Origin of the sequence: Sphingopyxis sp. LC363 (genome assembly GCF_000756385.1) — a bacterium.
Classification (GTDB): domain Bacteria; phylum Pseudomonadota; class Alphaproteobacteria; order Sphingomonadales; family Sphingomonadaceae; genus Sphingopyxis.
Genome location: NZ_JNFC01000014.1, coordinates 1 through 54,249 on the forward strand (window position 1 = coordinate 1; position 54,249 = coordinate 54,249).

Annotated in this window: 60 protein-coding genes and 1 pseudogene (1 of these 61 only partly in view); 32 read left to right on the forward strand and 29 right to left on the reverse strand. The window is 67.3% G+C overall.

All coding sequences use genetic code 11. From position 1 onward, the window contains the following. From FG95_RS06935 to FG95_RS06950, 4 genes and pseudogenes are all read right to left on the reverse strand, one after another. Positions 1-338: pseudogene (locus FG95_RS06935) on the reverse strand (RNase adapter RapZ); the annotation flags it as partial. Next, the gene (locus FG95_RS06940) at positions 335-781 is read right to left on the reverse strand and encodes an HPr kinase/phosphorylase (RefSeq protein ID WP_052182171.1); all 447 of its coding nucleotides are present in this window, start codon (positions 779-781) and stop codon (positions 335-337) included. The pseudogene FG95_RS06935 and the gene FG95_RS06940, both read right to left, overlap by 4 nt. Before the next feature lie 188 nt (positions 782-969). Further along, a complete protein-coding gene (locus FG95_RS06945) occupies positions 970-2,592 on the reverse strand; it encodes an ATP-binding protein (RefSeq protein WP_052182178.1) in 1,623 nt (540 codons plus the stop codon). Then, complete coding sequence (locus tag FG95_RS06950) at positions 2,582-3,292, reverse strand: response regulator transcription factor (protein WP_037554897.1); 711 nt, start codon at positions 3,290-3,292, stop codon at positions 2,582-2,584. Before FG95_RS06950 ends, FG95_RS06945 begins: the two co-directional genes overlap by 11 nt. Positions 3,293-3,570: 278 nt before the next feature. Here FG95_RS06950 and FG95_RS06955 point away from each other — a divergent pair, with 278 nt between their 5' ends. Further along, positions 3,571-5,172, forward strand: a complete 1,602-nt coding sequence (locus FG95_RS06955; protein WP_037554898.1) for a phosphoenolpyruvate carboxykinase — start codon at positions 3,571-3,573, stop codon at positions 5,170-5,172. A 49-nt stretch (positions 5,173-5,221) separates the two neighbouring features. Continuing rightward, positions 5,222-5,671, forward strand: coding sequence for a hypothetical protein (locus FG95_RS06960; RefSeq protein ID WP_052182172.1), 450 nt, complete (start codon positions 5,222-5,224; stop codon positions 5,669-5,671). Between the two features lie 147 nt (positions 5,672-5,818). Here FG95_RS06960 and FG95_RS06965 read toward each other — a convergent pair whose 3' ends face one another. The 3 genes from FG95_RS06965 to FG95_RS06975 form a co-directional block, all read right to left on the reverse strand. Next, positions 5,819-6,760 (reverse strand): DUF2268 domain-containing putative Zn-dependent protease, encoded by a 942-nt coding sequence (locus FG95_RS06965; RefSeq protein WP_081933055.1) that lies wholly within the window; start codon positions 6,758-6,760, stop codon positions 5,819-5,821. Then, positions 6,757-8,601 (reverse strand): DUF885 domain-containing protein, encoded by a 1,845-nt coding sequence (locus tag FG95_RS06970; protein WP_037554900.1) that lies wholly within the window; start codon positions 8,599-8,601, stop codon positions 6,757-6,759. The genes FG95_RS06965 and FG95_RS06970 overlap by 4 nt, the downstream gene beginning before the upstream one ends. 217 nt (positions 8,602-8,818) lie before the next feature. Beyond that, a complete protein-coding gene (locus FG95_RS06975; protein WP_037554901.1) occupies positions 8,819-9,217 on the reverse strand; it encodes a DUF3597 domain-containing protein in 399 nt (132 codons plus the stop codon). Positions 9,218-9,392: 175 nt separating this feature from the next. Here FG95_RS06975 and FG95_RS21215 point away from each other — a divergent pair, with 175 nt between their 5' ends. Next, positions 9,393-9,995: a DUF937 domain-containing protein gene (locus FG95_RS21215; RefSeq protein ID WP_037554902.1), complete on the forward strand. Its 603-nt coding sequence runs from the start codon at positions 9,393-9,395 to the stop codon at positions 9,993-9,995. A 142-nt stretch (positions 9,996-10,137) separates the two neighbouring features. On the opposite strand, the gene FG95_RS06985 is transcribed toward FG95_RS21215, so the two are convergent. The 3 genes from FG95_RS06985 to rplU all read right to left on the reverse strand — a co-directional run bounded on the left by FG95_RS06985 (position 10,138) and on the right by rplU (position 11,782). Next, positions 10,138-10,734, reverse strand: a complete 597-nt coding sequence (locus tag FG95_RS06985) for a GNAT family N-acetyltransferase (protein ID WP_037554903.1) — start codon at positions 10,732-10,734, stop codon at positions 10,138-10,140. Positions 10,735-10,974: 240 nt separating this feature from the next. Continuing rightward, entirely contained in the window at positions 10,975-11,244 is a 270-nt protein-coding gene (gene rpmA / locus FG95_RS06990) for a 50S ribosomal protein L27 (protein ID WP_037554904.1), read from the reverse strand. Positions 11,245-11,293: 49 nt separating this feature from the next. Continuing rightward, positions 11,294-11,782 carry a 50S ribosomal protein L21 gene (gene rplU / locus FG95_RS06995; RefSeq protein ID WP_037554905.1) on the reverse strand — a complete coding sequence of 163 codons (489 nt, stop codon included), beginning with the start codon at positions 11,780-11,782 and terminating at the stop codon, positions 11,294-11,296. 229 nt (positions 11,783-12,011) lie between these two features. Here rplU and FG95_RS07000 point away from each other — a divergent pair, with 229 nt between their 5' ends. Then, the gene (locus FG95_RS07000; protein WP_037554907.1) at positions 12,012-12,521 is read left to right on the forward strand and encodes a hypothetical protein; all 510 of its coding nucleotides are present in this window, start codon (positions 12,012-12,014) and stop codon (positions 12,519-12,521) included. A 154-nt stretch (positions 12,522-12,675) separates the two neighbouring features. On the opposite strand, the gene pspF is transcribed toward FG95_RS07000, so the two are convergent. Continuing rightward, a complete protein-coding gene (gene pspF, locus FG95_RS07005) occupies positions 12,676-13,701 on the reverse strand; it encodes a phage shock protein operon transcriptional activator (protein ID WP_037554909.1) in 1,026 nt (341 codons plus the stop codon). 174 nt (positions 13,702-13,875) lie between these two features. Here pspF and FG95_RS20735 point away from each other — a divergent pair, with 174 nt between their 5' ends. The 10 genes from FG95_RS20735 to FG95_RS07050 all read left to right on the forward strand — a co-directional run bounded on the left by FG95_RS20735 (position 13,876) and on the right by FG95_RS07050 (position 17,588). Next, entirely contained in the window at positions 13,876-14,046 is a 171-nt protein-coding gene (locus FG95_RS20735; protein WP_161786539.1) for a hypothetical protein, read from the forward strand. 99 nt (positions 14,047-14,145) lie between these two features. Next, on the forward strand, positions 14,146-14,808 hold the full coding sequence (gene pspA, locus FG95_RS07010) for a phage shock protein PspA (RefSeq protein WP_037554910.1): 663 nt from the start codon (positions 14,146-14,148) through the stop codon (positions 14,806-14,808). A 12-nt stretch (positions 14,809-14,820) separates the two neighbouring features. Then, positions 14,821-15,099 carry an envelope stress response membrane protein PspB gene (gene pspB, locus FG95_RS07015; protein ID WP_037554911.1) on the forward strand — a complete coding sequence of 93 codons (279 nt, stop codon included), beginning with the start codon at positions 14,821-14,823 and terminating at the stop codon, positions 15,097-15,099. A 1-nt stretch (position 15,100) separates the two neighbouring features. Continuing rightward, on the forward strand, positions 15,101-15,481 hold the full coding sequence (pspC, locus tag FG95_RS07020; RefSeq protein ID WP_037554912.1) for an envelope stress response membrane protein PspC: 381 nt from the start codon (positions 15,101-15,103) through the stop codon (positions 15,479-15,481). A 28-nt stretch (positions 15,482-15,509) separates the two neighbouring features. Then, on the forward strand, positions 15,510-15,809 hold the full coding sequence (locus FG95_RS07025; protein WP_037554913.1) for a hypothetical protein: 300 nt from the start codon (positions 15,510-15,512) through the stop codon (positions 15,807-15,809). A 12-nt stretch (positions 15,810-15,821) separates the two neighbouring features. Further along, positions 15,822-16,139, forward strand: coding sequence for a hypothetical protein (locus FG95_RS07030; protein WP_037554914.1), 318 nt, complete (start codon positions 15,822-15,824; stop codon positions 16,137-16,139). 11 nt (positions 16,140-16,150) lie between these two features. Further along, positions 16,151-16,414: a hypothetical protein gene (locus FG95_RS07035; protein ID WP_037554916.1), complete on the forward strand. Its 264-nt coding sequence runs from the start codon at positions 16,151-16,153 to the stop codon at positions 16,412-16,414. A 33-nt stretch (positions 16,415-16,447) separates the two neighbouring features. Beyond that, positions 16,448-16,708, forward strand: a complete 261-nt coding sequence (locus FG95_RS07040) for a hypothetical protein (RefSeq protein ID WP_037554918.1) — start codon at positions 16,448-16,450, stop codon at positions 16,706-16,708. A gap of 23 nt (positions 16,709-16,731) precedes the next feature. Further along, positions 16,732-16,977, forward strand: coding sequence for a hypothetical protein (locus tag FG95_RS07045; protein WP_037554919.1), 246 nt, complete (start codon positions 16,732-16,734; stop codon positions 16,975-16,977). A gap of 200 nt (positions 16,978-17,177) precedes the next feature. After that, positions 17,178-17,588: a SufE family protein gene (locus tag FG95_RS07050; protein WP_037554920.1), complete on the forward strand. Its 411-nt coding sequence runs from the start codon at positions 17,178-17,180 to the stop codon at positions 17,586-17,588. A gap of 316 nt (positions 17,589-17,904) precedes the next feature. Here the strand turns inward: FG95_RS07050 and FG95_RS07055 are convergent, their stop codons facing one another. The 6 genes from FG95_RS07055 to FG95_RS07080 form a co-directional block, all read right to left on the reverse strand. Continuing rightward, positions 17,905-20,439, reverse strand: coding sequence for a TonB-dependent receptor (locus tag FG95_RS07055; protein WP_037554921.1), 2,535 nt, complete (start codon positions 20,437-20,439; stop codon positions 17,905-17,907). A gap of 270 nt (positions 20,440-20,709) precedes the next feature. Continuing rightward, on the reverse strand, positions 20,710-21,981 hold the full coding sequence (gene clpX / locus FG95_RS07060) for an ATP-dependent Clp protease ATP-binding subunit ClpX (protein WP_037554922.1): 1,272 nt from the start codon (positions 21,979-21,981) through the stop codon (positions 20,710-20,712). Between the two features lie 261 nt (positions 21,982-22,242). Beyond that, positions 22,243-22,893 carry an ATP-dependent Clp endopeptidase proteolytic subunit ClpP gene (gene clpP, locus FG95_RS07065; protein WP_037554923.1) on the reverse strand — a complete coding sequence of 217 codons (651 nt, stop codon included), beginning with the start codon at positions 22,891-22,893 and terminating at the stop codon, positions 22,243-22,245. A gap of 372 nt (positions 22,894-23,265) precedes the next feature. Continuing rightward, positions 23,266-23,604, reverse strand: a complete 339-nt coding sequence (fdxA, locus tag FG95_RS07070) for a ferredoxin FdxA (RefSeq protein WP_037554924.1) — start codon at positions 23,602-23,604, stop codon at positions 23,266-23,268. A 173-nt stretch (positions 23,605-23,777) separates the two neighbouring features. Further along, a complete protein-coding gene (locus FG95_RS07075; RefSeq protein ID WP_037554925.1) occupies positions 23,778-24,077 on the reverse strand; it encodes an RNA-binding S4 domain-containing protein in 300 nt (99 codons plus the stop codon). 7 nt (positions 24,078-24,084) lie between these two features. Then, a complete protein-coding gene (locus FG95_RS07080) occupies positions 24,085-26,859 on the reverse strand; it encodes a helicase-related protein (RefSeq protein ID WP_037554977.1) in 2,775 nt (924 codons plus the stop codon). Between FG95_RS07080 and FG95_RS20855 the strand changes: the two genes are divergently transcribed. The 7 genes from FG95_RS20855 to FG95_RS07110 all read left to right on the forward strand — a co-directional run bounded on the left by FG95_RS20855 (position 26,831) and on the right by FG95_RS07110 (position 33,659). Next, the gene (locus FG95_RS20855; RefSeq protein WP_162473309.1) at positions 26,831-27,016 is read left to right on the forward strand and encodes a hypothetical protein; all 186 of its coding nucleotides are present in this window, start codon (positions 26,831-26,833) and stop codon (positions 27,014-27,016) included. The genes FG95_RS07080 and FG95_RS20855 overlap by 29 nt on opposite strands. Positions 27,017-27,133: 117 nt before the next feature. Then, entirely contained in the window at positions 27,134-28,675 is a 1,542-nt protein-coding gene (locus FG95_RS07085; protein WP_052182179.1) for a M23 family metallopeptidase, read from the forward strand. Positions 28,676-28,758: 83 nt separating this feature from the next. Beyond that, positions 28,759-29,757 carry a porphobilinogen synthase gene (gene hemB, locus FG95_RS07090; RefSeq protein ID WP_037554927.1) on the forward strand — a complete coding sequence of 333 codons (999 nt, stop codon included), beginning with the start codon at positions 28,759-28,761 and terminating at the stop codon, positions 29,755-29,757. Beyond that, positions 29,754-30,308, forward strand: a complete 555-nt coding sequence (locus tag FG95_RS07095) for a GNAT family N-acetyltransferase (protein ID WP_037554928.1) — start codon at positions 29,754-29,756, stop codon at positions 30,306-30,308. Before hemB ends, FG95_RS07095 begins: the two co-directional genes overlap by 4 nt. Beyond that, positions 30,305-30,859, forward strand: a complete 555-nt coding sequence (locus FG95_RS07100) for a GNAT family N-acetyltransferase (RefSeq protein WP_037554929.1) — start codon at positions 30,305-30,307, stop codon at positions 30,857-30,859. Before FG95_RS07095 ends, FG95_RS07100 begins: the two co-directional genes overlap by 4 nt. Continuing rightward, on the forward strand, positions 30,856-33,108 hold the full coding sequence (locus tag FG95_RS07105; RefSeq protein ID WP_037554930.1) for a fused MFS/spermidine synthase: 2,253 nt from the start codon (positions 30,856-30,858) through the stop codon (positions 33,106-33,108). Before FG95_RS07100 ends, FG95_RS07105 begins: the two co-directional genes overlap by 4 nt. Continuing rightward, complete coding sequence (locus FG95_RS07110; protein ID WP_037554931.1) at positions 33,105-33,659, forward strand: gamma carbonic anhydrase family protein; 555 nt, start codon at positions 33,105-33,107, stop codon at positions 33,657-33,659. Before FG95_RS07105 ends, FG95_RS07110 begins: the two co-directional genes overlap by 4 nt. 149 nt (positions 33,660-33,808) lie before the next feature. Here the strand turns inward: FG95_RS07110 and FG95_RS07115 are convergent, their stop codons facing one another. The 3 genes from FG95_RS07115 to thiS form a co-directional block, all read right to left on the reverse strand. Further along, the gene (locus FG95_RS07115) at positions 33,809-34,381 is read right to left on the reverse strand and encodes a urate hydroxylase PuuD (protein ID WP_037554932.1); all 573 of its coding nucleotides are present in this window, start codon (positions 34,379-34,381) and stop codon (positions 33,809-33,811) included. Positions 34,382-34,477: 96 nt separating this feature from the next. Continuing rightward, a complete protein-coding gene (locus FG95_RS07120; protein WP_037554933.1) occupies positions 34,478-35,251 on the reverse strand; it encodes a bifunctional sulfur carrier protein/thiazole synthase protein in 774 nt (257 codons plus the stop codon). Position 35,252: 1 nt separating this feature from the next. Further along, positions 35,253-35,453 carry a sulfur carrier protein ThiS gene (gene thiS / locus FG95_RS07125; protein WP_037554934.1) on the reverse strand — a complete coding sequence of 67 codons (201 nt, stop codon included), beginning with the start codon at positions 35,451-35,453 and terminating at the stop codon, positions 35,253-35,255. Positions 35,454-35,532: 79 nt separating this feature from the next. Between thiS and FG95_RS07130 the strand changes: the two genes are divergently transcribed. From FG95_RS07130 to FG95_RS07145, 4 genes are all read left to right on the forward strand, one after another. Beyond that, a complete protein-coding gene (locus FG95_RS07130) occupies positions 35,533-35,973 on the forward strand; it encodes a type II 3-dehydroquinate dehydratase (RefSeq protein WP_037554935.1) in 441 nt (146 codons plus the stop codon). 71 nt (positions 35,974-36,044) lie between these two features. Beyond that, positions 36,045-36,530 (forward strand): acetyl-CoA carboxylase biotin carboxyl carrier protein, encoded by a 486-nt coding sequence (gene accB / locus FG95_RS07135; protein ID WP_037554936.1) that lies wholly within the window; start codon positions 36,045-36,047, stop codon positions 36,528-36,530. Between the two features lie 8 nt (positions 36,531-36,538). Next, a complete protein-coding gene (gene accC / locus FG95_RS07140) occupies positions 36,539-37,900 on the forward strand; it encodes an acetyl-CoA carboxylase biotin carboxylase subunit (RefSeq protein WP_037554937.1) in 1,362 nt (453 codons plus the stop codon). Positions 37,901-38,045: 145 nt separating this feature from the next. Further along, a complete protein-coding gene (locus FG95_RS07145) occupies positions 38,046-39,404 on the forward strand; it encodes a L,D-transpeptidase family protein (protein ID WP_200880166.1) in 1,359 nt (452 codons plus the stop codon). A gap of 199 nt (positions 39,405-39,603) precedes the next feature. On the opposite strand, the gene FG95_RS07150 is transcribed toward FG95_RS07145, so the two are convergent. Beyond that, positions 39,604-40,350, reverse strand: coding sequence for a murein L,D-transpeptidase catalytic domain-containing protein (locus tag FG95_RS07150; RefSeq protein ID WP_052182175.1), 747 nt, complete (start codon positions 40,348-40,350; stop codon positions 39,604-39,606). Between the two features lie 170 nt (positions 40,351-40,520). On the opposite strand from FG95_RS07150, the gene arsC reads away from it, so the two are divergent. Beyond that, positions 40,521-40,865, forward strand: a complete 345-nt coding sequence (gene arsC, locus FG95_RS07155; protein WP_037554938.1) for an arsenate reductase (glutaredoxin) — start codon at positions 40,521-40,523, stop codon at positions 40,863-40,865. On the opposite strand, the gene recF is transcribed toward arsC, so the two are convergent. Together recF and FG95_RS20480 are read right to left on the reverse strand one after the other, a co-directional pair. After that, positions 40,862-41,971 (reverse strand): DNA replication/repair protein RecF, encoded by a 1,110-nt coding sequence (gene recF, locus FG95_RS07160; RefSeq protein ID WP_037554939.1) that lies wholly within the window; start codon positions 41,969-41,971, stop codon positions 40,862-40,864. The two genes, arsC and recF, sit on opposite strands and share 4 nt — an antisense overlap. A 12-nt stretch (positions 41,972-41,983) precedes the next feature. Further along, positions 41,984-42,214: a hypothetical protein gene (locus tag FG95_RS20480; protein ID WP_152567597.1), complete on the reverse strand. Its 231-nt coding sequence runs from the start codon at positions 42,212-42,214 to the stop codon at positions 41,984-41,986. Here FG95_RS20480 and FG95_RS21220 point away from each other — a divergent pair. Next, positions 42,213-42,341, forward strand: a complete 129-nt coding sequence (locus FG95_RS21220; RefSeq protein WP_268746858.1) for a hypothetical protein — start codon at positions 42,213-42,215, stop codon at positions 42,339-42,341. The two genes, FG95_RS20480 and FG95_RS21220, sit on opposite strands and share 2 nt — an antisense overlap. A gap of 55 nt (positions 42,342-42,396) precedes the next feature. Beyond that, positions 42,397-42,576 carry a PspC domain-containing protein gene (locus FG95_RS07165; RefSeq protein ID WP_037554940.1) on the forward strand — a complete coding sequence of 60 codons (180 nt, stop codon included), beginning with the start codon at positions 42,397-42,399 and terminating at the stop codon, positions 42,574-42,576. A 98-nt stretch (positions 42,577-42,674) separates the two neighbouring features. Here FG95_RS07165 and nudC read toward each other — a convergent pair whose 3' ends face one another. Genes nudC through FG95_RS07180 form a run of 3 tightly spaced genes read right to left on the reverse strand, consistent with a single transcriptional unit; the run spans position 42,675 to position 45,870 of the window. Beyond that, positions 42,675-43,541: an NAD(+) diphosphatase gene (gene nudC, locus FG95_RS07170; protein WP_037554941.1), complete on the reverse strand. Its 867-nt coding sequence runs from the start codon at positions 43,539-43,541 to the stop codon at positions 42,675-42,677. After that, positions 43,541-44,827 carry a serine hydrolase domain-containing protein gene (locus FG95_RS07175; RefSeq protein ID WP_037554942.1) on the reverse strand — a complete coding sequence of 429 codons (1,287 nt, stop codon included), beginning with the start codon at positions 44,825-44,827 and terminating at the stop codon, positions 43,541-43,543. The genes nudC and FG95_RS07175 overlap by 1 nt, the downstream gene beginning before the upstream one ends. After that, the gene (locus FG95_RS07180) at positions 44,824-45,870 is read right to left on the reverse strand and encodes an A/G-specific adenine glycosylase (protein ID WP_037554943.1); all 1,047 of its coding nucleotides are present in this window, start codon (positions 45,868-45,870) and stop codon (positions 44,824-44,826) included. The genes FG95_RS07175 and FG95_RS07180 overlap by 4 nt, the downstream gene beginning before the upstream one ends. 259 nt (positions 45,871-46,129) lie before the next feature. Here FG95_RS07180 and FG95_RS07185 point away from each other — a divergent pair, with 259 nt between their 5' ends. From FG95_RS07185 to smc, 4 genes are all read left to right on the forward strand, one after another. After that, on the forward strand, positions 46,130-46,726 hold the full coding sequence (locus tag FG95_RS07185) for a DUF721 domain-containing protein (protein WP_235211487.1): 597 nt from the start codon (positions 46,130-46,132) through the stop codon (positions 46,724-46,726). 10 nt (positions 46,727-46,736) lie between these two features. Continuing rightward, a complete protein-coding gene (locus FG95_RS07190; protein ID WP_037554944.1) occupies positions 46,737-47,453 on the forward strand; it encodes a thioredoxin domain-containing protein in 717 nt (238 codons plus the stop codon). A gap of 38 nt (positions 47,454-47,491) precedes the next feature. After that, positions 47,492-48,229, forward strand: a complete 738-nt coding sequence (locus FG95_RS07195; protein WP_037554945.1) for a DsbA family protein — start codon at positions 47,492-47,494, stop codon at positions 48,227-48,229. Between the two features lie 302 nt (positions 48,230-48,531). Next, the gene (smc, locus tag FG95_RS07200) at positions 48,532-51,975 is read left to right on the forward strand and encodes a chromosome segregation protein SMC (RefSeq protein WP_037554946.1); all 3,444 of its coding nucleotides are present in this window, start codon (positions 48,532-48,534) and stop codon (positions 51,973-51,975) included. A gap of 207 nt (positions 51,976-52,182) precedes the next feature. On the opposite strand, the gene ubiA is transcribed toward smc, so the two are convergent. The 3 genes from ubiA to FG95_RS07215 form a co-directional block, all read right to left on the reverse strand. Next, positions 52,183-53,091 (reverse strand): 4-hydroxybenzoate octaprenyltransferase, encoded by a 909-nt coding sequence (ubiA, locus tag FG95_RS07205; protein ID WP_037554947.1) that lies wholly within the window; start codon positions 53,089-53,091, stop codon positions 52,183-52,185. Between the two features lie 70 nt (positions 53,092-53,161). Further along, positions 53,162-53,821, reverse strand: a complete 660-nt coding sequence (locus FG95_RS07210; RefSeq protein ID WP_037554948.1) for a TadE/TadG family type IV pilus assembly protein — start codon at positions 53,819-53,821, stop codon at positions 53,162-53,164. Continuing rightward, positions 53,818-54,249, reverse strand: the 3' portion of a protein-coding gene (locus FG95_RS07215) for a TadE/TadG family type IV pilus assembly protein (protein WP_037554949.1). 138 nt of this gene lie beyond the right edge of the window; 432 of the gene's 570 nt are visible here — the last part of the coding sequence; its start codon lies off the right edge, out of view; its stop codon occupies positions 53,818-53,820. The genes FG95_RS07210 and FG95_RS07215 overlap by 4 nt, the downstream gene beginning before the upstream one ends.

Sequence of the window (54,249 nt, forward strand, 5' to 3'; positions counted from 1 at the left end):
GCGCCGCCGCGTTTCGGAAAAGCGGGGCTCGGGCTCGGCGCCGGCGCGTCGAGGAACAAAGTCTGGATGTCGCGGCGGCCGCTTTCGCGCAATTCCTTGATCCGCCGGACGAGCAAGGCGGGGCGGAAGCCGCGGCTGCGGCTGTCGATACCGATCGCGGGGGGGCGCCCCGCCTCGCCGCGCTTGGCAGGGGCGTCGATTAGCGTTTCGAGCAAGGCTAGGGGCAAGTTGTCGACCACCTCCCAGCCGAGATCCTCGAGCACCTTGAGCACGGTCGACTTGCCCGCGCCCGACAGGCCGGTGACGAGCAGCAGCCGCGATTCGGCATCCTGGCTCATGCCGCGGGCGCCAGCTGTTCGAGCGCGAGCAGGATCTTGATCGGCGCCGATGCTTCGAACGCCGACAAGAGCAGCGCGGGAAGCGGATGGCCCGCGACCGTTTCGACCTGACCCACCGCGGGCATGCGGTCGTAACGGTCGGAGAGGCGCACCGCGAGCGCGAGCGGCACCGGCGCCGTCCACGGGCGCTCGACGATGCCGATCCCGCGCACCTCGAGCTTGCCGGCGAGCGCCTCGGGCGGGCGGCACCACAGGCGCCCCCGATCGAACCAGATATCGCAGCGGTCGTCGGCGACCAGCTTGGCGCCGCGATCGATCAGCCGCAGCGCAAGGTCCGACTTGCCTTGCCCCGAATTGCCGAGAATCAGGACGCCGCCATTGCCCGCCGCGACGCAGCTCGCATGGATATTGACGATTTCGGTTCTGGTCCGGCTCGGAAGCATGGCGCAAGGCTTACCGGCGCCGAAGCGGGGCCGCAAGGCGACAAACTGATCCTCCCTGTGGCGAAGCCATGGGGAGGTGGCAGCGGCGGAGCCGCTGACGGAGGGGCCATGACGCGACGTCGCGGCCCCTCCACCACTCGCTTCGCGAGCGGTCCCCCTCCCCATCGCTGCGCGACAGGGAGGATTGTTCAGCCCGCCTCCTGTCCGCCCTCGCGCGCCGGCAGCGTGATCAGCAGGCTCGCGCCCGGATTGCCGTCGTCGCGATCCCGGGCGCTGATCGTCCCGCTGTGGCCTTCGACGATCGTCCGCGCGATCGCGAGGCCGAGGCCGCTGTGGCGCCCGAACGCTTCGCTCGCGGGGCGCTCGCTGTGAAAGCGGCGGAAAATCGCGTCGCGCTGCGCCGGTTCGATTCCCGGGCCGTCGTCGTCGACCTTCACATGCACCTCGTCGCCGAGGCGGGTCGCCGACACGCAGACGAGACCGTTCGCGGGCGAGAAGCTGATCGCATTGTCGATGACATTGTCGATCGCGCGCTCGAGCCGGTGGCCGTCGCCCATCACCACGGTCGCCCCCTTGCGCGGGCGGGCGAAGGCGACGCGCGGGTGCGGCGCGCCCGCCTCGACGCGCGCGGCGCGCGCGGCGAGCATCGATTCGATCATGATGCCGACGTCGACGGGTTCGAACAGGGTGCGCGACAGTTGCGCATCGACGCGGCTCGCCTCGCTGATGTCGCTCACCAGCCGGTCGAGCCGGCGGACGTCTTCGTCGGCGATGCGGAGCAATTGCGCGCGCTGCTCGTCGCTCTTGACGCGGCCGAGCCCCTCGATCGCCGAGCGGACCGAGGCGATCGGGTTCTTGAGCTCGTGCGTCACGTCGGCGGCGAAATGCTCGCCCGCGTCGATGCGCTCGCGAAGGGCTTGCGTCATGTCCGACAGCGCGCGCGCCAGCGTGCCGATCTCGTCGCGGCGGCTCGGCAGGCGCGGCACCACGACTTCGCGCGCGCGGCCTAGCCGGACGCGGACGGCAGCGCGCGCGAGGCGGCGCAATGGGCGGACGATCGTGCGCGCGAGGAAGAGCGAGAGCAGCACCGACGCCATCAGCACGACGAGGATGACCACCGCGAGCCGGAAGCGTTCGGCGCGCACCGTGCGCGTGATGTCGCGCGCGTTGAGCGTCATCAGCACCGTTTGCGGCGCTTCGAGATCGACGACGCGCGCGGCGCTGAGCAGCGGCGTGCGCTCGGGCGCATAACGGAAGCGGCTCGCCGCGAGGCCGCTTCGCTGCGCCTCGACGACTTCGGGCCACGACTGCGCGCGGTCGACGCGCGGTTCCTCGAAATCGGGATAGCTTGGTGCGCCCACGATCCAGTCGATGCCGCGGTCCATCGCGCGCGCGGCATCGCGTTTCCACGGTTGCAGCTCGGGATCGCGCAGCGTGTAGGTCGGCGGCCCGTTCGCGAAGCTGTCGGAGAGGCGCCTGCCGTCGGCACCATAGAAGCGCAGCCGCGATTCGGTAGCCCTGGTGAATTCGCTGATCAGGCTGGCGCGCTGGTCGGGCCGCGCGGCTTCGAGCGCGCTGTCGAGCATCGCGAGCTGGTCTTTCATCACCTCGATGCGCGTGTCGACCAGACGGCTGCGATAGGTGTCGAGATAATAGAAGCCGCCCGCGAGCAGCGCGACGGCGAGGATATTGACCGCGAGGATGCGGGTGGTCAGCGACCAGCGCGCCGACCAGACGAGCGGCGATTCCTCCTGTTCGGCGATGCTCGCGTCGGCCTTCAGCCGGTCGGGTTTCGGGGCGTCAGCTTTCATCGGCGAAGCGGTAGCCCGCGCCATAGAGGGTCGCGATCGCGTCGAATTCGGGATCGACCTCGCGGAACTTGCGGCGCAGGCGCTTGATGTGGCTGTCGATCGTGCGGTCGTCGATATAGACGTCGTCCTGATAGGCGGCGTCCATCAGCTGATTGCGGCTGCGCACGACGCCGGGGCGGCTCGCGAGCGTTTCGAGGATCAGGAATTCGGTGACGGTCAGCGTCACATCCTTGCCGTCCCAGGCGACCTTGTGCCGCGCCGGGTCCATGCTCAGCCGCCCGCGCGTGATCGGCTCGGCGACGGGCTCGTCGTCCTCGCTCGGCGCGCTCCGGTTGAGCTCGACGCGGCGCAGAATGGCGCGGATGCGCGCGATCACCAGCCGCTGCGAAAAGGGTTTGGCGATATAGTCGTCGGCGCCCATCGCGAGGCCCAGCGCCTCGTCGATCTCGTCGTCCTTGCTGGTCAGGAAGATGACGGGAAGCTGGCTCTTCTCGCGCAGCCGCCGCAGCAGTTCGAGCCCGTCCATCCGCGGCATCTTGATGTCGAAAACGGCCAGGTCGGGCGGATTGTCGATCAACGGCTTCAGCGCCGCCTCGCCGTCCGAATAGACGCGCGTGACGAATCCCTCGGCTTGCAGCGCGATCGACAGCGATTGCAGGATATTGCGGTCGTCGTCGACCAGCGCGATGGTTGCCGTCATGCTCTTTCCATTGGGCGGGCTCCAAGGGAGCGATTAGCCTATCCGGCGTTCAGCGACAACCGCGCGCGTGGCACCGGTTCCCTTGGTCATGCGCTCGTCGCACATGCTGCACTGCGCCACGTTAATCTTTTGACCTCGGCCCCCGCCGTCGCTAACGCGGCCGGGATTTCGGAATCGGCGGACACGTCGGCACCCATGTATATGCGGGCCAGCCCATTAGCGCGCTAAGCATTGCATAGGTATGCAAGGACGCTGTCCGGCAAGGAAAGGCGAAGCAAATGACCAAGATTGTGTTCGGCCGCGACAGCATCGAGACGAAGGCGGAGGTGGCCGAAAACTGGGGCACGTCGGCGCTGATCGAGGACGCGGTGCGCCACGGCGAAGGCCGGCTCGCCAAGGACGGCCCGCTTGTCGTCGAGACGGGCAAGCACACGGGGCGCAGCGCCAAGGACAAGTTCATCGTTCAGGACGCCGAGACCGCCGACACCATCTGGTGGGGCAAGACGAACGTCCCCATGACCCCCAATCATTTCGCGTCGCTCAAGGCCGATTTCCTCGCGCACCTCGCCGAACGTCCACGCCTCTATCGCCAGCAACTGTTCGGCGGCTCGCAGCCCGAGCACCGCGTCGCGGTGCAGGTCGTCACCGAATTCGCCTGGCACAGCCAGTTCATCCGCACCTTGCTCTGTCGCCCCACCGCGGCCGAGCTCGTGGATTTCGCGGCCGAATATACGATCATCGACCTGCCGAGCTTCCGCGCCGACCCGGCGAAGCACGGCACGCGGAGCGAAACGGTGATCGCGGTCAATTTCACCGAGAAGCTGATCCTGATCGGCGGCACGCAATATGCCGGCGAGATGAAGAAGTCGGTGTTCGGCATCTTGAACTATCTGCTCCCGGTAAAGGGCGTGATGCCGATGCACTGTTCGGCCAACATTGGCGCGAACGGCGACACCGCCGTCTTCTTCGGCCTTTCGGGCACCGGCAAGACGACGCTGTCGGCCGACGCCTCGCGCACGCTGATCGGCGACGACGAGCATGGCTGGTCGGATACCGCGGTCTTCAATTTCGAGGGCGGCTGCTATGCCAAGATGATCCGCCTCTCGCCCGAGGCCGAGCCCGAGATTTTCGCGACGACCAAGCGCTTCGGCACGATCCTCGAAAATGTCGTGATGGACCCCGCGACGCGCGAACTCGATTTCGACGACGCGAGCCTCGCCGAGAACAGCCGCGGCTCCTACCCGATCGACTTCATTCCGAACACGTCGGAACAGAATATGGGCCCGGTGCCCAAGACGGTGATCATGCTCACCGCCGATGCGTACGGCGTGCTGCCCCCGATCGCGAAGCTGACCCCCGATCAGGCGATGTATCACTTCCTGTCGGGTTACACCGCGCGCGTCGCGGGGACCGAGATCGGCGTGACCGAGCCTGAGGCGACCTTCTCGACCTGCTTCGGCGCGCCCTTCATGCCGCGCCATCCGTCGGTTTATGGCAATCTGCTCAAGGACCGCATCGCCAGGGGCGGCGTCCAGTGCTGGCTCGTCAACACCGGCTGGACCGGCGGCATGGCGACGATGGACGGCATCAAGCGCATGCCGATCAAGGCGACCCGCGCGCTGCTCAACGCCGCGCTCGACGGCAGCCTCAATGACGCCGAATTCCGCAAGGACCCCAATTTCGGCTTCATGGTCCCCGTCGCGGTTCCGGGCGTCGATTCAGCGCTGCTCGACCCGCGCGAAGCCTGGGCCGACAAGGCCGCCTATGACCGCACCGCGCAGACGCTTGTCGGCCAATTCATCGAAAATTTCGCGCAATTTGCGGAGCATGTCGACGAAGGCGTCCGCCAGGCGGCACCGCGGGCGGCCGTCGCCGCATAATTGACCCGGATCGCTTCCGGGTGTTCATTCACCCGGAAGGACCGGACAAATGACTACCGAATATATACCACGTCTGTTCGCGCGCGACGAAGACATCCGCGCGCTTGGTAAAGGCTTGCTGGCGTGCGCGTTGCCGCGCGAGGCGTGGACGCACGAGGCGCATCTCGGCGCGTGCCTCTGGCTCCTGACCGAGCGCCCCGACATCGATATCGATGCCGAGATCGCAGGCCTGATCCGCCGCTTCAACGAGAGCGTCGGTGGCGTGAACGACGACCATAATGGCTATCACGACAGCATCACGCGCGCCTATGTCGTCGGCGTGCGGCTGTTCCTGCGGGAAACGGCCGAGACGGGGCTTGCGGCGCGCGTCAACGCGCTGCTGCTGTCCGACGTCGGCCACCGCGACTGGCCGCTGCGCTTCTACAGCCGCGAACTGCTCTTTTCGGTTCCCGCGCGGCGCGGTTTCGTCGAACCCGACCTGGCGCCGCTGCCCGGCTAGATGCTGTTCGGCTTTGAATGAAGCGCATTTGAGAAATTCCCGTGTCCCCGCGAAGGCGGGGACCCATCTCCCGCCGGTTCAAAATAGCGCCGGCCGGAGATAGGCTCCCGCCTTCGCGGGAGCACAGTTTATTCGGTCGAGGAAGCCCTAAAGCCCGATGCCCGGCGACCAGCCGCTTTCCGCAAGAAAGGCGGCCGGATCCTTCATTTCGACGATCGCCTTGATCGCCGCCGCCTTGTCGGGCGTGCGGTCGTAATAGGCTTTGGCGACGCGATAACCGACCCAATAGCCAAGGTCGCCCGGCCAGCCATCGGCGCCCTTCTGATTGTAGAGCCAGCGCGAACCGATCGCCTTCTGGTCCTTTTCGGCGAGGAAGATCGTCTCGAGCTCCTTCTCGCGCCCCTTCGCCCATTGGTGCAGCAGCGGATAGGCGACCGATCCGGTCATCCGCTCGGCGACGAATTCGGCCGCGCCCTCGACGAGCGCCGCGCGCAGCACCGATTCTTCGCGGTCCTCGACCTGCGCCAGCGGCTGCTGCACATGGACATATTCATGCGCGATGACATGGACGAAGCGGTCCTCGTCGTCGGCTTCGACGAATTTGGCGGCGCACAGGGCTTCGAGGCCGATGTAAAGCCCCTTCGCATTGGCGGTCCCCGCGGTCGTCGCGCGGCCGATCGCGATGGTGATCGGCGGAAATTTCGCGGCGGGATAGATTTGCGCGAGGCGATCGGTCGCGGCGACAAGGCGCGTGCGCACCGCGGGAAGATTTGCCGCGCAGCCGCGCGCGTCGGCAAAGACCTGCGGCTTCTTGCCCAGCGCGGCGGCGAGCTTTTCGGGCGTGATCCGGCGCATCACCATGAATTCGGCGAGACCCGGCGAAGGGGTGGCGAGATAGCGCGCCGCCACCACCTCGGGCTGCGCCGCGAGCGCGGGGTCGTCATAGAGCGCGTAAAAGCGATCGACGTCGCTCGTCGCGATGGTGACGCGCCCGCCGCCGGGCGCTTCCGCCGTTTCATGCGCGTGGGCGGGGATCGCGGCGAGCAATGCGGCGCCGAACAGGCCCTTCATCATGACGTGCGGCCTCATGCCTTCGCCTCCCGCACATATTCCTCGACATTCTTCGCGAGCACGTCGAGCGGGACGTTGCCGCCCTTGACCACGACATCGTTGAAATCGCGCAGGTCATATTTTGCGCCCAGCGCCTTTTGCGCCAGCCCGCGCTGGCGCACGATTTCGCTGTGCCCGACCTTGTAGCCGCAGGCCTGCCCGGCCCAGCTGCAATAGCGGTCGACCTCGCTCGCGACCTCGAGCGGGTTCGAGCCATTTTCACGCACGAAAAACTCCACCCCCTGCTCGCGCGTCCAGCGTTTGGCGTGGAGGCCGGTGTCGACGACGAGGCGGCAGGCGCGGAAGGCGAGCGACTGGAGATAGCCGAGGCGCCCGACCTCGAAATCGTCGTAAAGGCCGAGTTCGTCGGCAAGCTGCTCGGCATAGAGCGCCCAGCCTTCCGAATAGGCGTTGAACGCCAGCATCGTGCGGATCAGCGGCATCGCATGCGCATATTCGCCCTGCCAGGCATGGCCCGGGATCGCTTCGTGCATCGTCAAATCGGGGAGCGAATATTTGCTGTGCAGTTCGGTCGTGCGCAGGTTGATCCAGAAGCGTCCGGGAATGCTGCCGTCGATCGACCCCGCGCCGCCATAGGCCGCGGGCGCGCCGGGCTCCTCGGCGAGCGGCAGCCGCTTCACCTCGACATTGCCCTTCACCAAAGTGCGGAAGGCGCGCGGCAGTTCGGCGCGGATCTTGCCGAGCCAGGTCTGGATATAGGCAGTGATCTCGGCGCGGCCCCGATCATTGTCGGGGAATTTATATTTGGGATCCTTGGCGAGCGCGTTCATCCGGTCGCCGACCGAGCCCTGCGTAAGCCCAAGCTTCCTGAGGATCGGGTCCATCCGGCCATGGAGTTCGGCGAGTTCCTCGCGGCCCATCGCGTGAATCTCGTCGGGGGTCATGCGCGTCGTCGTCGAGGCTCGGAGCCCCCAGGCATACCATTCGTCGCCGCCGGGGCGCGCCCACATACCCGCATCCATCGTCGCCTTGGGCTGCTGCGCCTTCAGCTCGGCGAGCTGGCGTTCGAGCGCCGCGGCGACGGGGCCCTGCACGATCTTCGCCGAACGCGCCGACCAGTCGCCCGCGATCTTCGCTTCGCCGGTGCGGCGGACGAGGCTTTCGACCATCAACCCGCCCGCCTTCGCGTCGGCGATCGTCGCTTCCATCTGCTTGACCGCCTTGTCGATCAGGAAGGCGGGGGCGATCAGTCCCTGGCCGCCCGCTGCCTTCAGCCGGTCGGTTTCACCATCAAGCACGCCGGAAAAGGCGTTGAGGCGCGCGAGATAGGCCTCGGCGTCGGCCGAGCTCTTCACCGGATGGTCGCTGTCGAGGAATTTCGGCACATCGAGATAGGCGCCGACATTCTGGATCACCACGTAAGGCGTGTTGCGCCAGCCGCCGACCGCGACATCGCCATAGGGCAGCGCGAAGCCCGCGAGCGCGACGTCATAGGCGCTTTCGACGACCGCGAGGCTGGTGCGCGTCGCATGGTCGAGCCCCGCTTTGTCGAAGGCGCGGACGCGCGCGACGTCGGCTTTCAGCGTGTCGGCAAGCGCCTTCACCCCCGCCGCCGAGCGATCGCTCAGCTGCCCGCGCATCGCCGCGCGCGCGCCGGTGTCGATGCCGAGCGAGGTCGCACCCTCGGGCGACTGCGCGAGCAGATTGTCGGCAACCGAGTCGAGCAATTGCTGCGCGCCGCTCTTGGGCGGGTCCTGAAGCGCCGCGGCGGGGCCCGCGATCGCGAGGCCGGCGGTGCCCGCGCCAAGCGTGGCGAGCGTGCGTCGGCGGCTGACGGGGATGGAAAGCGGATGTTGCACTACGGGCTCCCTGCGACTTTGTTTCTTGTGAAACCTGTCTAGGGAGTGGGGCGCAGCGCGGTCAATGACATTGCCGATCCTCCCTGCCGCGAAGCGGTGGGGAGGGGGACCATCCTAAGGATGGTGGAGGGGCGGCGACGGTGCGCTATGGCCCCTCCGTCAGCGGCTGCGCCGCTGCCACCTCCCCATGGCTTCGCCACAGGGAGGATTAAAAAAGTCAGTCGGTAAGATCGGCGGGCACCTTGCCGCCGTTCGCCGCGAGCTCGCGCATCACCGCCTTGTGCAGCCAGATGTTCATTTCGGCGCTGCCGTCGAGCGCGCCGGTATAGCCGAGCTCCTGCGCCAGTTCCTTGCGGTTGGCGAGGCTCGAATCGATGCCGAGCAGCTTCATCAGGTCGACGATCGACGTGCGCCAGTTGAGATCCTGCCCGGCCTTCGCCGCCTCGGCGGTGAGGATCGCGTCGACGTCGACCGGCGCGGCGGCGGCCGACGCCATTGCCTGCGTCGCGGCGTCGAGCGCGGTGCCGACGGGGCTGGGCGCAGCCGGGGCGGCAGGTTCCGCGGCGACGGCCTTCTTGCCGAAAATGGCGTCCTTGATCTTGCCGAAAATGCTCATTGTGTAGCTCCCACTAGAAACCACGGCGCTCCCCGGAAAGGCGAGTCGCACTGGTGCAGGCTAGGACTATGCAATTGAGAATGACAGCCAAATGACGACTCCTCCCGATCCCCCCGGCTGCTATACTGATACGTATCGGCGCGGTCCGATCCGTGCCGCAGCGGGAGTATGATCCATGAATCTGACCGATATTTTGGCTCAGGCCGGCGGCATCGAATCGATGGCGAAAGAACTCGGAATTCCGCCCGCGATGGCGAAACAGGGCGCCGAGGCCCTGCTCCCCGCGATCCTCGGCGGGTTCAAGAAACAGGCACAATCGGGCGGCGGGGGAGCCCAGGGCCTCGAGGGACTCGGCGGGCTGCTCGGTCAGCTCGGCGGCGGCGGCCTGCTCGATTCGGTGCTCGCGCCGCAGCCGACCCCGGTAAGCCAGGGGAATGAGGTGCTCGGCCAGATTTTCGGGTCGAAGGATGTCAGCCGGACGGTAGCGGGGCAGGCGGCCGCACAGACCGGGATCGATTCGAGGCTGCTCAAGCAGATGCTGCCGATGCTCGCGATGATGGTTGCGGGCTATATGGCGAAGCAGGGCGGCGCGAGCGGCGGGGGCGCGGCCAGCGGCGGCCTCGGCGGCATGCTCGGCAATGTCCTCGGCGGCGCGATGGGCGGCGGCGCGGCGGCTTCCGCCGGCGGTTTGGGCGGCATCGGCAAGATGCTCGACATGGACGGCAACGGCAATCCGCTCGACGACATCATGGGCATGGTGAACAAGATGCGGGGGTGATCATCAAGCCCCTCCCCTTCAGGGGAGGGGTTGGGGTGGGGTCCATCGGCCTTGCGCAAGGCCGATGGACCCCACCCGCTGCGACTAAGCCAGCAAGCTGGCAAGTCTCGCTGCCCTCCCCTGAAGGGGAGGGCGTGTATGTTCACGCCGCCATCAGCCTGATATCCTCGCGGAAATCCTCGTCCACCCCGATGCGGCTTCGCATCGGGGTGACGGTGCCATCGGCGTCGGCATCGCCTTCCTCGAACAGCGCGCAGGGCGCGTCGCCGCCGCGCGCGAGGCTGTAACGCTGCGCGACCTTGCCGGTCGGACGAAAGCCGAGCTTGCGCAGCACCGCGCCCGACGCCGGATTGTCGAGGAAATGGCCCGCCGACAGCCTGGGCAGGTTCATCGCGCGCGCGATGTGAAGCAGCTGGCGCCCCGCCTCGGTCGCGAAACCGAGACCCCAATAGGGCCGCGCGATCCAGTAACCCATTTCGAGTTCGCCTTCCGGGCTCGGCGAAATGCCGCAGCCGCCGACGAGGCGCGGCGCGCCGCCGGTGCGCGCGAAGATCAGGAAACGTGGCTGGTCGGGGTCGATCGGCTTCGCCAGAAACTCCTGCGCCTGCGCCTCGCCATAGGGCCAGGGGGCGGTCGCGAGATTGCGGACCACCGCTTCTTCGCCGATCGCACGGGCGAGCGCGGGGGCATCTTCCTGCCAGCCGGGCCGCAGCAACAGTCTTTCGGTACGCGCGAACATATTCTCAAACTCCCAATGCCTGTCGCCTTGGCGCCAGATGGTGACGCTTTGACGACATTCGATATGGAGGGAGATGGATGGCCCCGTTTTCGCGCCCGTTCGTCTCAAGCGACGGATTTCGGGCAAGAAAAAAGGGAGTCCGGGGTGACCCGTCTCCCTCTTTTCGAACCTTGTTCCCGCTGGTGGCGGAAAGGACAGCTCCGGGTCATCCCTTGGTGGACGACCCGCAGGAAACGTCCTTTATTCGGCGGCTTCGGCCATCATGTCGACCGATACATATTTGCGGCCGAGCTTGCCGTCGTGGAATCGGACGCGGCCGTCCGCGGTCGCGAACAGCGTGTGGTCCTTGCCCATGCCGACATTGGCGCCCGGGTACACCTTGGTACCGCGCTGGCGCACGATAATGTTGCCGCCGATCACTTCCTGACCGCCGAACTTCTTCACGCCAAGGCGGCGGCCGGCTGAGTCGCGACCGTTGCGCGAAGAACCGCCTGCTTTCTTATGTGCCATGACTGATGCTCCTTAATTCGTTCGGGGAGGCCGAGCCGCGAAATCGCGCTCAGGCGTCCTTCTTGGGGGCCGCCTTCTTGGCAGCGGGCTTCTTTTCAGCTTCGGCCTTGGGTGCGGCTTCCTTCTTGGGAGCAGCGGCCTTCTTCGGCGCGGCTTCCTTCGCGGGAGCAGCCTTGGCTTCGGCGGCGGGAGCGGCTTCGGCCTTCGGAGCGGCTTCCTTCTTCGGCGCGGCCTTCTTGGCATCGCCGACGGCGAGGATGCGCAGCAGCGTCAGCGACTGGCGGTGACCGTTGCGGCGGCGATAATTGTGCCGGCGGCGCTTCTTGAAGACGATGACCTTTTCGCCGCGCGTCTGGGCGATGATCTCGGCCGAAACGACGAGACCCTTCGCATCCTTCACCTCGCCGCCGTCGCCGGCCAGCAGGATGTCGCCCAGCGACACGGTGTCACCGGCTTCACCCTCGATCTTCTCGACGGCGATCTTGTCTCCGGCGGCAACGCGATACTGCTTTCCGCCCGTGCGCACGATTGCGAACATGGTCTTCCATCCAATCAGAAACTAGAACACCCGCGCTGCCAGTCCCCCGCCGAAGCGGGCGATTTTTCCGGCATGCGGGAAAGTCAGCGCCACTAGCGAGCCAGGCCCGTGCTGTCAACCGCATATTTCCGCGCTTTTTATCCGAAAGCGCGGCGATGGTGCCGATTATTGCGCGCGCGCCCGATTCGGCACTTGCTGCGCCACCGGCGCGACCATATCAGGGGCGGCGATGAAGCGCGTCCTTCTTTTCACCCCGTTGTTCCTGTCGCTGCCCGCTTGCGCCGCGACGCAGTCCGGTGACGGCCCCTCGCTGGCGAAGCGCGCGGTCGAGGGGCGATTCGACGTCGCGCCGCCCGCGGTCGTCGTGGCACCGCCCGGGCCGCTGCCCGCCGACCTCGCCGGGCGGCTCGATCGCTGGGAGGCCGATGCCGCCGCCGGGCAGCAGGCGTTCGCCGCCGAGCGCGCCGCCGCCGCCTCGCTCGTGGCGGCCGCGGCGGGCGCGCCGGTTGCCGGCGAACGCTGGGTCGTCGCGCAGCAGGCGATCTCGCGCCTGATCGCCGCGCGCGCGCCGCTCACCGCAGCGCTCGCCGACATCGACCGGCTGTATCTCGATCGCAGCGTCGACGAGCAGGTCGACGGCCTGCCCGATATCTATGCGCTGCGCGACCGGCTCGCCGATCTGGTCTCGACGCAGGATGCGGTGATCGAGGCGTTGAGTGCAGGCTTGCCGAGGGGGTGATGCTCCAAATCCTCCCCGTGGCGAAGCCATGGGGAGGTGGCAGGGCGACGCACTGACGGAGGGGTCCTTTGCGCACCGTCGCAGCCCATCCACCATTCGCTGCGCGAACGGTCCCCCTCCCCATGGCTTCGCCACAGGGAGGATCAATTTGATGCTACTGATTCAACCCATGCTTCTTCAGCGCGTGGCGGATCTGGTCGTAACTCAGCCCCAGCGCCTCGGCCGCGACCTTCTGGTTGAAGCGGCAGCGCGCCATCGTGTCGGCGAGGATCGTCCGTTCGTAGGCGTCGACCGCGGCGCGCAGGTCGCTGACCGGACCTGCGGACGCGGTGGCCGCCGGCGCCGGATCGGCCGTCGTCGCGGCAGGCGCTTCGGCTTTCGCCGCCGCCTTGCGCACCGCGGGCTGCCACGGGCTCGCGAACGGATCGAAGCTCAGCGCATCGACCGGTTTCGTCGGGTCGGCCCAACGATATATGGCGCGCTCGATGACGTTGCGAAGCTCGCGGACATTGCCCGGCCAGTCGTGTCCCTCCATCGCCGCGAGCGCGCGGGGGCCGAAGCCCGGCCATTCGTCCCAGCCGATCACTGCCGCCATGCGCTGGCCGAAATAGGTGGCGAGCACCTCGATATCGCCTTCGCGCGCGCGCAGCGGGGGCAGGGTGATGACCTCGAACGACAGCCGGTCGAGCAGGTCGGCCCGGAAACGATTGTCGTCGACCAGTGCGGGCAGATGCTCGTTCGTCGCGGCGACGATCCGCACATCGACGCGGATCGGGCGCGACGCGCCGACGCGCGTCACCTCGCCATATTCGACCGCGCGCAGCAGGCGTTCCTGTGCGCCCATCGACATCGTCGCAAGCTCGTCGAGAAAGAGCGTGCCGCCGTCGGCCTCCTCGAAACGGCCGGCGCGGCTGCGCGTCGCGCCGGTGAAGGCGCCCGCCTCGTGCCCGAACAGTTCGCTTTCGATCAGCGTTTCGGGCATCGCGGCGCAGTTCATGATGACATAGGGCCGATCCCACCGCGTCGACAGGCGGTGGAGGCGCTCGGCGATCAGTTCCTTGCCCGTGCCGCGCTCGCCTATCACGAGCACCGGGCGGTCGAGCGACGCCGCGAGGCTCGCGCGCTCGACCGCGTCCTGAAACGCCGCCGACTGGCCGATGAATTGCGTTTCACGCTCCATTCCCAATCATTGGCAAATTTTCCCGCAGATTGGCAAGCCAAATCGGTTGCGGTGCAGAATTATACGCGAATTTTCCGGCTTTCCTGCCGTTTTCTATAATTGGCACGCCTCCTGCAAAGATTTCAGCGAACCGGCGCACAGCGCGCCGGTGCAGCAAACAGGAAGGTCGAAACGATGAAAACGAAGATTGCCCAGGCCGCTACTTTCGCGTTCAGCGCGGTGGGTGCGCTGGCCGTCCTCGTCGGCGTGATCGACTATCCTGCCACAGCCGCCAACGCCGCCGGCCTCCCGGTCGTCGGTCTGGTCGGTGCTGCTTCGACCCCGGCGGTCAGTCCGATGGCCTGACCGGCACTGGTGCCGGGGCACTCTCCCCCCTTGCCCCGCCCCGGCACCAGCCTTTTTTAAGAACAGACAATGGTCTCAAGTTTTCGACAGGAGTTTCAAATGGGTATTTTCTCACGAACCCGCGACATCATCGCCGCCAACGTCACCGACCTGCTCGACCGGGCCGAGGACCCCGAAAAGATGATCCGCCAGATCATCTTCGAGATGAACGAAACGCTCGTCGAAGTCCGCGCCTCCGCCGCCCGCACGATTGCGGACCAGAAGGAGATGCGCCGCCATATCGCCAAGCTCGAAAGCCTGCAGGACGGCTGGAAGGAAAAGGCCGAACTCGCGCTGTCGAAGGACCGCGAGGACCTCGCCACCGCCGCGCTCGTCGAAAAGCAGAAGGCGGGCGACATGGCCGAGCGTCTCAAGGCCGAGATCGCCGTCCTCGACGACGCGCTGACCGGCTATGAAGCCGACATCGCCAAGCTGCAGAAGAAGCTTTCGGAAGCCCGCGCGCGCCAGTCGAGCGTGGTCAACCGCCTCGAAAGCGCCGAGAATCGCTACAAGCTGCGCGAGATGACCAACGGCGACCGTGTCGAAGACGCCTTCTCGCGCTTCGAAATCCTCGAACGCCGCGTCGACGAAGCCGAAGGCCGTGCCGATGCGCTGGGCCTCGGCTACAAGAAGTCGCTCGACGAGGAAATCGCCGAGCTGCAGGCCGCCGACAAGGTCGCCGACGAACTCGCCGAGCTGAAGGCCGCGCAGGGCAAGAAATAAGGAGCCGGACCGATGGAAGAAGTCATCATCGTCCCGATCGTCATCGGAACGCTCTTCCTCGGTCTGCCCTGGCTGATCCTCCACTACATCACCAAGTGGAAGCAGGCCAAGACGCTGACCGGAGAAGATGAACAGCTGCTCGACGAACTTTACGATACGGCTCGGCGGCTCGAGAATCGTCTACATACTGTCGAACGTATCATCAGCGCCGACCATCCCGACTTCCGCCCCGCGGTACGCAGCGATGAAGAACTGGCGCAGCTCGAAAACATGACGAACCGGAGGAACTGAGATGTCTGCCAGCCGCACCAAATTCTATCTCGACAAGCAGAACGCCAAATGGAGCGGCGTGTGCGCGGGGATCGCGGACTATAGCGGGATCGACGTGCTCTGGGTCCGCGTCGGCGCGGTGCTGCTCACCCTGATGGGCGGCTTCCCCTGGACGCTGATCGCATATTGGATGGTCGCCTGGATGGGCACGCCCAAGCCATTCGCGCTCTATGGATCGAGCGAGGAAGCGAAATTCTGGCAGGGTGTGCGCAGCAACCCGGCCGCGTCGACCCGCGACATCAAGTCGCGCTTCCGCGACATCGACCGCCGGCTTGCCGACATCGAGCAATATTACACCAGCCATAACCGCCGCCTCGCCGACGAGATCGACGCGCTGCGCTGAGCGGGCTGGAGCAACAGGGAGACGACATATGAATTTCGGTGGTACCGCTTTCGTCCTCGCCATCATCGCTCTGTCGATCGGCGGCTGGATGTTCACCACCTGGATCCGCGCCAAGCACGGCTATCCCGTCGAGAATGAATGGGGCGGCACGGTTCATCGAACCGACCCCGACGCTGATCGAAAAATCGCCCTGCTGACCGACGACAACGCCAAGCTGGCGGGGCAGGTCAGCCGGCTGGAGGAGCGGATCTCGGTGCTCGAACGCATCGCGACCGAAGAGGGCGGAAAGGCGGCGCAGCTCGCCGACCAGATCGACCGCCTGCGCTGAGAGGATAAGACAATGAATTTGGATGTGCTGAACGCCGTTGCCCCTGTTGCCGCGATCGTTGGCCTGGCCGGGGTCGCGGGATGGGTCTTCACCACCTGGCTGCGCGTCAAGAACGGCTATCCGCTCGAGAACAGCTGGGGCAAGGCGGTCTATCCCAAGACCAGCGACGAGGCGATGGAGCGCGTCAAGCTGATCAGTCAGGAAAATGCCCAGCTGCGCGCCGAACTCGGTTCGGTGAAGGATCGCCTCGCGGTGATCGAACGCATCGTCACCGACGAGGGGCACCGGCTGAGCCACGAGATCGAGGCGCTGCGGCGCCCGGCGAACTGAGGAGAGTAACCATGGAAGCCATCGTCATCCTCCTGATCGTCGTCGGGCTGCCCGTCACCCTCGGCATCGGCTACGCCGCCTATGAGCGCCACCTGAAGTTCAAGGAACGGCAGTTCAAGGCGATCACCAACGAAACCGCCGAAAAGGCCGCCCAATATGCGGCGCACACCGAACGGCTGGAGGCGCGCGTCCGCGTTCTCGAGCGCATCGTTACCGACAAGGGAATTGATGTCGCCGACGAGATCGAAAAGCTGCGCGACGCCCCGCTCAACTGACAAGAAAAAGAGAGACAGGAAAGGAACCTCCCCATGGGCCCGTTTGAAATGGTCATCGGCATCGTCCTCATCGTGACGGTCGGCAGCATCATCCGCGCCAAGCACGGCATCCGCCGCGACCGCCACGGCCATGATTATGTCGTCGGAAACGACGCCGAGACCAAGGCGCTGCAGGCCGAGATCCGCGCGCTCAAGGACCGGATCCAGGTGCTCGAACGCATCGCCACCGACAACAACCGCGCGGTCACGCTCGATCAGGAAATCGAGAAGCTGCGCGACAGCAGCAAAATCTGAATGCCGGCAAAGGAGCAACGCTCATGGCTTTCATCACGCCCGACTTCACCGCCGCAGCGGTCGCGCTCAGCGCGCTGAGCATCGTCAGCCTCGTCGCGCTGCGCGGCTGGCGCGACTGGATCCAGCTCAAGCGCGAGGAACTCGCCGCGGGGCATGTCGCGGCACCGCAGGACCACAGCGTCCCGAACGCCGGGTCGCGGATCGAGATCGCCGACCTCAAGGAACGGCTGCGCAAACTGGAGGCGATCGCGGCGGGGGTCGACTTATAATCCTTCTCCCTGAGGGAGAAGGATATGGAGGCTTACCGCGAAGCGGTTAGGGGGAGTTGGATGAGGGGCCCTGCCCTGTCGGCAAGCTCCGGACCCCTCACCACTGCGACTAGGCAGCAAGCTGCCAGTCTCGTTGCCTCTCCATAGGAGAGACGAAACAGACCTTCCAACTCCTCCCCAAATCTGCCACTGCCGCCGCCATGCGCAGCCTCTCCGACATCTTCGAAGAATATGATTTTCTCGACGGCGACGATCGCTATCGCCTACTGATCGAACTCGGCCGCGAGCTGGAACCGATGCCCGACGCGCTCAAGACCGACGCGACGCTGGTGCGCGGCTGCAGCGCGAGCGTGTGGGTCTATCCGGTGCCGCGCGATGACGGCCGGCTCCATTTCCTCGCGGACAGCAATGCCGCGATCACCAAGGGGATCGTCGCGCTTGTCCTCGCCGCGGTGCAGGACAAAGCGGCGAGCGAGGTCGCGGCGATGGACGTCGCCGCCGCGCTCGCGCCCTTCGACCTGACGCGCCAGCTGTCGTCGAACCGCACGCAGGGTGTCCCAAACATGATCGCGCTCGTCCAGGACACCGCGCAGAGGATCGCGGCGGACTGAGGCGCGCCGCATAGTCGCGCGGCGGGGTTGCGACTTAAAGGCAGTTTTGGGGTGGGTGAGCTGCCATTACCGATCCTCCCTGTCGCGAAGCGATGGGGAGGGGGATCGTCCGCGAAGCGGATGGTGGAGGCGCCGCGACGTCGCGCCATTAGCCCGTCCGTCAGCGTTTCGCGCTGCCACCTCCCCATGGCTTCGCCACAGGGAGGATCAAGGGTCGCAGCCGGTCGAAAGCGGCCTCTCAACGACCGCCGTCTGCCCAAAAGAAAGGGGCGCGGGAGTTACCTCCCGCGCCCGATTTCCCGTTCTTTGGGATCGCTTAGAAAGCGACCGAAAGCGTGCCGCTGACCGTGCGCGGCGCGCCGATCTGGGCGAACGGCGGCGACGAGGTGCCCTGAGCCAGCGAGCTCGTATAGCTGCCGACATAGAGTTCGTCGAACAGGTTGTAGACGTTCAGCTGGAAGAAGGTCTTGTCGTTCAGGCCGAGGAATTCGAGGCTCAGGCGAGCATCGAGGTTGACCAGCCAATAAGCATTGGTCTTCGCCGGATAGACTTCGACGCCGCTGGCCACCACCGGAACGTTGGTGTCGTAGATAAAGCGACCACCGGTGCGCTTTGCGGTGACGCCCAGCTCGACCGGACCCAGCGTCCCGCGCGCCGATGCGCCGAAGGTATATTCGGGGGCACCGGCTTCGCGCTTGCCCTTGGTCGGCGTGAAGATGGGATCGCCCACCGCCGAGCAGCCCGGGACGTCGTCGGCAATGTCATCGGCGTCGCACGTACCCGACTGGACATCGTCCTTGATTTCCGACTTCATCCACGAGCCGAAGGCGTAGAGGGCGAGTTCGGGAACCGGCTGGAAGGCGATGCTGCCGTCGACGCCATATTTGTCGACGCGGCCGAGGTTGCGATAGACGTTGCGCTCGGTAACCGGGTCATAGGCCGAGGCGAGGCGGTCGTTATACTTGGTGAACCAGCCCGACAGCTGCGCCTGGATCTTGCCGCTGCGATAGCGGACGCCGAGGTCGAAGTTGTCCGAGGTTTCCGCCTTCGGCCGTGCCGACGGCGTGTCGGCATCGAAATAGAAGGCATTATACAGCGCGTCGGTGCCCGGAACCTGCAGCCCCTTCGAATAATTGGCGAAGACCGACATCTGGTTGCTCGGCTTGAAAAGCAGGCCGACGTTCGGGAGGATGTCGTCATATTTCAGGACGCGCTGCTGCGGCCCCTGACGTACCGATCCGTCCGAGTTGGTCGGGTTGGCAGCCGCATAGGCGGCGTTGCGCGGGTCGTCCTTGCCGAAGCAGTCGACGAAGCCCGAATCGCTGGTCGTGAAGCAATAATTGTTCAGGTCGCGCTTGAAGAAGGGCGCGCGCACACCAAGCGTCGTGACGAGGGTCCCGTCGAGGAATTCGCCGCGATATTCGCCCGACACCTGATTAAGCATCGCGTAGGACAGGCGATCGCGCTTCTGCAGCACCGCGCCGCTGACGTCGGTCTGCGGATCGTTGACCGGGAAGACGTCGAACGGTTCGCCGTTGAACTGGAGCAGCCCGACCTGGCCGGTCTGGCGGTGACGCGCGCGGTCATAGGTGTAACCGATGCGGACGGTGTGGCCCTCGGTGATGTCCCAGCGCAGGTTGGCGATCACGCCATAGCGGTGCGTCTGCGTCTGGCTCGGTGCCAGCATCGCGACTTCGTCGAGCAGGTCGCCGTCGCCGTTGAGGTCCATGCCGAAATAGGGACGTCCGCCCATATAACCGGTCAGGCCATTGTTGAAGCGTTCGCGGGCGTTGACAGTACCGCCACCGTTAGCCTTCACATATTGGTAGCTGGGGTCGACGGTCAGCGTGATGCCTTCGCTCAGCGTGAACTTCGACGCGCCGCGGATGTTGCCCGTGTTCGAGGGGTTGTAGCGGCGATCGAATTCGGTGCCGCACGACGAAGCCGCATCGGCTTCACCCGGCGTGACCGTCGCGGTCGTGTTGCACGGATAGTTGATGTCATATTCGCGGTCGTCGCTCGACTGCGGGAAACCCGAAGGAACGTCACGGTCGTTGCGCAGCGACACCGAACCGAAGAAGTTGTTGCGGTTTTCGTTATAGTGACCCGCGACCGAGACGAAGTCGCCATCGGCGCCGATCGGCTGATAGATGCGGCCGTTGAACTGCTTCTTGCGGACGCGGCCATAATTGTTGAACGGATTGTCGTTCGACGCGGTCGAGGCCGAAAGGAAAGCGCGCGTGCCCCACGGCGTGAAGGTGCCGGTGTTCACGAGGCCGAAGATGCGGAAGAATTTAAACTCGCCCGCCGAGCCCGACAGGTTGACGCCGAATTCTTCGGTCGGAACCATCGTGCGGTAATTGACGGTCGAACCCGTGGCGGCGGCGGTCGGGCTGTCGACGTCGGTCGAGCCGAGGTTGACGTTGACCTGTTCGATCAGCTCGGGGTCGAGCTGCTGGTTCGAGTAAATAGCATAGTTGCCCGAATCGTTGAGCGGCACGCCGTCGAAGGTCAGGCTGATGCGGTCGGCCGAAAAGCCGCGGATGGTCAGCTGACCGCCCGACGAACCATAGGCGTCATTGTTGGTGAAGACGACGCCCGGCACGAGATTGATCGTGTCGAGGATCGTCTGGCCGGGGTTCTGGCGGGCGATGACTTCCTGGCCCAGAACCGACTTTGCCTTCGACGTATCGGGCGACTGGATGCCGGCGACGTCGGTGACGCGCGAACCCGAGACGACGATTTCGTCCTCGAAGTCGACCGAGCCGGTCGACTGGGCGAAGGCCGGCGTGGAAAGCAGCGCGACCGGAAGCAGCGCAACGCTGGCGGTGAGCGTTTGACGGAATTTCATTTCAGGATTTCCCCTTTGGTGGTGCGTTCGGCAGGCACGCAATCGGGGCGCGCCAAGACCTGCGAGCGCCCCTGAAGCCCGCATGTGGCACGATTGTGACAGCAATTGTGACAGTGCAAGCCGCGTGCGGCGGGCTACGCGAAGGGGGATCGAAAAAGCCCGAATTTCCGTGGCGCGCGCGAAATTATCCACAGGCGCGGCTGCGTTTTTCCGGGCTACTGTTGCTGCAATGCAACATAAAGTCGCGCGCCGAAAGGCGCGCGACTCGGATCAGGCGGCGTCGCCGGCCGCTTCCTTCGTTTTGTCGGCATAGACGCGCACGGGATCCTTGCGGCCTTCGACGACATCCTTGTCGACGACGATCTCGACCACATCGGTGAGGTCGGGCAGGTCGAACATGGTGTCGAGCAGGATCGCCTCGACGATCGAGCGCAGCCCGCGCGCGCCGGTCTTGCGTTCGATCGCCTTTTTGGCGACCGCGACGAGCGCGTCGTCGGTGAAAGTCAGCGCGACTTCCTCGAGATCGAACAGCTTCTTATATTGTTTGACCAGCGCATTCTTGGGCTCGCCCAATATCTTGACCAGCGCGTCGACGTCGAGATCTTCGAGCGTCGCGATAACGGGCAGGCGGCCGACGAATTCGGGGATCAGGCCGAACTTCAGCAGATCCTCGGGCTCGATCTGCTTCAGCACTTCGCCGCTGCGGCGCTCGTCGGGGCCGGCGACATGCGCGCCGAAACCGATCGACTTGCCCTGCAGGCGGTCGCCGATGATCTTTTCGAGCCCGCTGAACGCGCCGCCCGCGATGAACAATATGTTCGTCGTGTCGACCTGCAGGAATTCCTGCTGCGGATGCTTGCGGCCGCCCTGCGGCGGAACGCTCGCGGTCGTGCCTTCCATCAGCTTGAGGAGCGCCTGCTGCACGCCCTCGCCCGACACGTCGCGCGTGATCGACGGATTTTCGGCCTTGCGGCTGATCTTGTCGATCTCGTCGATATAGACGATGCCGCGCTGCGCCTTTTCGACATTATAGTCGCTGGCCTGCAGCAGCTTGAGGATGATATTCTCGACATCCTCACCGACATAGCCCGCCTCGGTCAGCGTCGTCGCATCGGCCATGGTGAAGGGCACGTCGAGGAAGCGCGCGAGCGTCTGCGCGAGCAGGGTTTTGCCGCTGCCGGTCGGGCCGACGAGCAGGATGTTCGACTTCGCCAGTTCGACATCGTCGCCGCGGCCGCTGTTCGCGAGGCGCTTGTAGTGATTGTGCACCGCGACCGACAGCACGCGCTTGGCGGTGTTCTGGCCGATGACATAGGCGTCGAGATGCTGGCAGATTTCGAGCGGCGTGGGCACCGCGCCGTCCTTGCGCGCGGCGACGCCGCCCTTGATCTCTTCGCGGATGATGTCGTTGCACAGCTCGACGCATTCGTCGCAGATGAACACGGTCGGCCCGGCAATCAGCTTGCGGACTTCGTGCTGCGACTTGCCGCAGAAGGAGCAATAGAGGGTGCTCTTGCTGTCCGAGCCACTCAATTTCGTCATAAATCTTCCTATGGCGGGCCCGAAAGGGGCGCGGCCGTCCTTATCCTAGCCCCCGGTCACCCAAATACAATATGGCAATTGGGTGACATGGGTTCAATGTTCCGCCTAGCGCCAAGGCGCCAAGCGGATGTCAACAAATGCGGTTACCAGGGCCTTTCGTCGGCACAGGCGGCACCGGCCCGCTCCCCCTCCCAGCCTCCCATAGGATACCATGTCGGGAGGCTGGGAGGGGGAGCGGGCCGGTGCCGTAACACTACCGAATCAGGGCGTCGGACCCTCGCTCACTTCCTTCGGCGCGTCGTCGCCGGGCAGGCCCGGGCGGCGGTCGTAGACATGATCGACGATGCCGAATTCCTTCGCTTCGTCGGCCTCGAGGAAGGTGTCGCGGTCCATCGCCTTTTCGATCTCTTTCAGCGGCTTGCCGGTATATTTGACGTACAGGTCGTTCATCCGCTTCTTGATGCGCAGGATTTCCTTGGCCTGAATCTCGATGTCCGACGCCATGCCGCGCGCGCCGCCCGACGGCTGGTGGACCATCACGCGCGCGTTGGTCAGCGCGACGCGCATCCCGGGCTCGCCCGCCGCGAGCAGGAAGCTGCCCATCGACGCGGCCTGGCCGATGCAGACGGTGCCGACGCGCGGGCGGATATATTGCATCGTGTCGTGGATCGCCATGCCCGCCGTGACGACGCCGCCCGGCGAGTTGATGTACATATAAATGTCCTTCTTCGGATTTTCCGATTCGAGGAAGAGCAGCTGGGCGACGATCAGCGAGGCCATATTGTCCTCGACCTCGCCGGTGACGAAGACGATCCGTTCGCGCAGCAGACGCGAGAAAATGTCGAAGCTGCGTTCGCCGCGGCTCGTCTGCTCGACGACGACGGGAACAAGGGCGGCGAGCGGGTCGATCATGGAATAGAGTCCTTATATTTTCCGGATTGCCGCGCCGAGGACCGGCGGGCTCCCCCTTCGGTGACCTACATCGGCGGCAAGGCGGAGTGTTTCAAGAGGGCAAATCATGGGGGACGGTTGGCGATGGTCGCGTGGGTGGGTGGCGGTGGATCGATCCTCCTTGTGGCGAAGCCGTGGGGAGGTGGCAGCGGCGCAGCCGCTGACGGAGGGGCTGTGGCGCGACGTCGCTGGCCCCTCCACCATTCGCTTCGCGAACGGTCCCCCTCCCCATGGCTTCGCCACAGGGAGGATTAGGGTCCTGACCCTAAGGATCACTCTCGCCAAAAAATAAGGGGCGGGAAAGTCCCGCCCCATTGTCTCGTATCGAAGCGATCAGTCGCCTTCGCCCGGTTCGGGCGAGAAAAATTTGTCGAACTTGTCCTCGACGCCCTTATACTCGTCGGCGTCGGCGGGGGTTTCCTTCTTGACCGTGATGTTCGGCCATTCGGCGCTGAACTTGCTGTTGACCTCGAGCCATTTTTCGAGGCCGCTCTCGGTGTCGGGCAGGATCGCCTCGGCGGGGCATTCGGGTTCGCACACGCCGCAGTCGATGCACTCGTTCGGGTTGATGACGAGCATATTCTCGCCCTCATAGAAACAGTCGACGGGGCACACCTCGACGCAGTCCATATATTTGCACCGGACGCAGGCATCGGTGACGACATAGGTCATGGGTATTCGCTCCCTTGGTCGGCGGCACCCTTGCCGTCCGGACAATGAATGCCCCTGCCTCTAAGCCGCGCGAATGTTACGCGTCAACGCAAAGCGACAGTTGCGAATCACTCTCACTCGATAGGGAAAATCATGCGGTTCCGGGCGACAGCTTTTCCTCACCCGCCGATAGTTCAGCTGGAGGGGGCGGGGTCCGGCGAGTCGAGCCGGACATAGCAGGACTGCGCCTCGGGCGCCGGGCCGCGACGCAAGGGCAGGGTCAGAAGGCGGATCACCTCGATGCGCTCGCCGACCGGCAGCACCAGTGTCGCCCCGGCGTGGACCGCAGAGGATGATCGCGTGACGCGCCGCCCGTCGAGCCGGATATGCCCCGTTTCGACCATCGCCTGCGCGATGCTGCGCGAGCGCGCGAAACGCAGGAACCACAGCAGCTTGTCGAGCCGGATGCTTCCTGCCGCGCCGGGACTCGCCATCCGCGCGTCAGTCCTTGCGTGCGTCGGCGAGCAGCGCGGCAAGGCCCGCGAACGGGCTGTTCGGCGACGGACCGCGGCGCGGCGATCGGTCGGGGCGATCCGGGCGCGGCGGCCGGCCGGTGTCGGGGCGGGGCTTGCCCGGCTTGCCGCGCTTGCCCTTTGCCTGATCGGCGGGGGGGCGGCGCGCGGCGCCATTGGCGGCGGCGCGCGGTGCGCTGTCGCTTCCCTTGCGGTCCTTCTTGCGGCGCGGGCGCTTGTCGGCGGCCTTGCGCAGCCCCGACCAGCGCCAGCGCTGCAGCGCCGGGTCGCCGACGCCGCGGAAGCCGAAGCTGCCGAGCAGCGCGCGGCGCGTTTCCTCGTCGAGCCCGAGCGAGGTCGCGAGCGCGGGGTCGATCACGAAGCCCGGCGGCGCGGCGCTGTGGACTTCCTCTTCGCCATGATCGTCGTGATGATGCTCGGCGCCGCCCGCGACCGGCGAAGTCGGCGGGGCGGCCGCCTGCATGCGCGCGGCGTGGGCCTGCCGTGCCAGCTTTTCGGCCATGTCGATGCGCAGCCAGCCAGATGCGCAGCGGCGGAAACCCGCGATGGCGAGGCCCGCCTGACTGCCCGTCTTTTGCAGCACCGCGCCGTGCGGGGGCAGCGCGGGCACGGGGGCCCCTTGCTGCGCGGCAGTCAGCGCGGCGCGCCAGCGCACCGCCTCGGGCTTGAGCAGGAGCGGATGGAAGATGTCGAGCGAGCCGATGGTGAAGCCGAGCTTGCGCAGCTGCGGTCGCTCGTCCGCCGTCAGCGCGTTCAGCTGCTCTTCGACCGCCGCGCGGCCGATTGTGCCGCTGTTGTCGGTGAGCGCGGCGAGCAGCGCGCGGACGCGCGGCGGGGTGAACAGGTCCCCCGCGGCCTCGCCCATCGCGGCGAGCGGGCCGGCGTGGCGCGCGAGCTGCGCCGCGACGAAGCGTTGGAGCCGCTCGGCGATCGCCTGCACCTGGCTCGGCTCGAGGCGGCGGAGCGAGGGGTCGATCTGGATCGCGGGCTGAACGAGCGTCGGGCCGCGCGTCAATGTCGCGACGACATGGCCGTGCCAGGCGAGGCGCGGCGCGGTGCCGGGCTCGGCGACCAGCGACAGCGCGGCGTCGTCGCCCTCGGCGAGCGCGGTCGCGCGGCGCGCCAGCTCGGCGCGCAGATGCTTTTCGGCCGCCGCGAGCAGCAACCGGTGGTCGCTCGCCTTGGCGACCGGGTCGACCTTGAACTGAAACCCTTTGAGCGTGCCGATCGCCTCGCCGTCGACCGCGACGGTCCCGTCGGCGCCGACCGCGACCGGCAGCGCGGTACCGCGCTGTCCCGCGTCGCGCAGCAGCAGCGCGAGCCGCCGGTCGACGAAGCGCTGCGCGAGCGCATCGTGGAGCGCGTCGGACAATCGCGATTCGAGCGCCTGCGCCTGCTCGGTCCAGCCCGCGGCGCCGGCGATCCAGTCGCCGCGCTGCGCGATGAAACAGAGCGTGCGGACGGCAGCGATACGGCTCGCGAGCTGGTCGATGTCGCCCTCGACATCGTCCAGCCGGGCGAGGCGCCGCGCGAACCAGTCGGGATCGATCATCCCGTCGCCGCTCGTGCGCCATTGCCACAGCTTGAACACGGTGCGGCTGTGGTGCTCGGCGCCCAATTGCTCGAAATCGGGCAGGCCGCACACGTCCCACAGTCGTTCGACGGCATCGAAATCGCCACCGCGCGCGCGCACCTCCATGTCGCCCGCCAGATGCCTCAGCACCGCGATGTCGACCGCCTCGGGCGCGGCGCGCAGCATCGGCTGGCTGGGCGGCTGCGCCAGATCGGCCAGAAGCTGGTCGAGCGAGCCGAAGCGCGGCGTCGGATTGCGCCAGAACAGGCTGGCGAGCGGCGGGAAATGATGGCCCTCGATCGCGTGAATTTCCTCGGGCGTGAAGCCGCCTTGCGGCAAGCCGACGGTGCCGAAGCTGCCGTCCTGCTGGTGGCGCCCGGCGCGCCCGGCGATCTGCGCCATCTCCGAAATCGTCAGGCGGCGCAGGCGCCGTCCGTCGAATTTCTGCAGGCTCGCAAAGGCGACATGCTGGACGTCGAGGTTCAGCCCCATGCCGATCGCGTCGGTGGCGACCAGATAATCGACCTCGCCCGCCTCGAACATCGCGACCTGGGCGTTGCGCGTCTTGGGGCTGAGTGCGCCCATCACCACCGCGGCGCCGCCGGAGAAACGGCGTAGCATTTCGGCGATCGCGTAAACCTCCTCGGCCGAGAAGGCGACGACCGCCGAGCGTTTGGGCAGGCGCGACAGCTTCGACGATCCGGCATAGCTCAGCGTCGAGAAACGCGGACGCGTGATGATCTCGGCTTCGGGCACCAGTCCCTTGACCAGCCCCTTGATGCTCGCCGAGCCGAGGATCATCGTTTCCTCGCGCCCGCGCGCGCGCAGCATCCGGTCGGTGAAGACATGGCCGCGTTCGGGATCGGCGCCGAGCTGCGCCTCGTCGATGCCGACGAAGGCGACGTCGCGCGTCACCGGCAGTGCTTCCATCGTGCCGAGCAGATAGCGCGCGTCGGGCGGCAGGATGCGCTCCTCGCCGGTGATCAGGCCGACCTGCGCCGCGCCCTTGATCGCCACGACGCGGTCGTAAACCTCGCGCGCGAGCAGACGCAGCGGAAAGCCGATCATGCCGCTCGAATGGGCGGTCAGGCGCTCGACCGCCAAATGGGTTTTGCCGGTGTTGGTGGGGCCAAGGACAGCCTTGACCGGCTGGGAAGAGGAAGAGGTCATTTTCTTGGAAGCCAAGCTGGCATGGGCGCGGGTCGCGCGCAACAGCCGATCGTCGAATAGCGGGGCGGCGGCCGATTTTTCCCGCAGCGCCCGCAAAATATCCCGGCCCCGCCACGCCTCGCCGCAATGCACCGGCGCAAATCCGCCATTAAATTGACTTTAACGGTCTTTCTTTACAGACAAGCCCTCGAAAACATCATTCGGCGGCCGGCTATGGGGAGGTCCGCCGAGCGGGGGTTGCACTTTGTTTCAGCGTCACGAACCCATCGCGGGGATGTCCGGCAACGCGGCGGCGCTCACGATGTCGCAAGCGATCCCGCTGCGGCGGGCCGATTCCGGCGCGCAGCCGCAGCTCGGCTGGCGCGACCGGCTGGCGCAACTCGACCTTGTCCCCGACCTTGGCAGCAACATCGGATCGGCCGAATGGTGGCGCGGGCTCGCGACGTTAACCCTGCTTTGCGGCACCGCGATCGCGACCTTCCCGGGCGTCCAGCCGCTCGCGGTCGGCGCGCCCGCGCTCGACGCCGCCGATTTCAACGAAGCGCGCGGCCAGATGATCGTGCCGCTGGCCTTCGGCGGCGACACCGGCCGCCACATGGCGGCGACCGACGCCGTCCGCCCGCTCACTCAGACCCCCGAACGGCCGCAGATCGAACTCACCGCCACCCTGGGGCGCGGCGACAGCTTCGCGCGCCTGCTCGAACGCTCGGGCGTCGGGAGCAGCGAGGCGCAGGCGCTGGCAAACCGCGTGTCGGGCGCGGTTCCGCTGGCCGACATCGCGCCGGGCACGCGCATCGACCTGATCCTCGGCCGCCGCGCCGCGCGTACCATGCCGCGCCCGGTCGAAGCGCTCGCGATGCGCGCGCGTTTCGACCTGCGCATCGAAATGGAGCGCGTCGGCGGCCAGCTCGTGATGCGGCGTATCCCGATCGCGGTCGATGCGACGCCGCTGCGTATCCGCGGCAAAGTCGGCGACAGCCTCTACCGCTCGGCGCGCGCCGCGGGTGCGCCGCCGGAGGCGATCCAGTCCTATCTGCGCGTCATCGGCCGCCAGATTTCGGTCAGCCGCGATATTCGCAGCAGCGACGAGTTCGACATCATCGTCGACTATCGCCGCGCCGAAACGGGCGAAAGCGAGACGGGCAAGCTGCTCTACGCCGGGCTCATTCGCGGCGGGAAACCCAAACTTTCGATGCTCGAATGGAATGCCGACGGCCGCTCCCAATGGTTCGAGGCGTCGGGCGTCGGCGAACAGCGCGGCGGCATGACGCGGCCGACGCGCGGCCGCGTCACTTCGAATTTCGGGATGCGGCGCCACCCGATCCTCGGTTACAAGCGCATGCACAGCGGCATGGATTTCGGCGGCGGCTATGGCGCGCCGATCTATGCGGTGACCGACGGCGTCGTGACGATCGCCGGGCGCCACGGCGGTTTCGGCAATTATGTGAAGCTCAATCACGGCAAGGGGCTCGGCACCGGTTACGGGCATATGAGCCGGATCGCGGTACGGTCGGGCCAGCGCGTCAAGCGCGGGCAGGTGATCGGCTATATCGGCTCGACCGGCCTGTCGACCGGCCCGCATCTCCATTACGAGCTGTATCGCAACGGCCGCGCGGTCAACCCGTCGTCGGTGACCTTCGTCACCCGCGCGCTGCTCGAGGGCAAGGCGCTCGCCGCCTTCCGTGCGCGCATCCGCGAACTGACCTCGGTCGCCCCGGGCGCCGCACTCACCCCGATCGCGCCGAAGCAGGTCGAGGGACCGCAGCTCGGCAGCCTCGCCGATGTGGCGTCGAAGCGGGCGGGCGACGGGATATAAGCCCCTCCCTCCCGCAAGCGGGAGGGGAGGTTTGCGCTCCATTATCCATTTGCCCCACGCCCGCGCGCCGCTATGCACGCCGCATGACCCACGCCGCTTTCCCCGACCTGCGCCTCCGCCGCACCCGCCGCACCGGCTGGAGCCGCGCGATGGTGCGCGAAACGCATCTTTCGCCCGCGAACCTCATCTGGCCGCTCTTCGTCTGCGACGGATCGGACCGCGAGGAACCGGTCGCGAGCCTGCCCGGCGTGTCGCGCTGGTCGGTCGACCTGCTCGTCGAGCGCGCGAAGGAGGCGGTCGCGGCGGGCATCCCGTGCCTCGCGCTCTTCCCCTATACGCAGGCCGAGCGGCGCAGCGCGGATGGCGGCGAGGCGCTCAATCCCGATAACCTCATGTGCCGCGCCACCGCCGCGATCAAGCAGGCGCTCGGCGACGAGATCGGGGTCCTCACCGACGTCGCGCTCGATCCCTATACCAGCCACGGGCAGGACGGGCTGATCGACGGCGCGGGCTATGTCCTCAACGACGAAACGGTCGAGGTGCTCGTCGGGCAGGCGCTCAATCAGGCGCGCGCGGGCGCCGACATCATCGCGCCCAGCGACATGATGGACGGCCGTATCGGCAGGGTCCGGCAGGCGCTCGAGGCCGAAGGCTTCGGCCATGTCCAGATCATGAGCTATGCCGCCAAATATGCCTCGGCCTTTTATGGCCCGTTCCGCGACGCGGTCGGCTCGCGCGGGCTCTTGAAGGGCGACAAGAAGACGTACCAGATGGACCCCGCGAACAGCGAGGAAGCGCTGCGCGAGGTCGCGCAGGACCTGGCCGAGGGCGCCGACAGCGTGATGGTCAAGCCCGGGCTGCCCTATCTCGACATCATACGCGCGGTGAAGGACAATTTCGCGGTGCCCGTCTACGCCTATCAGGTGTCGGGCGAATATGCGATGATCGAGGCGTCGGCGGCTGCCGGCGCGGGCGACCGCGATGCGCTCGTCCTCGAAACCCTGCTCGCCTTCCGCCGTGCCGGCGCCTCGGGCGTACTCAGCTATCACGCGCTCCATGCCGCGAGACTGCTTGGTGCATGATCGAGACCGAACGGCTGGTGCTGCGTCCTCCGAGCGCGGAGGACTTGCCGTGGATACGCGCCGAGATGAATAGCGAAGCGGTGATGCGCCACCTCGGCGGAATGCGGAGCGATGCGGAGGTCGCCGACGGCCTTGCTGCCGATATCGCAGCTTTCGCAGAAGCGGCCGGGCATCGGCGATGGACAATATGGCGGCGCGACGACGACCGCCGCATAGGTCGCTGCGGCCTGTTTCATGTGCATAGCGAAGCCGCGCCCGAAGCTCTGCGCGGCGCGAGCGAGATCGGCTGGACGCTCGCCGAACGGGCGTGGGGGCAGGGTTATGCGACCGAGGCGGCGCGCGCGGCGCTGGGCTATGGCTTCGCGGCTTCTCATTGTGCGGCCATTTTTGGGCAAACCAGTGATTCGAATATCGGATCGACCCGCATGATGCTGCGGCTGGGCTTCGAGCGCCTCCCCGCGCTCGATTATTTCGATCCCGATTATCCGGTCGAGGACAATCCGACCACCGTGTGGCGCATCGCGCGCGAAGCGTGGGATGGGCGTGCATGACCGGGATCGCGATCGACACCGGCCGGCTGCGGATGCGCAGTTGGCGCGACGAAGACATCGTGCCTTTCCAGCGGATATGCAGCGATCCCGAGGTCATGGCGACGCTCGGCCCGCCGCTCGATATCGATGCCACCGCGGCGCGGATCGCATGGATGCGCGAGCATGAAGCCGCGCATGGTCATTGCTTCTGGGCGCTCGAGCGCCGCGAAGATGCGCGGCTGATCGGCTGGTGCGGCGTGATCCGCGGCGACACGGGTCCGGTGGCGGACAAGGTCGAGATCGGCTGGCGGCTCGCGCGCGATTGCTGGGGCGCGGGTTTCGCGAGCGAGGCGGCCCGCGGTGCGGCGGCGTGGAGCTTCGCCAATCTGCCCGACGATGAAATCCGGGCGATTACATGGCGGGGCAATGTCCGCAGCCGCGCGGTGATGGAACGGCTCGGCATGCACTATCGCGCCGACCTCGACTTCGATCATCCCAAACTGGCCGAAGGCGACCGCTTGCGGCCGCACGTCACCTATTCGTTGCCGCGCTCGACATGGAAAACCGCATGACATCTTCGCTGTCGCCGCGCCGCTGGCTGTTCGTGCTGACGATCCTCGTCGGCAGCTTTCTCCTCTTCCTCGTCCAGCCGATGGTCGCGCGGATGGTGCTGCCCAAGCTCGGCGGCGCGCCCGCGGTGTGGAACAGCGCGATGCTCGTCTATCAGGCACTGCTGCTCGGCGGCTACGCCTATGCGCACTGGCTCGGCCGCTTTACCGTGCGGCGGCAGGCGATCATCCATCTTGCGCTTTTTCTCGTCGCCGCGCTCTGGCTCCCGATCGGTATCGCGCAGCTCGCATCGCCCGGCCCGGGGCAGGAGGCGCTGTGGGTGCCCTTGCTCCTGCTTGCGTCGATCGGCCCCGTTTTCTTCGTCGTGTCGGCGCAGGCGCCGTTGATGCAACGCTGGTTCGCCGCCGATCCCCGCGCCGGCGACCCCTATTATCTCTACGCCGCGTCGAACCTCGGCAGCTTTGCGGGCCTGATCAGCTATCCGGCGCTCGTCGAACCCGCGATGCCGCTCGCCGCGCAAAGCTGGGGCTGGACCGCGGGCTATGTGCTGCTCGTCCTGCTCGTCGCGGGCGCGGCGGCGGCGCGCCGGCACGCTGGGATTGAGGCGCACGCCGCCGTCACCGACGAACCGCGCCCGACGCTGCGGCGGCAGGTCCACTGGCTGCTGATCGCCGCGGTCCCGTCGGGGCTGATGCTGTCGACGACGACGCATCTCACCACCGACATCGTCGCGATGCCCTTGCTATGGGTGCTGCCGCTCGGCCTCTATCTTCTGAGCTTCGTCATCGCCTTTTCGACGTTCACGCGTCTGACGCAGATCATCACTTTGCTCGCGCCGGTGGTGCTGCTCGCGGTCGGCGGGCTCGGGCTGCTGAGCTCAGGCGGCGGGTCGATGATGGTCGCGCTCGCCAGCCTCGCGATGCTCTTCACCGTCGCGGTCGCGCTCCACGGCTATCTCTATCACCTCCGCCCGGGCGCGCGGCACCTGACGCTTTTCTATCTGATCATGTCGGCGGGCGGCGTCATCGGCGGGCTGTTCGCCGCGCTGTTCGCGCCGCTGATCTTCGACTGGGTGTACGAGCATCCGCTGCTGATTCTCGCTGCGGCGATGCTGATCCCGCTCCCTGCGCTTCTCCCGTGGGACAAATGGCTGGGACTCGAGGACAAGGCCGCGCGGGCGCTGGTGGTGCTGCTCGTCGCGATCGCCGCCTTTGCCGCGTGGCACATGGTCGAAGACTGGACCGGGCGGCTCGACCAGGCCGTGACCGTGTGGGGCGTCGCGATCTTCGTCATCGGCATGCTCGTGATCGGCTGGCGCTGGGCCTTCGTGTCGGCGCTCGCGCTGCTGATGATCGGTGTGGGCGGCTGGGACACGATCCAGGAAAGCTTCACCGACGCGCGCGTGCGCAGCTATTTCGGCGTCTATACGGTCACCGACTATCCCGAAACGAACCAGCGCCGCCTCGCGCACGGCACGACGCTCCACGGGCTCCAGCGCACCGACGCCGAACACCGGCGCGACCCGACGACCTATTATGGGCCGCAGTCGGGGGTCGGGCTGACATTGGGCAGGGCCGAGGCGCTCGCGGGTCCGAACGCGTCGGTCGGCATCGTCGGGCTCGGCGCAGGGACGCTCGCTTGTTATCGGAAGCCGGGGCAGGACTGGACGATTTTCGAGATCGATCCGGTGATGGTCGACATCGCGCGCGATCCCGCCAAATTCACTTTCCTTTCCGACTGCGCGCCCGACACGCCGATCGTCATCGGCGATGCGCGGCTCCGGATCGCCGAGCAACCCTCGGGCCACTTCGACATCATCGTCATCGACGCCTTTTCGTCGGACGCGATCCCGCTCCATCTGCTGACGAAGGAAGCGATCGGCATCTATGCGCGCGCGCTGAAACCCGGCGGCATCCTGCTCATCCATATCTCGAACCGCTTCTTCGGGCTCGAACCCGTGCTCGCGGCGGAGGCGAAGGCGCGCGGCTGGACCGCGGCGATCCGCATGGATCCCGGCCCGGCGGGCGACGAATATGGCGATCTGACGGGGTCGAACTGGGTCGCGCTGACCGCGACGCCGGACCGGATGCGGCAATTGACCGGCGGCATCCGGCCGCGCAAGGATAGCTACGACGATGGGGCGTGGGTTCCGCTCGAGGCGCGCCCCGGTTTCACCCGCTGGACCGACGATTATGCCTCGACGCTGCCGGTCCTCATCTGGAAGAATATCATCGGAGGCCGCGACGAATGACATATCAGGACGTCAGCATCATCAGCGTCAATGGCAAGACGCCGCGGATCGACCCCAGCGCCTTCATCGCGCCCGGCTGCCGGATCATCGGCGACGTGACGATCGGGCCCGACGTCAGCATCTGGTATAATTGCGTGCTGCGCGCCGACGTCAGCCATATCGTCGTCGGTGCGCGATCGAACATCCAGGACGGCAGCGTCGTCCATTGCGACGGCCCGATGCCGCATCACCCCGAAGGCTTTCCGACGATCATCGGCGAAGATGTGCTGATCGGCCATCTCGCGATGGTGCACGGCTGCACGCTGGCGGATCGGGCCTTCGTCGGCCTGAAAGCGACGGTGATGAACGGCTGCCGCATCGGCAGCGACGCGATGCTCGCCGCGGGCGCGCTGCTGACCGAGAATAAGGAAATTCCCGACCGCGAACTCTGGGCCGGATCGCCCGCGCGGCGCGTGCGCGAAATCGGCGATGCGCAGGCGGCGGGCATGCAGCTCGGCGTCGCGCATTATGTGATGAACGGCCGCATGCACAAGGCGGCGGTGGAGGGATGAGCAAATCCTCCCTGTGCCCGAAGGGCATGGGGAGGGGGACCGCCGCCGCAGGCGGTGGTGGAGGGGCGGCAACGCTGCGCTATCGCCCCTCCGTCAGCGGCTACGCCGCCGCCACCTCCCCATGGCTTCGCCACAGGGAGGATGTTGGCTTAGCTGAAATTCACCATCGCATAGAGCATCGGGATCGACAGCAAGGTGTTGGTCCGCGAAAAGATCATCGCGGTCCGCGCGGCCTTGGCCTTGGCCGCGTCGTCGGCCTCGACGATCCCCAGCGCCTTTTTCTGGTTCGGCCAGATCAGGAACCAGACGTTGAACGCCATGATCAGCCCCAGCCACATGCCGACGCCGATCAGCCGGTAAGGTTCCTGCAGTCCCAGCGCGGGCGCCAGATATTTGGCGTGCCCCGCGATGCCGATCCCCAGCAAGACGGTCAGCAGTGCCGCCCAGCGGAACCAGAAGAGCGCGGCGGGCGCGATATGCTTGCCGACGGCGGGTTTCAGCTCGGCCGGAATCTTGGGCATCGTCGGCATCTGGACGAAGTTGAAATAGTAAAGCAGCCCGATCCACAGCACGCCGAAGAAGGTGTGCAGCCAGCGCATGATCGCGTTGCCCGCGGCGACGCCGTCCTCGAAATTCTGGCCGTTGAGGCACAGCATCAGGATAATTGCGAGCACCAGGCCCGTGCCGAGCACGGCGTGCAGATTTCCGAAAAACTTGTCCATGGCAGTTCCCCCATTTTATATCGGCGCCGTGCGACCCGGTGCCTGTGCCGATATGCCAGCGACGGGGGAAGCGCTCAAGCTTGTTGGAAGCGGGGCCTAGATCAACCCCGCGAGCGGGCTCGACGGATCGGCATATTTGCGAAGTCCCATGCGCCCCGCCAGATAGGCGTCGCGTCCCGCCTCGACCGCGCGCTTCATCGCGCGCGCCATAAGAATCGGGTCCTTCGCCTCGGCGATCGCGGTGTTCATCAGCACCCCGTCGCAACCGAGCTCCATCGCGACCGCGGCGTCGCTCGCGGTGCCGACGCCGGCATCGACGAGCACGGGCACCGAGGCGCCCTCGACGATCAGGCGGATCGTCACGCGGTTCTGGATGCCGAGCCCCGACCCGATCGGTGCGCCCAAGGGCATGATCGCGACCGCGCCCGCATCCTCAAGCTGCTTCGCGGCGATCGGATCGTCGACGCAGTAAACCATGGGCAGGAAGCCCTCCTTCGCGAGCACCTCGGTCGCCTCGAGCGTTTCGCGCATATTGGGATAGAGCGTCTTCGCCTCGCCGAGCACCTCGAGCTTCACCAGATCCCAGCCTCCCGCCTCGCGCGCGAGGCGCAAGGTGCGGATCGCTTCGTCGGCGTTGAAACAGCCCGCGGTGTTGGGGAGGTAAGTGACCTTCTTGGGATCAATATAGTCGGTGAGCATCGGCGCCGTCGGATCGGACACATTGACGCGGCGCACCGCGACGGTGACGATCTCCGCCCCCGACGCTTCGAGGGCGGCGGCGTTCTGTTCGAAATCCTTGTATTTGCCGGTGCCGACGATCAGCCGCGACGTAAATGTCCGGCCGGCGACGCTCCACTGATCCGCTGACAACTCAACCGCCTCCTACGAAATGAACGATTTCGAGCGCATCGCCCTCGGCGAGCGCGACGTCGGCGAGCGTCGAGCGCGGGACGATGTCGCGGTTGCGCTCGACCGCGACCTTCTTGACGTCGAGGCCGAGCGACGCGACGAGGTCGGCGATGCTGCCTTCGCGCACCTGCCGGGGTTCGCCGTTGAGAATGACCGAAATCACGTCAATTCGCCTCGCTTTGCCTTTTGCCGAGCAGCCCATATAGGGGGAGCCCGCAACGCCGCAACCGAAAGGCCGTGCCTTGGCTGAACTTCCGACCGTCTTTGTCCTCTCCGGCCCCAATCTCAACCTGCTCGGCACGCGCGAGCCCGAAATCTATGGCCATGACACGCTCAACGACATTCACGCGCGGCTGGAGGCGCAGGCGGAGGGGCTAGGGATCAGGCTCGAATGCCGCCAGACGAACCATGAGGGCGTGCTGATCGACTGGCTGCACGAAGCCTATATCGCTGGCGCCAAGGCGGTGCTGCTCAACGCGGGGGGCTATACGCATACCTCGATCGCGATCCACGACGCGATCAAGTCGATCAAGGTGCCGGTGATCGAGGTCCATCTGTCGGACCCGATGCAGCGCGAGACGTTTCGCCACATCAGCTATGTCGGCATGGCGGCGGCCCAGCATTTTGCAGGGCATGGCGCGAACAGCTATACGCTGGCGCTGGACGCCGCCGCGCGTCTCTGACAATAGGGCGCATCAAAAATCGGGGTCCGGGCGTTTGCAACGACAGCGCCGCAACAGCAGGAAAAATTCTCATGGGTGACCATAAAGACAATGGCATCAACATCGATCCGGCGTTCGTTCGCGCGCTCGCCGAGCTGCTCGACGACACGCAGCTGAGCGAAATCGAGGTCGAGGACGGCGACCGCAAGGTGCGCGTCGCGCGCACGCTGACCGCCGCCGCCGCACCCGTCGCCTTCGCGCCGGCGCCGGTGGCCGCGCCCGCCGCAGCCCCCGCCGCTCCGGCCGCCGCCCCTGCGGCGGCGGCCCCCGCCGCCGACAATTTCGCCGACGCGGTGAAGTCGCCGATGGTCGGCACCGTCTATCTCGCGCCCGAACCCGGCGCGCCCAATTTCGCGGCCGTCGGCTCGGCGGTGAAGCCCGGCGACCCGATCCTGATCATCGAAGCGATGAAGGTCATGAACCCGATCACCGCGACCGCGTCGGGCACGCTCAAGGCCGTGCATGTCGAGAACAGCCAGCCGGTCGAGTTCGACCAGCCGCTGTTCACCATCGGCTGATCCATCCTATGGCTATCGAGAAACTCCTGATCGCCAACCGCGGCGAGATCGCGCTGCGCATCCATCGTGCGTGCCACGAAATGGGCATCAAGACGGTCGCGGTCCATTCGACCGCCGACACCGACGCGATGCACGTCCGCCTCGCCGACGAGGCGGTGTGCATCGGCCCGCCCGCGGCAAAGGACAGCTATCTCAACATTCCCGCGATCATCGCGGCGGCCGAAATCACCGGCGCCGACGCGATCCACCCGGGTTACGGCTTCCTGTCGGAAAACGAGCGTTTCGCCGAGATCATCGAAGCGCATAATATGGTCTTCGTCGGGCCGAAGCCCGAGCATATCCGCACGATGGGCGACAAGGTCGAGGCGAAGCGTACCGCGGTGGCACTCGGCCTTCCGGTCGTTCCGGGCTCTCCCGGTGCCGTCACCTTCAGCGAGGAAACCAAAAAGCTCGCCAAGGAAATCGGCTATCCGGTGCTGATCAAGGCCGCCTCGGGCGGCGGCGGGCGCGGCATGAAGGTCGTCCCCGACGAGGACAGCCTCGAAAGCCTGATGGGACAGGCTTCCTCCGAAGCGGCGGCCGCCTTCGGCGACCCGACCGTTTACATGGAAAAATATCTCGGCAACCCGCGCCACATCGAATTTCAGGTGTTCGGCGACGGCAACGGCAACGCGATCCATTTGGGCGAGCGCGACTGCTCGCTCCAGCGGCGGCACCAGAAGGTGCTCGAAGAAGCGCCTTCGCCGATCATCTCGGCCGACGAACGCGCGCGCATGGGCAAGGTCTGCGCCGACGCGATGGCGGCGATGGGCTATCGCGGCGCCGGCACGATCGAATTCCTGTGGGAAAATGGCGAATTCTTCTTCATCGAGATGAACACCCGCATCCAGGTCGAACATCCGGTGACCGAGATGATCACCGGTTTCGACCTCGTTCGCGAACAGATCCGCATCGCGGGCGGCGCGGGGCTTTCGGTCAAACAGGAAGACCTCGAATTTCGCGGCCATTCGATCGAATGCCGCATCAATGCCGAGGATCCGCGCAGCTTCCTGCCCTCGCCGGGCAAGGTGACGAGCTATCACGCCGCGGGCGGCATGCACGTCCGCGTCGATAGCGGGCTCTACGCCGGCTATTCGATCCCGCCCTATTACGACAGCATGATCGGCAAGCTGATCGTCTATGGCCGCAGCCGCGAAAGCTGCATGATGCGGATGCGCCGCGCGCTCGAGGAAATGGTGATCGGCGGGGTCAAGACGAACATCCCGCTCCATCAGGCCTTGCTCGCCGACCCCGACGTCATCCACGGCGACTATACGATCAAGTGGCTCGAGGAATGGCTGGCGCGGCAGGATGAGGAGGCCGGGGCTTAGCTACATCCCGTCACCCCGGCGAAGGCCGGGGTCCCGCCGTCGAGATTCCGGCCTCCGCCGGAATGACAAAGGAAGTTTTGACCTGCGACGGAGCGTGCTCCGCGTCACTTCCGCTAGCTCTTGTTTTTGGCTATGGGCTTTGACCATGGCCAAAAACGCTCCCTTTTCCGCGCGTCCCGCTGCGCTCCTCCTCCTCCCGCTGACCCTGTTCGCGGTCCCTGCCTTCGCGCAAACCGAGGTGAAGGAGGATTCGGTGATCCTCCAGCCCGACAAGGTGAAGGATGACGCGCCCGTCGTCGCCGTGCAAATCGACATGCCGAGCTGGACCGAGGACAATGCGACCGCGCTGCTGAGCTTCATCGAAAAGGTCGGCGACGAGGGCCTGTTCGCCAAGGATTATTATCCCGACGGCCTCGCCGCCGCGATCCTCGCCGACGATCAGGCGGCGCTCGACAAGGCCGCGACCGACCGCTTCCTGTTGCTCGCGACGCACCTGCGCGACGGCCGGACGCCGAATGCCGCGCGCAAGCAATGGTTCATGACCGACAGCGACGGCGACAGCGAACCCCTGCTGTCGCTGCTCACGGCCGCGCTCGGCGCCGGAACGGTGCCCGAAACGCTCGCCAGCCTCGACCCCGTCCATCCCGATTTCGCGCTACTCAAGGCGTCGCTCAAGACGGCGAAAACGCCCGCCGAGGCCAATGCGATCCGCGTCAATATGGAACGCTGGCGCTGGATGCCGCGCAGCCTCGGCGAACGCTATGTCGTCAGCAACGTCCCCGAATATGTCACGCGCGTCGTCCACGGCGGCACGACCATCGCCACGCACAAGGCCGTCGTCGGCAAGAATTCGACCCCGACGCCGCAATTGAACCCGATGGCGACCGGCATCATCGTCAACCCCACTTGGACGCTGCCGCGCAGCATCATCAACGAGGGCATCGGCGCGACGATCGCGCGCAACCCCGCCTCGGCGCGCGCGCAGGGCTATACCTGGACGGGCAGCGGCAAGACGCTGTCGGTGGTGCAGCAGCCGGGGGCGAACAATGCGCTCGGCGTGATGAAGATGGAAATGCTCAACGAGCATGCGATCTACCTTCACGACACCCCCTCGAAGGGCGCGTTCAACGCCGCGGCGCGCGCGTTCAGCCACGGCTGCATCCGCACCGAGCGCGCGCTGCACTTCTCGGGCCTGATGGCGGTGATGTTCGCGGGGAGAAGCCCCGAGGAATTCGGCGAGGCGATCGCGAGCGGCAAGACGACGCGCTTCGGCTTCGACCAGCCCTTCCCCGTCTATGTCGCCTATTGGACGATGGTTCCCGACGGCAAGGGCGGCGTGAAAAAGCTCGCCGACATCTATGGCCGCGACGCGCCGGTGGTGGCGAGCTTCGCCAAGCCCGGCCGCCCGACCGCGACGATCATCGCGCCCGAGCCGCCGCCGGTCGTCCCGACGATCCCCACCGCCGCGCGCGTGACGACGCCCTCGACGAGTGGGATTTATTGAGCGGGGTCAGCTAGCGACCGGAAGCGGCCGTTATATCCTCCCTGCGGCGAAGCCGCGGGGAGCGGGACCGCGCCCGCAGGGCGTGGTGGAGGGGCCGCGACGGTAGCGCAATAGCCCCTTCGTCAGTGCTTCGCGCTGCCACCTCCCCATGGCTTCGCCACAGGGAGGAGCTTAGGGCAGTTCCCCACCCTTTCGCCGCTTAATCCGCGGTCGTCGGCAGCGTCCCGCTGAACGTACTCGCGCGCCGCAGATTTTCGGTTCCCGGCAGCGGGTCGGCGGGCGGCAGCTGGAACGGCGTCGGCGTCGGCGGATGCGCGCTCAGCCGGTCGGCGAAGAGCAGTCGGCCGGGCCCCAGCTTGTAGAGGATCATCGGCAGCAGTTCCTCGCCGAACACGAAGCAGCCCTCGCTGCGCCCGAGCTTGCCCTGCGTCGCGATCAGTGCCGGGTCGGCGTACCAGGCGCCGTGCACGACGATCGCGCGCTGGTCGGCGGTATAATTGTCGGGCTCCAGCCCCGCGAGGCGCATCGACGATCCGTTCGCGCCCCAATAATAGTCGCTGGTGCGATAGGCGCCGCGCGAAGTCGCAAGGCTGCCGACGCGGCTCGAAAAGCTCTTGAGCCAGCCGTCGTGCTGCGGATCCGATCCGCGCCCGTGCGTCACCGGGAACATGTCGATCTTGCCCGCGACCATGTCGACCAAAGCGAAACGCGGGCGCGACGAGGGCAGGCCGAAATCGACGACGCCGACGCGGTCGGTCTGCGGGATATTGCGCGCCTGCATCGCAAGCTGCTTCTTCGCGACGGCGAGATAGTCGACCGGCGGGGGCAATGGCGCCACCGGTTGCTGGACCCAGTTCGGAAGCTGCGCGCGCGTCGGAACGGCGGCCAGCGCCCCCGCTCCCGCGATCCCGGCGAGCAGCCTTCTGCGATCGATCAATTCATTCACTTGCAACCCAACCCCGCATTGGCCGCCTTTGGCGATCCCTCGACTTCGCATAAGTCGTGTGTCGGCCGCGAAAGGCAAGCTGGTGGTTCCCCTTCATGCGGGAAGATGTGCCATATATGCCATGAATAGCGCGTTTACGCCGCGGTAAGGCTGCGTTAGGACGCCATTCCATGAAAGCGACCATCTGGCACAACCCCGCATGCGGCACCTCGCGCAAGACGCTGGCGATTCTCGAAGAGACGCCGGGCGTCGAGCTCACCGTCGTCGAATATCTCAAAAATCCCTATAGCGCCGGCAAGCTGCGCCAGCTCTTCGCCGACGCTGGCCTCACCGCGCGCGACGCGCTGCGCCTGCGCGGCACCGACGCCGAAGAGCGCGGCCTGAAGGACGCGAGCGAGGACGAGATCATCGCCGCTATGGCGACCAACCCCGCCTATGTCGAGCGCCCGATCGTCGAAACCGACAAGGGCGTGCGCCTGTGCCGTCCGCAGGATGTGGTGCGCGAAATTCTCTAGCCCGCGGCGATCCGCCCGCCCGCGACGCGAAAGCGCGTAGCGGGGCCGGGCATGGCGTCGAACAGCGCCGCCTCGGTCCCGGTAAGCCACGCCTGGCCGCCTTGCCCGGCGAGTCGATCATAGAGCGCGGCGCGGCGCAGCGGGTCGAGATGCGCGGCGACCTCGTCGAGCAACAGGAGCGGACGCCTCTCTCTGGCGCGCGCGACGCAGTCGCTGTGCGCGAGGATCAGCGAGAGCAGCATCGCCTTTTGCTCGCCGGTCGAGCAGCGCGCCGCCGCGCGGCCCGTCGCGGCATGGACGGCGTCGAGGTCGTCGCGATGCGGCCCGGCGGTCGCGCGGCCCGCGGCGGCGTCGATCCGCCGGCGCGACGCGAACAACGCCTTCAACGTATCGGCCGCATACGGCGCGGCGCGCGCCTTGCCGTCGCTGTCGACGAGCGTCAGCAACGGGCGGGCGAAGGGCGCGTCGGGCTGGCCCGCGAGTTCGGCCGACAGCCCCGCGAGCATCGCCTGCCGCGCGGCGTCGATCGCGGCGCCATGCTCGGCGAGCTGTGCCTCGAGGCTGGCGAGCCATTGCTGGTCGGCACCGGCGGGGTCGGCGAGCAGCTTGCCGCGCGCGCGTAGCGCCGCTTCATAACGATTGCCGTGCTGCGCGTGGCGCGGGTCGAGCGCGAGCACGAGCCGGTCGAGGAAGCGGCGCCGATTCCCCGCGCTCTCGACGAACAGCCGGTCCATCGCGGGGGTCAGCCACAGCACCGCCAGCCATTCGCCGAGCGCCGTCGCCGCGGCGGGGGCGCCGTTGATGCGCACGATCCGCCGCCCCGGCTGCGCGGGCTCCATTCCCGTCCCCAGCGCGACGGGGGGCAGGTCGGCGCCCGCCTGAACCTCGGCAAAGACGGCAAAGCCGCCGCTCGCTCCGTCGCGCACCATGTCCGCCAACGGCGCGCGGCGCAGCCCGCGCCCCGGCGCGAGCAGCGAGACCGCCTCCAATATATTGGTCTTGCCCGCGCCATTGTCGCCGTAGAGCGCGACGAGTCCCGGCCCGGCCGCCATGTCCGCGGCGGCATGATTGCGAAAATCGGTCAGCGATAGGCGGGTCAGCGTCATTCTGAATCGCGCCTACCGCAGCGCATCGGGCGAAGCCAGCCCATCGCGCCCTGATCCGGCATAGAAATTTTTCCGACGAACGGGAATTTTCACCATCTTGGCGCATATTTCGCGCTGAAATAAAATTTCTGGAACCAAAAAACCGCGCTTAACCGCCAATGAATGAAATTGGCACGGTCCCTGCACCACCTCCGGCATCCACCGGATGGTCCGGATGGAAGGTTCAAGGAAGGAAAATATCATGGCCCATTTCAACGTCGAATCGTTCAAGAGCTACGCGATCGCTGGTGTTGCCTCGCTCTACTGCTCGCTGATGTTCCTCGCCGCTGTCGGCCCGAACGCTGCGCATTTCGGCGGGCTGGTCGCCTGACCAGCCGCCCCACTCCCAAAACGCCGGCCAAAAGGCCGGGATCGAAAGGAAAGAAATGAACCAGGGTTTTCGCAAGAATCGCCGTAACGGGATGATCTTCGGCGTCTGCGCCGGGATGGCGGACCAGTTCGGCATCGATGTCTTGTGGACGCGCATCGCCTTTGTCGCACTGACGCTCTTGGGCTTCGGCCTGCCTCTGCTGCTGTACCTCGCCGTCGCGATCCTCGCGCCATAGGACAGCCCGGGCTGGACGCTTTCGAAGCGCACAGTCGCACCGGCCCGCACATTCCCAAAGACCAGGGGCTCACCGGCCGGACCGGTGGGCCCTTTTCATTATGCCGCCCAGTCCTCGAGCAGATAGCGCGCGATCGCCAGCGACGGCGGCGCCATGAAGGGCGCGCCCATGTCTCCGCCAAGCGCCGCGCGCACCTCGGCGCGGTCGACCCACATCGCCGCCTCGATCTCGGTCGTGTCGAGCGTCAGCGCCGGATCCTTCGCCACCGCGCGGCATCCGATCATCAGCGACGAGGGGAAGGGCCAGGGCTGGCTCGCCACATAGGAGACGTCCGAAACATGGATGCCCGCCTCCTCGAACAATTCGCGCGCGACCGCTTCTTCGAGCGATTCGCCGGGCTCGACAAAGCCCGCAAGCGCCGAGAAAAAGCCCGGCGGAAAGCCGCCCTGCCGCCCGACGAGAACGCGGCCCTCGAACTCGGCGAGCATGATCACGACCGGGTCGACGCGCGGGAAATGCTCGGCGTTGCAACTGCCGCAGCGCCGCCCCCAGCCGCCGCGGAACAGGTCGGTGGGCGATCCGCACACCGCGCAGAAACGGTGCCGTGCGTGCCAGTCGACGAGGCTGCGCGCGCCGCCATAGAGCGCGGCCTCCTCGGTCGACAGCAACGGCAGCAACCGCATCACCGTGCGCGAACGCGCGTCGATACGACCCCCCGCCGCTTCGCGCACGAAGCGCGGCGCGCCGGTATCGTCGATCCCGAGCAGCATCAGCGCGCGCTCGTCGGCGGGGTCGAGCGGCTCCCACAGCAACCCGCCGCTCGCCCCCGGAACAAAATCGATCCCGTCGAGCGTCAGGCAGGTCGCGCGCGGATCCGCCGCGGCGGCGGCGAACGCGGCCTCGTTCGTGCGCAACTGGTCGGCGCGGTCGAGCCGAGCGCCGGTAAAACCGAGCGGCAAGGGCATCAGCTCGTCACATCCCTGAAGAAAGTCTCGCCGAACTTGCTCTGGAACGGCACCGCTTCGGGCGGCATGATCTGCGTATAGCCGGCGGCGCGATAGCCGAGCCCGCGGTGGACGAAACCGATCGTCCCCGCGGCGCCCGCCCAGCCGAAAATGCCTTCGCCGCCGGGCGAGGTCGGCAGCGACACGCGCCCGCCCGCGCCGAAACCCTGCCCGTCGATGAAGCTGCCCTTGCGGTCGACGCTGTCGGCGATCAGGTTCGACATCGCAAGCCTTGCGGTTTCGGGTTTCATCACGCGCACCCCGCCCGTGGCGCCTTCCCCCAGCAGCATCGCAAGGAAGCGGTCGTAATCGCGCGCGCTCGACACCAGCCCGCCGCCGCCGAACGGATAGGGCGGGGGATCGAGATAGATCGAACTCGCGGCGGGGTCGAAGGGGATGAGCGCACCGCCGAACGGCGCATAATTGCTCGTGAAGCGCGCGACGTCCTCCGCCTTCACCATGAACCCCGTGCTCGTCATGCCGAGCGGGCCGAACAGCCGCGCCTTCAGAAAGGCGTCGAACGCCTGCCCCGACACGACCTCGATCAGCCGCCCCATCAGGTCGAGGCCGATCGAATAGCTCCATTTCGTCCCCGGTTCATAGACCAGCGGCAGCTCGGCGAGCCGGTCGGCCATGACGGCGAGGCTCGGCGCCGGCGTCACCTCGGCGAAACCGGGGATCGGCAGGCGGCTCGCCTGGCCGCCGACGATGCCCGCACGATCATAGGCCGCCTTGATCGGCCCCTTCTGGATGATGTTGTAGCCGAGCCCCGCGGTATGGGTGAGCAATTGGCGCACCGTGATCGGGCCCCTCGCCGGGCGCACGTCGGTGATCGAACCGTCGGGGGTGTTCTGGACCTTCATATTGGCGAAGGCGGGCAGGAAATCGGCGATCGGCTGGTCGAGCGTCATCTTGCCGTCCTCGATCAGCAGCATCGCCGCGATCCCGGTGACCGGCTTGGTCATCGAATAAAGCCGCCACAACGTGTCGGGACCGACCGGCGTCGGCGACCCGTTCGACTGCACCCCCGCGCCGATGAACACCGGCGCCTCCTGTCCCTTGCCGATCGCGGCGAGCGTGCCGGCGAGTTCGCGGCGGTCGACGAAGCCTTGGATGAACGCGCTGGTCGCGGGATAAAGCGCCGCGCCGTCGGCGCGCCATGCGAGCGCGACGCGCGGCAGCAGCGCGCCCGCGCCCGCCAGCGCCATTCCGCCCATCAACGCGCGGCGCGAAACCATCATGTTCATAAATCCCTCTCCAGCATCTTGTCGGTCAGCTTGCGATAGAGCGTCGGCAGTCCGGCGGCGTCAAGCTCCGCGATCGGCCACCATATGCCTTCCGCTGCGGCATCCGGCGCTTCGGCAGAGGCTTTGGGCGGCGCGTCGCGGCGCACCAGCGCCAGCGTCAGGTCGAAATGGGTGAACCCATGATCGACGCGGACGATTCCCGACTCGGGCGGGGGTTCGTCCGACCAGTCGCCGCCGGGCAGCGCGCGCATCCCGCCCAGCATTCCCTTGTCGGGCCGCCGAACGAGCCAGATCGCGCCGTCGCGCTCGATCCACCAGGCCAGCCCGTGGCGATGCGGCTTCGCCTTCTTCGGCGGCTTGACCGGCAGGCGCTCGATGTCGGGCCGGCCGCGCGCGCGGCAATCGGCCATCACCGGGCAGATCGCGCAGGAAGGCGAGCGCGGCGTGCAGATCGTGGCACCGAGATCCATCAACGCCTGCGCGAAATCGCCCGGCCGCTCGCCGGGGACGAGCGGGGCGAGCGCGGCGCGAATCTCGCGCTTCGCCGTTGGCAGCGGGGTTGTGATCAGCCGGTGGCGCGCGATCACGCGCTCGATATTGGCATCGACGACGACCGCCGGTCGCCCGAAGGCGATCGCCGCGACCGCCGTGGCGGTATAGTCGCCGACCCCCGGCAGCGCGCGCAGCCCCGCCTCGCTATCGGGAAAAATCCCGCCATGATCGGCGACGACGGCGCGCGCGCACGCGAGCAGGTTGCGCGCGCGGGCATAATAACCGAGCCCCGCCCACGCCGCCATGACGTCGGCGTCGTCGGCGGCGGCGAGGTCGGCGACCGTCGGCCAGCGCGCCGTGAAGCGCGCGAAATAGCCCGCGACCGCGGCGACCGTCGTCTGCTGCAGCATCACCTCGGCGAGCCAGACGCGATAGGGATCGGGGCTCTCCGCGCTTCCCGGCGCGATCCGCCACGGCAGGATGCGCGCCGACCGGTCGTACCAGCCGAGCAGGCGGCTCGAAAAGTTCATCGTCTCTATTGCGGCGGTCATATTAAGCCCCTCCCCTTCAGGAGTGTCGGGCCGGTCGGTCCCCCGGACCGACCTGAAACGTCCGGGGGACGTTTCACCCGGCACTGGGTTGGGGTGGGGCCTCTGATCCTTGCGCAAGGCCGCGCGGCCCCACCCGCTGCGACTAGCGAACAAGTTCGCAAGTCTCGCTGCCCTCCCCTGAAGGGGAGGGTCGATTCAGTGTCACCTGCGATAGCGGAAGTCTGGACGCTCACCCCCCGCCTATGGCATGGCCTCCCGCATGACGAAAGAGACGGGAGACGGCCCGCCCGCCAAAAAGGCGAAGGCGAAAGGGGGGGCGAAGGGCGCGGCGAAAGGCGGCGTGAAAACCGCGAAGGCCCCCGCACGTCCCTATGAGCGCCCGCGCGGCGGCGAGGCGCGCGCGATTTCCGACCTCGTCCCCGAAATCGGCCGCACCGCCTTTCGCAAATTCGGCTTCGTCCAGTCGTCGGTGGTCAGCCGCTGGCGCGAGATCGTCGGCGACAAACTCGCCGACGTCACCCAGCCCGCGATGATCCGCTTTCCCGCCGGGCAGAAAGCGGGCGGCACGCTCCACCTGACGATCAGCGGCGCGCACGCGCCGATGCTCCAGCATGTCGCGCCCGACATCATCGCCGCGGTCAACCGCTTCTTCGGCTATGCCGCGATCGCCGCCGTCCGCATGACGCACGGCCAGGTCACCCCCGCCGCGCCCGTTCAGCCGCCGGCAATGCTCAAACCCGTACCCGCCGAACTGGGGGACAGTCTCCGCGACATCGGCGATCCGGAACTCAGGACCGTGCTCGAACGCATGGCCGCCGGCCTCGCGGCGCCGCCCAGGCTTCCGAAAATCAGTTAGGGCCACGATCATGTCCGTTTTTGACGACCCGCTTCTCGACCGCCGCACGGCGGTGCTCGCGCTCTCGGGTGCGGCGCTCGGCCTGATCGCGGCGGCGCCCGCCAAATCCGCTACATGGTCGCAGAGCGTCACGACCAGCCCGATCGGCGCCTTCGTCGCCGGAAACCCCGCCGCGAAGGTCCGGCTCGTCGAATATTTCAGCTACACCTGCCACATCTGCGCCGATTTCGCGAAGGCGGGCTCGCTGCCGCTCAAGACGGGCTATATCGACCGCGGGCTCGTGCTGTTCGAATATCGCAATCTCGTCCGCGACCCCGTCGACATGACCGCGGCGTTGCTGGCACGCGTTGGCGGCGCGAAAGCTTTCGCCGGCAATCACCAGGCGATCTTCGCCGCTTTCCCGGCGACGATCGCCAAGGTCCAGAAAGCCACCGAGGCGCAGAAAAAGAGCTGGCTCGAAGGCACCACGGCCGAGCGCGCGCGGAAGATCGCGGCCGGCACCGGCCTCTTCGCGCTGATGCGCGCGCGGGGCTATTCGCAAACCCAGCTCGACGCCGCGCTCGACAGCGAGGTCGCGCAGGCCGAACTCACCGGCATGACCAACATCGGCCTAAATGCCGACCGGGTCGAGGGCACGCCGAGCTTCTTCGTCAAGGGCCGCAACGCCGAAGTCACCGCTTGGCCCGCGCTCAAATCGAAACTCGACCTCGCGCTCAAGGCCTCTTAAAAGCCCCGCATTCCCCCCTTTGTGGAGAAAGAAAGATCATGACCCTGCTGCGTACCGTCCTCCTGACCTCGATGGGCGCGCTCGCCCTTGCCGCGTGCGGCGAAAGCAAGACCGATCCCGCCAAGGAGCAGGAGGTGGTTGCGAAGGTCGCACCGCCCGCCGGCAAGAGCTGGTCGCAGGTCGTGCGCGTCGACGGCGACGGCGTCGTGATGGGCAACCCCGATGCCCCGATCAAGATCGAGGAATTCGGCGCCTTCACCTGCGGGCACTGCGCGAAATTCACGCAGGATTCGCACGAGGAACTGAAGCGCGACTTCGTCGACACCGGCCGCGTATCGTACAAGCTGACGCCGTTCATGCTCCACCCGGTCGACGCGATCGCCGGTGCGATCGTCAAATGCACCGGCCTCGACCGCTTCTTCCCGCTCGCCGATGCGACCTTCATCGAGCATGAAGCCTTCATCGCCGGCGCGTCGAAGCCGCAGCCGGGGATCGAGGAAGCGATGAAGCTGCCGCCCGCGCAGCGTTTCACCGCGCTCGCCAAGGGCTGGGGGATCGATCAATTCTACCAGCAGCGCGGCGTCCCCGCCGCGACGATCGAACAGTGTCTCAGCAAGGTCGAAAATGTCGAGGCGATCGAAAAAGGCACCAACGCCGGGGTCGAGAAATATCAGATCACCGGCACGCCGACCTTCGTCATCAACGGCCAGGTCGCCGAAGGCATCGCATCATGGGGTCCCTTGCGCGACCGCCTGCGCACGATGGGCGCGCGCTGATACGATCGAGATCCTCCCTGTAGCGCAGCCATGGGGAGGGGGACCGTCCGCGAAGCGGATGGTGGAGGGGCCCCAACGTCGCGTTATTTGCCCCTCCGTCAGCCCGCCGGGCTGCCACCTCCCCATCGCTGCCCCGAAGGGAGTTCATCCTGAGCGGCCGGCCTGCCGGCCAGCCGAAGGGCGGCAGGGAGAATTTGAGCCCCTTGCGACTCCCCCCGCCACGCGGCATGACGGCTGCATGGGGGATATGTGACACCAAGGTTGCACCAGCTCCGATTCGATGAGCTGCCCGGGGGCATCCCGTGCAGATAAAACGGCTGCGCCTCACCGGTTTCAAATCTTTCGTCGAACCCACCGAACTCCGCATCGAACCCGGGCTGACCGGCGTCGTCGGCCCCAATGGCTGCGGCAAGTCGAACCTGCTCGAGGCGATCCGCTGGGTGATGGGCGAATCTTCGCCCAAATCGATGCGCGGCGGCGGGATGGAGGATGTGATCTTCGCCGGCACCTCGTCGCGCCCGGCGCGCGATTTCGCCGAGGTCGCGCTCCATTGCGATACCGAGGGCGCGCTCGTCGCGGGCCTGTCGGATGGCGGCGACGGCGACGATCTCGAGGTCATCCGCCGCATCGAGCGCGGCGCGGGCAGCGCCTATCGCGCCAACGGCCGCGACGTGCGCGCCAAGGACGTCGCGCTGATCTTCGCCGACGCCGCGACCGGCGCGCACAGCCCCGCGCTCGTCAGCCAGGGCAAGATTGCCAACGTCATCGCCGCCAAGCCGACCGACCGCCGCGCGATGCTCGAGGAAGCGGCGGGTATCGCGGGCCTCCACGTCCGCCGCAAGGACGCCGAGCAGAAATTGCGCGCGACCGAGACCAATTTGACGCGCCTCTCCGAAATCGTCGCCGACATGGAGGTGCGCGCGAACGCGCTGCGGCGGCAAGCGCGCGCGGCGGAGAAATACAAGAAGCTCTCGGACGACATTCGCATCGCCGAGGGGCGGTTGATCTACGCGCGCTGGCGCGACGCCGCCGAAGCCGCCGATCAGGCGCGCCGCGACGCCGACGCCGCCGAGGCGGCGGTGAAGGCGGCGCAGGACGAACTCGAAACCATCTCGAAAGCGCAGACCGAGGTCGCGACGCGCGTCGCGGCGGCGCGCAGCGATGCGCAGGCGCAGCGCGACGCGCTCGCCGACGCCACCGCGACGCAGGTGCGATTGCAGGGCGAGGAGCGCGCCGCGCTCCAGCGGCTCGAGGATCTCGCGGCGCAGCAGCGGCGGATCGCCGACGACCGCGCGCACGAGGGCGAACTCGCGCGCGAAGCCCATGCCGCACTCACCGCGCTCGACGCCGAAACCAAAAAGCTCGCACAGGACATCACCGGGCACGACGCGGGCAAGGCCGCGCTCGCCGACGCCAGCCTCGCCGCGCAGGCGCGCCTCCGCGATGCCGAGGTCGCGCTTGCGCAAGCGCGCGCCAAGGCCGCGAGCGAAGCCGCCGACCGGCGCATTGCGGTGTCGGCGGTGGACAGCGCCGAAGCTGCCGTGCGCCGGGTCGCACAGGACAAGGCGCGCGTCGATGCCGAGGTCGCGGCGCTCGGCGACAGCGCCGCGCTCACGGCGACGCATGCCCACAGCGTGCAGGCTGCCGAAGCTGCCGAAGCCGCGATCGCGGCCGCCGAAACCGCGCTGCAGAACGCCGAAGCCGACCGCGAAGCGACCGCCGCCGACCTCGCGAGCGCCGAAGCCGGGCTCGCCGAAGCGCGCGCCGCGCTCGCCGCGCTCGAAGGCGAGGCGACGACGCTCGAACGCGCGCTCGCCGCCGCGCGCAGCGACGACGACCGCATCCTCGACAAATTGCGCGTCGCGCCGGGTTATGAAGCCGCGCTCGCCGCCGCGCTCGGCGACGATCTCGACGCCGGCACCGACCGCGACGCCGCGCGGAGCTGGGGCGGCGCCGATACGGCGAAGGGCGACCCTTCGCTGCCTGCCGGCACCACGCCGCTCGCCGAATATGTAAAGGCCCCCGCCGCGCTCGCGCGCCGTCTCGCGCAGGTCGCGGCGGCCGAAACCGACGCGGGCCAGCCGCTCGCGGTCGGCCAGCGGCTCGTCACCCTCGACGGCGTGATGCGCCGCTGGGACGGCTTCGTCACGCGCGGCGACGGCGCGACCGCGACCGAGCGGTTGCAACGCCAGAACCGCCTCGACGCGCTCGCGGCGCAGCGCCCGCAGGTCGAGCTCGGCGTGCAGGAACTGCGCGACCGCCGCGACGCCGCCGCCGCAAAAGCCGCCACCCTCGCCGACGCCGCCGCGACCGCGCGCAAGGCGCTGGCCGGGGCCGACGAGGCGCGCCGCACCGCGCTGCGCGCCGCCGATCAGGCGCAGGCCGCGCTCGACCGGCACCGCGACGCCGCCGCGCTGTTCGATCGCCGCCTCGCCGAGATCGCCGAAGCGGGACAGGAAGCCGCCGACACGCTCGCGACGCACGAGGCCGCGCTTGCCGCGCTCCCCGACGAGCGGCTGGCGCGCGCCGCGCTCGATGCCGAGGAGGCGGCGACCGAGCGCGCGCGCGCCGACGCGGGCACGGCGCGGGATGCGCTCGCGGCGCACGAACGCACGCTCGCGAGCCTCAGCGAGCGGCAGGCGGTCGTCAGCGCCGAGATCAAGAGCTGGAAAGCCCGCGCGGGCGAGGCCGCGCGCCGCGTCACCGAAATGGACAAGCGCGCCGAGGCGCTCGCCGCCGAAGCCGCCAAGCTTGCCGACGCGCCCGCGAAGCTCGCGCAGCAGCGCGCCGCCGCCGAGGCGCAGCAGGACGCGCTGCGCGACAAGGTCGCCGCCGCCGAAGCGCAGGAGCGCGCCGCCGAGGCCGCGCTCCGCGAAGCCGAAACCGCGCTGAACGCAATCCGCGAGCGCGTCGCCGCCGCGCGCGAAACGCGCGCGGGAGCCGTCGCGCGCTCCGAAAATGCCGAACTCCGCCGGATCGAGATGGGCCGCCTCTCGGGCGAGCGTTTCGAATGCCCGCCGCCGCTCCTCCCGCAAAAGGCGGGGTTCGAAAGTGCGAGCGTGGGCGACGCCAATGCCGAATCGGCGCAGCACGACCGGCTCGTTGCGGATCGCGAGCGATTGGGGCCGGTCAACCTCGTCGCCGCCGACGAACTCGTCGAACTCGACACCGAACGGGAAAGAAACGCAGCGGAGATCGAGGAGTTGACGCAGGCGGTGAACCGGCTGCGCGGCTCGATCGGCAGCCTCAACCGCGAAGGGCGGGCACGCCTGCTCGCGGCGTTCGAGGCGGTGAACGCGCATTTCCAGCGCCTTTTCACGACGCTGTTCAACGGCGGACAGGCGCATCTCGAACTCGTCGATTCGGACGATCCCTTGGAAGCCGGGCTCGAAATCATGGCGCAGCCGCCGGGCAAGCGGCTCGGCACGCTGACCTTGCTGTCGGGCGGCGAACAGGCGCTCACCGCCGTCGCGCTGATCTTCGGCCTCTTCCTCACCAACCCCGCGCCGATCTGCGTCCTCGACGAGGTCGATGCGCCGCTCGACGACGCCAATATCGAACGCTTCTGCGATCTGCTCGACCGCATGGCGCGCGAAACCGACACGCGCTACCTGATCGTCACCCACAATGCGGTGACGATGGCGCGCATGCACCGCCTGTTCGGGGTGACGATGGTCGAACGCGGCGTCAGCCGCCTCGTCTCGGTCGACCTCGGCGGCGCCGAGGAGCTGCTCGCGGCGGAATGATCCTCCCTGCGGCGGAGCCGTGGGGGAGTCGCAGACGGCGCGTAGCGCCAGCGGGACCGCCGCGAAGCGGTGGTGGAGGGGCCGCGACGGCTCGCTATCTGCTCCTCCGTCAGCGGCTGCGCCAAAGGCGCAGTTTATCCTGAGCGCCTGCAAGGCAGCCGAAGGGCCGCTGCCACCTCCCCATCGCTACGCGACAGGGAGGAAAGATCACGGCGCCATCCCCACCACCAGCATCGCGGCGAACACCAGCAGCCCCGCAAAGCGATTGCTCCGGAATTTCGCCAGCGCATCCTCGCCGTTCGCAGGGTCGAGCGTCACCACCTGTCCGGTCAGATGCACCGCCGCGGGCAACAGCGCGGCGAGCGCCAGCGGATCGGGGCGCACCGCCCACAGCGCGCCGCCCCAGCACGCGAGCGCCGCCGCATAGCACATCGCGACCCCGCCCTTCACATGGCTCCCCATCGCGCGCGCGCTCGACTTCACGCCGACCAGCATATCGTCCTCGATATCCTGCAGCGCATAGATGGTGTCATACCCGATTACCCACGCGATAGAGCCGGCATAGAGCAAGGGCAACGCGAGGCCCTGCTGGCCGCCGACCGCGACCCAGGCGACGAGCGCGCCCCAGCTGAACACCAGCCCCAGCCACGCCTGCGGCCACCAGGTGATGCGCTTCATGAAGGGATAGCCCGCGACGAGGATCAGGCTCGCGAGCGCGACGATCTGCGCCGGCCGCGGCAGCTGGAGCAGCACGAGCAGGCCGACCAGCGACAACAGCAGTGTCCAGAGCAAGGCGTTTCGCACCGGCACCGCCCCGCTCGCCACCGGCCGCGACGCCGTGCGCGCGACCTTCGCGTCGAGATCGCGGTCGACGACGTCGTTATAGACGCATCCTGCCCCGCGCATCGCGATCGCGCCGAGCAGCAACCAGAGGAAAAGCGGCCAGTGGCTCACCGCCCCACCGCCGAGCGCGATGGCCCAGGCGCACGGCCAGTAAAGCAGCCACCAGCCGATCGGCCGGTCGAAGCGCGCGAGCAGCGCATAGGGCCGCGCCGCGGCGGGGAGCAGCGCGACGAAACCGCGAAGCTGGCTGTCGGGAGGATGGGTGGCCGTCATCGATGCCCGGGCGATAGCAGGCCCAATGCAGGGAATAAATGCCCGATCGATGTCGTCTGCGCCCGCGCCCTCAGGTGCAGGTGGCCGGAGTGCCGGGTGCCTTGACCCCCGACAGGTCGCGCGCCTCGCGGATATTATAGGCCGCGGTCGACCGGATGGTCTGCGGCCCCAGCCAGGCACCGAACAGCAGCGGCTGATATTGATAGGTGACCTCGACGAACATGATCGCGGTGCCCGCCGCCGCGGTCACCTCGCGGCCCACCGGTCCCATGCCCGGGAAATCGGTCCCCGTCGCGCCGGTGCCTTCGACGCCATAGGCCGATGCGACCTCCATATTGCCGAAACAGCGCTGCCATTTGATCGTCTGCCCGCCATCGTTGTTGCGCTGCAGGCTCGACAGGATGATGCGGCCGTTATTCTCGAAATTCAGCCCCGCAACCTGCCGTTCGGCGCCTTCGAACACCTCGTTGATGTCGACCTCGCGAACCTGTGGCTGCGTCAGATTGCTCCCCGCCGCGATCCGCGCGGCATTGTCGGCGGTGTTGAGCCCGAGCTGGCTGACGCGCGTGTGCGCGAGCGTCAGATTGGCGATCTCGAGCCCGCCGAAGCCGACGAGCACGAGGAAGGGAATGGCAAAGGCCATTTCGAGCATCACGGCACCGCGGGTGCTGCGCGCGAGATGGCGCGCGGCGACCCGCGCCCGGCGGCAAAGGCGCGAAAGCCGGGTCATCCGCACGTCTCCGCCAGCACCTCGCCATCGGCGGCGAAGGGCTGGTTGCGCAGCAGCGTCGTCGAGGTGAGCGTTTTGGATTGCGGCTGTCCCAGCATCTGCCACACCGGCAGCACGCGGTCGAAACGCATCGACACCGTATATTGGACGACGTCGTCGGCGCCGCCATTGCCCTGCCGGCCGCCATCCTCCCAGCAATCGTCGGGCGAGGGGTCCTGGACGCCGTTGCCGTTGGTGTCGACCCAGCGTAGCGGCCTGATATCGCTGTAATCGTCGAAAACGCGGCGGTTGAAATTGACCGTGGCGTTCTTGAACACCTTCTTCACTTCCGCTTCGACCTTGTCGTCGAGTGCCTGCTGGTCGGCGGCAAAGCCTTCGAGCGTTGCGTCGCGGCCCGCCTTGGCGACCACGCCCTGCAACACCTGTTG

Bases quoted from the DNA above. Each gene is read 5' to 3' on its own strand.
- FG95_RS21215 (WP_037554902.1), top strand. From the start codon at position 9,393: ATGAATCTGACCGATATTTTGGCTCAGGCCGGCGGCATCGAATCGATG.
- hemB (WP_037554927.1), top strand. From the start codon at position 28,759: ATGACCCACGCCGCTTTCCCCGACCTGCGCCTCCGCCGCACCCGCCGC.
- FG95_RS07045 (WP_037554919.1), top strand. From the start codon at position 16,732: ATGGCTTTCATCACGCCCGACTTCACCGCCGCAGCGGTCGCGCTCAGC.
- FG95_RS07165 (WP_037554940.1), top strand. From the start codon at position 42,397: ATGAACCAGGGTTTTCGCAAGAATCGCCGTAACGGGATGATCTTCGGC.
- FG95_RS06965 (WP_081933055.1), bottom strand. From the start codon at position 6,760: ATGAGGCCGCACGTCATGATGAAGGGCCTGTTCGGCGCCGCATTGCTC.
- rplU (WP_037554905.1), bottom strand. From the start codon at position 11,782: ATGTTCGCAATCGTGCGCACGGGCGGAAAGCAGTATCGCGTTGCCGCC.
- rpmA (WP_037554904.1), bottom strand. From the start codon at position 11,244: ATGGCACATAAGAAAGCAGGCGGTTCTTCGCGCAACGGTCGCGACTCA.
- FG95_RS07190 (WP_037554944.1), top strand. From the start codon at position 46,737: ATGTCCGTTTTTGACGACCCGCTTCTCGACCGCCGCACGGCGGTGCTC.
- FG95_RS07185 (WP_235211487.1), top strand. From the start codon at position 46,130: ATGACGAAAGAGACGGGAGACGGCCCGCCCGCCAAAAAGGCGAAGGCG.
- FG95_RS06960 (WP_052182172.1), top strand. From the start codon at position 5,222: ATGACTACCGAATATATACCACGTCTGTTCGCGCGCGACGAAGACATC.
- pspA (WP_037554910.1), top strand. From the start codon at position 14,146: ATGGGTATTTTCTCACGAACCCGCGACATCATCGCCGCCAACGTCACC.
- FG95_RS20480 (WP_152567597.1), bottom strand. From the start codon at position 42,214: ATGATATTTTCCTTCCTTGAACCTTCCATCCGGACCATCCGGTGGATG.
- FG95_RS07000 (WP_037554907.1), top strand. From the start codon at position 12,012: ATGAAGCGCGTCCTTCTTTTCACCCCGTTGTTCCTGTCGCTGCCCGCT.
- clpX (WP_037554922.1), bottom strand. From the start codon at position 21,981: ATGACGAAATTGAGTGGCTCGGACAGCAAGAGCACCCTCTATTGCTCC.
- FG95_RS07040 (WP_037554918.1), top strand. From the start codon at position 16,448: ATGGGCCCGTTTGAAATGGTCATCGGCATCGTCCTCATCGTGACGGTC.
- FG95_RS07115 (WP_037554932.1), bottom strand. From the start codon at position 34,381: ATGGACAAGTTTTTCGGAAATCTGCACGCCGTGCTCGGCACGGGCCTG.
- FG95_RS07105 (WP_037554930.1), top strand. From the start codon at position 30,856: ATGACATCTTCGCTGTCGCCGCGCCGCTGGCTGTTCGTGCTGACGATC.
- FG95_RS07080 (WP_037554977.1), bottom strand. From the start codon at position 26,859: ATGACCTCTTCCTCTTCCCAGCCGGTCAAGGCTGTCCTTGGCCCCACC.
- FG95_RS06955 (WP_037554898.1), top strand. From the start codon at position 3,571: ATGACCAAGATTGTGTTCGGCCGCGACAGCATCGAGACGAAGGCGGAG.
- FG95_RS06940 (WP_052182171.1), bottom strand. From the start codon at position 781: ATGCTTCCGAGCCGGACCAGAACCGAAATCGTCAATATCCATGCGAGC.
- accB (WP_037554936.1), top strand. From the start codon at position 36,045: ATGGGTGACCATAAAGACAATGGCATCAACATCGATCCGGCGTTCGTT.
- FG95_RS20735 (WP_161786539.1), top strand. From the start codon at position 13,876: ATGAAAACGAAGATTGCCCAGGCCGCTACTTTCGCGTTCAGCGCGGTG.
- fdxA (WP_037554924.1), bottom strand. From the start codon at position 23,604: ATGACCTATGTCGTCACCGATGCCTGCGTCCGGTGCAAATATATGGAC.
- FG95_RS06975 (WP_037554901.1), bottom strand. From the start codon at position 9,217: ATGAGCATTTTCGGCAAGATCAAGGACGCCATTTTCGGCAAGAAGGCC.
- nudC (WP_037554941.1), bottom strand. From the start codon at position 43,541: ATGCCCTTGCCGCTCGGTTTTACCGGCGCTCGGCTCGACCGCGCCGAC.
- FG95_RS21220 (WP_268746858.1), top strand. From the start codon at position 42,213: ATGGCCCATTTCAACGTCGAATCGTTCAAGAGCTACGCGATCGCTGGT.
- pspC (WP_037554912.1), top strand. From the start codon at position 15,101: ATGTCTGCCAGCCGCACCAAATTCTATCTCGACAAGCAGAACGCCAAA.
- FG95_RS07210 (WP_037554948.1), bottom strand. From the start codon at position 53,821: ATGACCCGGCTTTCGCGCCTTTGCCGCCGGGCGCGGGTCGCCGCGCGC.
- FG95_RS07030 (WP_037554914.1), top strand. From the start codon at position 15,822: ATGAATTTGGATGTGCTGAACGCCGTTGCCCCTGTTGCCGCGATCGTT.
- FG95_RS06950 (WP_037554897.1), bottom strand. From the start codon at position 3,292: ATGACGGCAACCATCGCGCTGGTCGACGACGACCGCAATATCCTGCAA.
- pspB (WP_037554911.1), top strand. From the start codon at position 14,821: ATGGAAGAAGTCATCATCGTCCCGATCGTCATCGGAACGCTCTTCCTC.
- FG95_RS07145 (WP_200880166.1), top strand. From the start codon at position 38,046: ATGGCCAAAAACGCTCCCTTTTCCGCGCGTCCCGCTGCGCTCCTCCTC.
- FG95_RS07180 (WP_037554943.1), bottom strand. From the start codon at position 45,870: ATGACCGCCGCAATAGAGACGATGAACTTTTCGAGCCGCCTGCTCGGC.
- FG95_RS07050 (WP_037554920.1), top strand. From the start codon at position 17,178: ATGCGCAGCCTCTCCGACATCTTCGAAGAATATGATTTTCTCGACGGC.
- accC (WP_037554937.1), top strand. From the start codon at position 36,539: ATGGCTATCGAGAAACTCCTGATCGCCAACCGCGGCGAGATCGCGCTG.
- FG95_RS07095 (WP_037554928.1), top strand. From the start codon at position 29,754: ATGATCGAGACCGAACGGCTGGTGCTGCGTCCTCCGAGCGCGGAGGAC.
- FG95_RS07085 (WP_052182179.1), top strand. From the start codon at position 27,134: ATGTCCGGCAACGCGGCGGCGCTCACGATGTCGCAAGCGATCCCGCTG.
- clpP (WP_037554923.1), bottom strand. From the start codon at position 22,893: ATGATCGACCCGCTCGCCGCCCTTGTTCCCGTCGTCGTCGAGCAGACG.
- FG95_RS07175 (WP_037554942.1), bottom strand. From the start codon at position 44,827: ATGAACATGATGGTTTCGCGCCGCGCGTTGATGGGCGGAATGGCGCTG.
- FG95_RS06985 (WP_037554903.1), bottom strand. From the start codon at position 10,734: ATGTTCGCGCGTACCGAAAGACTGTTGCTGCGGCCCGGCTGGCAGGAA.
- arsC (WP_037554938.1), top strand. From the start codon at position 40,521: ATGAAAGCGACCATCTGGCACAACCCCGCATGCGGCACCTCGCGCAAG.
- FG95_RS07055 (WP_037554921.1), bottom strand. From the start codon at position 20,439: ATGAAATTCCGTCAAACGCTCACCGCCAGCGTTGCGCTGCTTCCGGTC.
- FG95_RS07035 (WP_037554916.1), top strand. From the start codon at position 16,151: ATGGAAGCCATCGTCATCCTCCTGATCGTCGTCGGGCTGCCCGTCACC.
- recF (WP_037554939.1), bottom strand. From the start codon at position 41,971: ATGACGCTGACCCGCCTATCGCTGACCGATTTTCGCAATCATGCCGCC.
- FG95_RS07110 (WP_037554931.1), top strand. From the start codon at position 33,105: ATGACATATCAGGACGTCAGCATCATCAGCGTCAATGGCAAGACGCCG.
- FG95_RS07195 (WP_037554945.1), top strand. From the start codon at position 47,492: ATGACCCTGCTGCGTACCGTCCTCCTGACCTCGATGGGCGCGCTCGCC.
- FG95_RS07100 (WP_037554929.1), top strand. From the start codon at position 30,305: ATGACCGGGATCGCGATCGACACCGGCCGGCTGCGGATGCGCAGTTGG.
- ubiA (WP_037554947.1), bottom strand. From the start codon at position 53,091: ATGACGGCCACCCATCCTCCCGACAGCCAGCTTCGCGGTTTCGTCGCG.
- FG95_RS07025 (WP_037554913.1), top strand. From the start codon at position 15,510: ATGAATTTCGGTGGTACCGCTTTCGTCCTCGCCATCATCGCTCTGTCG.
- FG95_RS06945 (WP_052182178.1), bottom strand. From the start codon at position 2,592: ATGAAAGCTGACGCCCCGAAACCCGACCGGCTGAAGGCCGACGCGAGC.
- FG95_RS07075 (WP_037554925.1), bottom strand. From the start codon at position 24,077: ATGGCGAGTCCCGGCGCGGCAGGAAGCATCCGGCTCGACAAGCTGCTG.
- pspF (WP_037554909.1), bottom strand. From the start codon at position 13,701: ATGGAGCGTGAAACGCAATTCATCGGCCAGTCGGCGGCGTTTCAGGAC.